The sequence below is a fragment of the Streptomyces sp. DH41 genome (genome assembly GCF_029813785.1).
Lineage (GTDB): Bacteria > Actinomycetota > Actinomycetes > Streptomycetales > Streptomycetaceae > Streptomyces.
This window is the reverse complement of sequence record NZ_JARVKY010000014.1, coordinates 1-57,671: the sequence shown is the minus strand read 5'-3', so window position 1 is coordinate 57,671 and position 57,671 is coordinate 1. Positions and strand designations below refer to the sequence as shown.

The following is a 57,671-nucleotide window of genomic DNA, read 5'->3' as shown; positions in this document are numbered from 1 at the left end:
GACTGTTCATGGTCCAGCTCGACGGCTCCGTCGTCGCCATCGCCAACCCCGAGATCGGCAGCGACCTGCACGCGTCGACCGCCCAACTGCAGTGGGTGACCAACTCCTACCTGCTCGCGCTCGCCGCCACCCTCATCCTGGGCGGCAAGCTCGGTGACCGGTTCGGCCGGCGCACCTACTACCTCGTGGGCGTCGCCGGCTTCACCCTCGCCTCCGTCGCCATCGGCCTGGCCGGGTCGATCGAGGGCGTGGTCGCCTTCCGCGCCCTCCAGGGCGCCTTCGGCGGACTGCTGATGCCGAACACCCTCGGACTGCTCCGCTCCGTGTTCCCGCCGAAGAAGTTCGGCATGGCCGTGGGCATCTGGGCCATGGTCTCCGCCGTCGCCACGGCCCTCGGACCCATCGTCGGCGGTCTCCTCGTGGAGAGCGTCAACTGGGAGTCCGTCTTCTACATCAACGCACCCATCGGCGTCATCGCCATCGTCTTCGGCATCGTCGTCCTGCCCGAGAGCCGCAACGCCGCCGGCCGGGAACGCTTCGACATCCCCGGCCTCGTCCTGCTCGCCCTCGGCCTGCTGGCCGTGGTCTTCGGAGTCGTCAAGGGCGAGACCTGGGGCTGGACCTCCGCCGGCACCCTGGGCTCCGTCGCCGCCGGCCTCGTGCTCCTGCTCGTGTTCGGCTGGTTCGAGACCCGTGTGGAGCATCCGCTGCTCCCGATGCGCCTGTTCCGCAACCGTGCGCTGACGATCGGCGCGATCATCACCGCGCTGAACTTCTTCGTCATGCTCGGCGTGATCTTCTTCGTCATGCTGTACCTGCAGAACGTGCGCGGCTTCACGCCGGTCGAGGCGGGCGTGCGGACGCTTCCGCTCAGCCTCGCCTCGCTGGTCGCCTCGCCGCTGGGCGCGGCCCTGACCCAGCGCTTCGGCCCCCGTCTGACCATGCCGCTGGGCATGCTGCTCCAGGCGGCCTCCTGCTTCGGCATGCTCACCTGGCAGACCGACTCCTCCTACGCCACGATGTGGCCGCCGTTCATCGCGCTCGGCCTCGGCGTCGGCATGGTGATGGCCGCCTCCTCCGACGCCATCGTCGGCAACGCCCCCGTCCGGGACGGCGGTGTGGCCGGCGGTCTGCAGGCGACGACCCTGCAGATCGGCGGCGCGCTCGGTACGTCCGTGCTGGTCTCCCTGATCAGCAGCAAGGTCGGGTCCACCCTCACCGGGGAGCTGACCGGCGCGGGCGTGCCCTCGGCCGTGGCACACGGCCTGCTGGAGGCCAAGGACGCCGTGGCGATGGGCGTGGCGCCGGTCTCCGGGGACATGCCGGCCGGCCTGCGGGCCGCCGTCGTGGAGGGCAGCGGGCAGGCCTTCATGAACGGCGTCCACGTGGCGGTGATCGTCACCGGCGTCCTGTGCGTGCTCGGCGCGGCGCTCGCCGCGGTCGGTATCCGGCGCGGCGCGGACCAGCCCGCGGGCCACTGAGAGCGTGGACGGCGGCGCCCCTCCGAGTCGGGGCGCCGCCGTCGGTGTGTCTCAGAACTCCCCGGCCGCGGAACGGGGGAGCACCGTGACGCGGTGGAAGTTGCACTTCGAGGGCAGATCCGCCGGGGGCCGGGCCTGATGGGCCTTCAGGGCGATGCTCACCAGGCTCAGCAGCAGGTCGACATCCGTGTCGCAGTCCAGGTGCACGGTCACCCACCGGGACCCGGGGATCATGTGGATGGCGCTGGAGGCGCCGAGGTCGTACCGGAATCGCTGGATGGCCCGGTGGGTGAGGTGGAGGTCCACATCCCGGTCCGAGTGGAAGTGGACGATCTCGTCACGAACGGAGCGCAGCGCCCGTCCGGTTCCGCAACTGGCCGGGCCCGCGGTGAGGTCGGGCCAGGCCTGCAGCCGCTCAAGGGCGCGCTGAGCCAGAGTCATGGCCCCATAGTCGCCCGATCACCGCCCCGCAACCAGAGGTTGAGCGATTTGTAACCGGCACGTGAGGTGCGCGGGGGTGCCGAAGGCCGGTGGGAGACGCCGCACGGAGGCCGCGCGGCCGGGCGCGGCGCCTCCCGAGGCCGTACTACGGCGCCACGCAGCCGATCGTGTCCACGGGGAAGTCGTTGCCCGTGGACGTGGCGGTGAAGCCGAAGGTCACGCTGCCGTCCGGTGGGATGACACGGTTGTGGTCCACGTTCCGTACCGTGACCGCACCGTCGGTGCCGCTGGAGAGCGAGCCGTTCCACACACTGCCGATCGTGGTCCCGTTGCCCGGCTGCCACTTTACGGCCCAGCCGTTCAGCGGCTCCGTCCCGTGGTTCATCACCTCGACGGAGCCCTGGAAGCCGCCGCCCCAGGAGTTCTCCACGTTGTAGACGGCCATGCAGGAACCGGAGTGCGTGGGCGGCGGGGTCGTCGGAGGCTCGGTCGTCGGGGGCTGGGTCGGCGTCGGGGTGCCGCCCGAGTCGCCGATGCCGGTCACCTCGCCGTTGCCGCCGTCGAAGACGATGTCGGAGCAGGAGAAGAAGTTCTCCTGGCTGTCCGATCGCACCCACTGCATGAAGATCAGCGCGTCACCCGAGCGGCCCGAAGGCAGCGCCAGATCCCAGTAGTAGTGGCCTCCGTCGGCACCGGCCGAGCCCCGCTGGGGCGGGTCGGTCACCGTCTGGATCAGCTCCAGGTCGTCCCAGCCCAGCTCGGACGTGGGCGACCAGCCCGGCTTGGTCAGGTAGACCCGGAAGTCACCCGGGTGGGCCGCCCAGTTGCTGTAGTTCAGCTGGATCGTCGAGCCGGACGTCAGGTGCGTCCGGGGCCAGTCGGACCGGGCGGCGTTGTAGGCGGAGAAGTCGTACGGGGACCGGTCGCCGGCGCTGCACAGGGTGCCGTCCGGCACGTAACCGGCGCCACGGCCACCGGCGTTGGAGTCGAGCACGGCGAACCAGTTGTACAGCGCGGTCGCACCGCTCTGGTCGAGGGCGCTCTGGCAGGCGGGGTTCGTCGGGTCCAGGGCGCCGGTGCCGGTCTTGGCGTCCAGCTGGCAGAGGTAGGTGCGTGAGCCGGGCATCATCGCCACGCCGTGCGCGTCGGCCCGCCCCTGCCCGAGCAGGAAGGTCACACCGAGCGTGCCGAGCAGGGTGGCCAGTACCGCCGCGAGAGAGAGGGATCTGCTGCGTCGAACCATAGGGGGCTCCTGTTTCCGGGTGCTGGGTCTTTCCTGAAGCGCGTGATCAGGGGGTGATGCTCGGGGACGGCACGTAGAGGGATGGAACCCCCGCCCGCCCGGGGAGGGCGCTTCGACCGGACGGGCGAGGGGGGTGAGGGGGGTGAGGGGGCGATGGGCTTGCGCGCGGGATTGTGCGCGGTCGCTAGGGCGTGGTGCAGACGGCGTCGTTCAGGCGGAAGCCGTCCGGCTCGGCGAACGCCCCGCTGTAGGAGCCCTGGAAGCCGAACGTCAGGCTGCCGCCGGGTGCGAGCCGGGCGTTGTGTCCCACGCCGGTCGCCGTGACGGTGCCCGTGGCGGGGGTGACCGAGGCGTTCCAGGCGTTGGTCACCCGCTGGCCGGAGGGCAGGGTGAAGGCGAGCTGCCAGCCGTCGACGGGGGTCGTGCCGGTGTTGGTGACGGTGACGTCCGCGGTGAAGCCGTTCTGCCAGACGTTCGTGCCGTACGTCACCTCGCACGCCACGGGGTCACCCGGGTCGCCGGGGCCATCGGGGTCGCCCGCTCCGCCGCCGGTCTCGACGGTGGAGGAGAAGGAGTTCACGGCCAGTCCGGCACCGCCCTGCCACGGCTCGAAGCCGGCCTGGACGCTCGTCAGGTACCAGTCGTCCTCGGCCAGTCCGCGAGCGACGGTCGCCCGGACGAAGTCCATGACGTCGAAGCTCCAGCCGGTGATCGCCGACGGTGCGACGAAGGACAGCACGTCGTTGGAGCCGTTGCTGCCGGTCCACACCTCCCAGGTCCGTCCGCCCACCGCGGCCGTGCCGACCTGGGAACCGATGGGCTGGATCGGGCCCACCCTGTTGAACCAGATCATGATCTCGGTCTGGTTCACCCCGTCGGTACGCGGAGTCGGGTCCAGCCAGATGTCGTACGAGGCGTTGTAGACGGCGCCGCCGGCAAAGCCGTACGAGATGCTGGAGGGCGCCTCGGAGACGGTGTCGAGCCGGGCGGGGAGGGCGGTGCCCGGTGAGCAGGTCGTGTAGTGGCAGCCGTTGAAGACCGACGGGTACGACTTCGGCGCCCCGTTGGTCGGCACGGAGCCGTCGGCCTGGTCGACCCGGAAGCCGGTGTCCGTGGCCGTGACGCACTGGGTGGCGGTGGAACCCCAGCGGTTGTTCTGGACGACGTACCGTCCCTGGATCGTCGTCGTGCCGAACGGTTCGCAGATCGTGGTGTCCGCCTGGGCCGGCGCCGCCGCGGTCATGAGCGACGCGACGACCGCGAAGGTCGCGAGCAGTGCGCCCAGGAGGCCGCGCAGGGAGCGGACTTGGGGTCGTAACGGTCGCATGGGGGGCCTCTCCGGAGGGTGCGGGGGGAAGGAGGGGCCGGTGCGGGAGCGCTCCCAACTCCCCACTGATGGGAGCGCTCCCACTTACCGGTTGACTGGGGACTGTAGGAGCGGTTCATGTTCCTGACAAGACTGTGCGCGTCGGAGTTGTCGAAGAAATTTCGAAACCCCAGGTGACAGACGCGGGCGCCGGGGGAGTGCCCCCGGCCGTCGACGTCGGTCAGGCGGAGTCCCGGAGCACCAGTTCCGTACGGAGGATGACGTGCCGCCAGGCGACGGGGGTGTCCTCCATCTCCTCCAGCAGGAGCCGTACCATCGTGCGGCCGATCTCCTCCAGCGGCTGCCGGACCGTCGTCAGCGGCGGATCCGTGGGCCGGGCGGGCTGGGAGTCGTCGAAGCCGATCACCGCGACGTCCTGCGGCACCCGTCGGCCTGCCGTGCGCAGCGCGTTCAGTGCCCCGGAGGCCATGGAGTCCGAGGCGGCGAAGACCGCGTCGAGCTCCGGATGACGGGCGATCAGCCCGGCCATCGCCCTGCGCCCGCTCTCCTCGGTGAAGTCGCCGCCCTCGACGATCAGTGAGGGCCTGACCTCCACGCCCGCCAGCTCCAGGGCCTCCCGGTATCCGCGCAGCCGGCACTGGGCGACGTACATGTCGAGCGGTCCGGTGATGGCCCCGATCGTGGTCCGGCCGCCGTTCAGCAGGTGCGTGACCGCGCCGCGCGCGCCACCGGCGTTGTCGGCGTCGACATAGGTGACGCTCTCGTCGCCGGAACGCCGGCCCAGCATGACGGTGGGCAGTCCCGCCTTCGCGAGCATGTCCGGCAGCGGGTCCTCGGCGCGCACGGACATCAGCAGCACGCCGTCGACCCGGCCGCCGCGCGCGTACTCCACGAAACGCTGCCGCTCGGTGTCCGTACGGACCAGGGTGAGCAGCAGCTGCACCGGGGTGTCGGTGAGGGCGTCGCCGACGGCATGGACGATCTCGGTGAAGAAGGGCTCCCCGAACAGCCGCCAGTCCGTCTCCGTGATGACCAGCGCGACGGCGTCCGCGCGGTGGCCGGCCAGGGAACGGGCCGCGAGATTCGGGACGTAGCCCAGTTCGGCGATCGCCTGCTGCACGGCGCGGCGCGTCGAATCCCGTACACCGGACGCGTTGTTGACGACCCTGGAGACGGTGCCCCGCCCCACACCGGCGCGGGCGGCCACCTCCTCCAGCGTCGGCGTACCGGGACGTTGCCTGCCCATGCCCGCCACCCCCTACGAGATCATCCGATACTACGGCTCCCCGCTCGGCTCGGCGGGCCGATCGCTAGGGCGCCCCGGGATCGGCGGGGTCCGCCGGGTCCGCGGCGTCGGTGAGGTCCGCTCCCCACGCGGCGGCGCACAGGATGCGGTCGAGTTCCTCGGTGTGGACGGCGGCACCGAGCCAGGCGCGGGCGAAGCGGCCCGGGTCGGCCGGGAGAAGCCGGCCGAAGGGGTCGCGTACGCGCTCCGCGGCGGCGGCGTGGAGCGCGGCGAGGAGCTCACCGGCGGTGACGAGGCCGTGCCGACGAAGACGCGCGCCCTCGGTGTCCCGGTTCCCGGGAAAGGCGAGCACACGGCGGCCTCCGGAGGCCGCCTGGTGGACCCGGCGCCGCAGCAGATGCACCGGGGCCTCGTCGCCGGCGGGTCCGCCCGGCGCGCCCCTGGGCGTCGGCGCGGTGGGCAGGTCCGCGCGGCGGAGCCGGTCCAGACCGAGATCGAGGCGGGCGCCGGGGTCGGTGGGATGGCTGACGGCCAGGAGCAGGGCGCGGGGTTGCGGGGCCGGCGTGAGCCGGGCGACGACGCGCAGCCGGGCGCCCCGGACGGACGCGAGAAGGCGGAGGTTCTCGCGGTCGGGCAGCGCGGGATCGTCATGGGCGGCGGCGAGCCGGAGCGGCCGGCCGCCGCAGTCGGCGACCAGACACTCGCCCATCGCCTCGCGGACCGTGCCGGTGAGCGTGACGTCGAGGAACAACAGGTCCCGGTCGCCCGCCAGGGCCATGGAGACCTGTTCGGCCACCGGCACCGCCCACAGGCGGTCGAGAGGTTCGGCATGCCACGCGGCGCCGGCCGCGCGTACGGCCCGTACGCCCGCGCCCGCACCCAGGCGGCCCGTCGGGGACACGGTCGCACCGGACACGGCGAGTCCCGCGCGCGAGAGTTCACGGTGGGTCAGGGACGTGTCGCCGACGCGTACGGCGCGGTCGGCCGCGCCGGTGGCCCGCCCGGCGCCGCCCGGGGCCACGTCGGAGATCGAGTAGAGCCGTCCCGAGGCGTCGGCGGTCCAGGTGACGGCGCCCGCGTATCCGGTCGCCGTGAGGACGGGCTCGGAGAAGAGCCCGTACAGGCGCAGGGATCCGTCCGGGGTGTACGGCTGCCGTACGGTGCCGCGGAGTTCGGCGAGTTCGGGGCCGGTGGCCCGGGGGAGACGGTGGGCGATGGCCAGGACGTCGCGGAGGGCGGCGGTGAGGTCGGTGAGGCGGTAGGCGGGGTCCGTGCTCCGGGCCGCGCGCAACGCGGTGACGACGGCGACCGCGCGGCTCGCCGCACGGGGGAGTCCCGCGAGCCGCGCGGTGTGCGCGGCGCGCAGCAGCTCCGCCTGGAGCACGGCACCGGCACCGTCGGTGCCCGCCTCGAGCACGGCGGCCGCGGCGTCGTGCAGGGCGGCCGCGGCGACATGTTGGTCGGGGGTGGCCGTTTCGGCGGTGGGGGTGGTGGGGGCGGTGGCTGGGGCTGGGGCGGGGCCGGGCGGCGGCTGTGCCGAGCCCGTGACCGGTGGTGCCGTGACCGATGCGGCTGTGACCGGTGGTGCCGTGACCGGTGGTGCCGTCGCCGGTTGTTCTGTCGCTGACGGCTCCGTGGGGTCGGCGACCGGGGCCGCCGATGCCGCGGCGGCCCGGTGCAGACAGCCGGGTGCGAGCAGGCAACCGCAGCGGATCGCCCCGGCGCTGGTCACGACCCCGCCGGGAGCGTGCAGTTCCAGGTCGGTGTCGTCGTCGACGGCGATGCGCACCACGTCGCCCGCACGCGCCGTCGGCCGTGCCGCCACCTTGGCGACGCCCGCGTCGAGCCGTTTGCGCAGCCGGGGCGTCAGCGCCGCGACGAGCTCGGCGGTCACCGACGGGACGACCGGCGGAAGCTGTGGGTTCACGCGATCTTCTCTCCTACCCAGCGAGCGAGTTCGAGCGGGCTGAGGGCGGCGACCGGCATGCCCGCGGCGACGAGCTGACCCGCCACACCGGTGGAGTACCGGGGGCGGCCCGTGTCGTCGAGGCTCGCGCAGCCCAGGACCTGGCAGCCGGCCCCGACCAGGGCGCGCACCTCGCCGAGCAGTCCGCCCAGTGGGTAACCCTCCTCGAAGTCGCTGACGACCACGACGAGGGTGCGGGACGGCACGGTCACCAGCTCGCGGGCGTGCCGCAGCCCCGCGGCGATGTGGGTGCCGCCGCCCACGCTGACCTCGAGCAGCAGGGACAGCGGGTCCTCGACGTGGTCGGTGAGGTCGATGACCTCGGTGGAGAAGGCCAGGAAGTGCGTGGACAGCGTGGGCACTCCGGCCAGCACCGAGGCCGTGAGGGCGGCCCAGACCGTGGACGCCTCCATGGATCCCGACACGTCGGTCACCAGGATCAGCCGCCAGTCGGTGGCCCGTGCGGCGCGGGTACGGAAGACGGGGTGTTCGGGGAGGACCTGGACCGTGCCGTCCGGGAGGCGGCGCGCCGAGGCCAGGTTGGCACGGAGGGTGCGGGGCAGGTCCAGGCCACCGCCCGGGCGGCGGCTGGGGCGTGGCAGGGCCGTGCCGTGCAGCGCCGGGCGCAGCCGCGTGGCCAACTGCCGGGTCAGTGCGTCGACCAGGCGCCGCACGAGCGGCCGGAGCGCGGCCAGGCGGGCCTCGGGCAGACCGCCCGCATGGCGGAGCACGGTACGCAGCAGGTCCACGGAGGGCCGCACGCTGTCCGGGTCCAGCTCGGCCAGAACGTCCGGCCGGCCCGATGCGGCGGCCGCCGCCAGGACCTCCTCGCGGATGCCCGGCCCGAACAGCACCGCCAGATCCTCGGACCACTCACGCACACCCGGATAGGCGGCCTCCCGGCCACCACCGCCGCCGCGGCCGGGCCCGGTCAGGTCGCCCCGGCTGCCTTCGCCCCGCCCGCTGCCGTACAGCTCGTCCAACGCGGTGGCCAACGAGGCCGCCGACGGGGGCAGCCGGTCGGTACGACGGCCGAGCACGAGCCGCCAGCGGTCGGCGGGGGCGAGGCGGTGATCCCCGGGGGCGACGGGTCGCGCGCCGGCGCCGGGGACCGTGGGTGGGGATTCGGGTGTGCTGGTGTGGTCGGCAGTGGGTGGGGACTCGGGTGCGCCGGTGCCGTCGGCAGTGGGTGCGGGAAGCAGCCCGAGTCGGTCGAGAGTGGCTCGGGCCGTGAGGTCCGCGCGGGTCCACAGGGCGAGGGCGTCGGGGTCCACCCCGTCTGTGTCGGCCGGCCGGCCGATGTCCAGACGCTCCTCGACGGCGGAGAGGAGCCGGTCGCGGCCTGCCGGGCTGAGCGTGTCGAAGCCGCCGCGCAGCGAGGGCAGCCGGTCGAGGAAGTCCCGGTCGGACAGCTCGGAGACCCGGTCGAGCAGCGGTTCCAGTGCGGGAGCCGCGGACTCCAGCAGCGGGCCGGCGGCTGTCAGCAGCCCGGTCAGCCGGGCGGTGAGCGCGGACCGGGAGGCGCGGTCGCTCGCCGCGTCCACCCAGGAGGCGACGCGGCCGCCCAGGGCCTGAGCGTCCTCGTGTCCGAGGAGCACCCGGACAGCTCCGGCGGCCCCACGCATCAGGGGCGAACCGTCGTGTGCCAGCCGGGCCAGGGCGTCGGTCAGACGGACGCCACCGAGGACGTCCGCCCGGTGGGCGAGCTCCAGCAGAGCGTGCGCGTCCGCCGGGTCCTCGGCCCCGGTGAGACCGTCCACCTGGCGAACCGCGGCGGAGGTCAGGAGTCCGGCCACGGCGCCGGCCCGTACCGCACGGTCCTTGTCGGTGCCGAGCGCCGCGATGTGGCCCGCGCGCAACCGGTCCAGCAGGGCCAGGCCGGTGAGGAGTTCGGGCAGTGCGGCGGTGCGCGGCAGTACCTCGGCGGCCTCCGCGAGACGTGCGTCCGTCAGTTCCGGCAGGCCGCACTCCGCCGCCTGCCGGAGTCCCTCCAGCGTCTGAGCGGCCACCGGCCCGCCCTCGTCCCGCTCCGCACGCCACCGCTCACGCAGGACCCCCTCGGCGGCCTGGGCGGGAGTGACACCGCGTACGCCGACCGCGGACAACATGGCCTCGGTCGCCGGAGTCCAGCGCACCTCCCACCGAGTCGTCAGCGTCTCCGCACCGCCCGCGCCGACGACCACCTTCGCCTCCGCGTACGGCACCCCGCACACCGTCAGGCGGCGCAGCAGCAGATCGCGCTCACGGTCGAGGTCGGACCGCAAGGGATCCAGTCGCAGATCCCGGGCGGCCGCCCCCGGCCCGGTGCCCCCCGGCCCGACCGCCCCCGGCTCGACCGCCCCCGGTCCAGGGGTGCCCGGTCCAGCGGTGCCCGGTCCGGGCAGTCCCAGCGCCGACAGTTCGGCCTCGACCGCCGGGGCCAGGCCGCTGCGCGGCGTGCCCGGAGCGGGACGGCCGCCGCGCGTCCCGACGAGGACCTGCTCCATCGCCCGGGCGACGGCCCGCCCCCTGCCGTACGGCTCCCCCTGCGCGAGCACCGTCTGGACCGCCTCGACCAACTCCCCCCGGCCCGCGGCGGGCAACCCACGCAGCCGCGCCAGGTCCGAGGCCAGCCGGGTGATCTCGCGCGCGTCGGCGGGCCCCGACGGATGCCCGAGGGCACGCAGTCCCGCGCACACCCGTACGGCCGCCCCGGTCAGCGCCTCCTCCAGCGCCGCCGGATCGCCTGCCGCCCGCAGCACGAGGTGCTGCCACTCAGGGTCCCGGATGCCCGCCGGGTAACCGGACCGCTCGTCCAGGAGGGCGTACGTGTACGGGATGAGGGACGTGATCCATCCGGAGGGGGCGGCAGGGCCGGGTGGATCCGTGGGATCGGGGCGGTTCGCCGGGTGACCGGGGTGGCCGGGGGCGGCACCGGGGCGGCCGGCCAAGGGGCCGGGCAGGTCGGCCGGACCGCGACGGCGGCGAGAGCCGAGAGAGCCGCGAGGGCTGTCGGGGTTGTCGGGGTTGTCGGAGTTGGTGGGACGACCGGTACTACCGGCACTGCCACTACCGCCGGGGAGGTCCGGCTCGGGCTCGGCGGCCGGGAACACCAGCGCCGGGGCGTGGAAGGCACCCACGACCACCGCGGCACGCGCGCCGTCCACGGTGGCGGCGGCCAGGCAGGAGCGCATCCACCGCTCACGCCGCAGATCGAGTTCGGGCACGCCTCCCGAGGCGATGGCCTCCTCACGCAGCGCCCAGCCGGTGAGGAGCGCGGCACGGCGCAGCGCCTCCGGGGTGGAGCCGGGCGCGGTGGCCTCGACGAGACGGTCCCAGAGGTCTTCACCGGGACGGCCGGTGAGCCGGGCCCGGAGGGCGACGGTGAGCCCGGAACGGTCGTACTCCGGCGCGCCGGAGGCGTGCGCGGTGGGATCGGTGGACGGGGTGGGGCCGGTGGACGCGCCGGGGCGCCTGCCCTCGTGCCACGCCCGGTCGGCCAGCGGCAGGTCGCAGGCGACGACCGGGACGCCGTGCCGGGCGGCCCAGCGCACGGCGGCGAGCTCGGGGGAGAAGTCGGCGAACGGGTAGAAGGCCGGCCCACCCCCCTTCTCGGTGGACGCGGCCGCGAGGGCGACCGGCGCCCGTGTCTCCTCGTGGCCCAGCCAGGGCAGCCACTCCTGCATCTCGGCGGGAAGCTCGACCAGCAGGACGTCCGGAGCGGCCCCGTCCAGCAGCGCCGGCACGGCCGCGGCCAGGGACGGCGCGTGATGCCGTACGCCGATGAGACAGGGCGCCGCGGGATCGGTGAGCGCGGCGACCGCTTCGTCGGGAGACAGGCCCGAGGAGACAACAGAGGACGACGAGGCGAGAGAGGGCGAGGAGGCGAGAGAGGTCGCGGTGGCCGGAGAGGATGAGGAAACCGGTGAGGACGAGGAAGCGGTAGAAGTCGGGGAGCCGGGGCAGGGCGAGGAGCGGGACACGGACGTCAGCCCTCCAGGACCGTGCGCAGGTCCCACAGGGTGCGCCAGGTGGCCGAACCCTGCTCGGCGCGGCGCCGGACCGGACCGTCCCAGTAGCCCCGCAGTCGCGCCGCGTCGGCCGGGTCGTCCTTGCGGACCACGCCGAGGAGATGCCCCGGGAGCAGCCCCAGTACGTCGCGGTCGCCCGGGAAGTACGCCGCGGCCAGCCCGAGCGCGCCCGCGACGGACACGGCTTCCGCGGTGCTCATCACGGTGGACGGCCGCTCGACCTCCCAGCCCTCCGCGGAACGGCCCTCGCGCAGGTCGCGGAAGGCGACGACGAGAGCCTCCAGGACGGCCTCGTCGACCTGGAACGGCGCGCCGGCCCGTTCGACGCAGGCCCGCGCCTGGCTGCGGACCAGCGCCGTCTCGGCGTCGAGGTCCGGGATGGGGCCGACCGTCTCGAAGTTGAAGCGGCGTTTGAGCGCGGCGGACATCTCGGAGACGCCCTTGTCGCGCAGGTTGGCGGTGGCGATGAGGTTGAAGCCGGGCGTGGCGTGCGCCAGCGAGTCGTCGGTGCCCGAGAGCTCGGGGACGGCGATGCGCCGCTCGGAGAGCAGGGAGACCAGGGCGTCCTGCACCTCCGGCAGACAGCGGGTCACCTCCTCGACGCGGGCGATGCCTCCCCGGCCCATCGCGGTCAGGACCGGGGAGGGCACAAGTGCCTTGCGGCTGGGTCCCTGGGCCAGCAGCAGGGCGTAGTTCCAGCCGTACTTCAGCTGGTCCTCGGTCGTGCCCGCCGTGCCCTGGACCACCAGGCCGCTGGTACCGCACACGGCTGCCGACAGCAGCTCGGACAGCATGGACTTGGCGGTGCCCGGCTCGCCGACGAGCAGCAGCCCGCGCTCTCCGGCGAGGGTGACGACGCACCGCTCGACCAGCGCCCGGTCGCCGACGAACTTGCCCTCCACCACCAGACGGCGCGGTACGCCCTCGGGCGCCTCGGCGTCCTCGGGCAACCGCAGCGCCCGGCCGTCGCTGCCCATGACGAAGGTGACGACGGCCCGGGGCGTGAGCCGCCAGGCCGGCGGGCGGGGCCCGTCGTCGTAGGCGGCGAGGAAGGCCAGTTCGGTGGCGTACCGCTCCTCGGGCGGCACGATCTGACGGGTGTGGTCGGGGGAGAGGGTGGTGGTCATCGACGGATCTTCCGGTGGGCTCGGGCAGTGGTCAGGGGTGGGGGCGCCGGGTGGACTCGCCTTCGGGTCACCGCCGACGGCCCTTCCGCGTGGCGCGGGTGGTGAGCTCCTCGTAGCCGGGCGCTTCTCCGGCCCGCACCCGGCCCCAGGCGTGGGCGAACAGTTCGGGCACCGGGAGGAGCGGAACGGCGCGGATCCTCTCGCTGACGGGGTAGAGGTTCTCCTTCCACGTCTCCACCGGCAGGGCGGGCGTCTTGAGGTCGCGCCAGCCGCAGGGAAGGAAGAGGGAGCGGCCGGCCCGGGGCCGCTTGGCCTCCACGACCAGCTTCGTCGCGGCGAGTTCGGCCCGGGCCTTCTTCAGCCGGGCGGGCTTCCAGCCGGTCCAGCGGGCGCAGTTGCGGTCCGTCGGGTCGGGCAGGGCGAGCAGTTGCAGATAGAGCGTCGCCGCGTCCTCGCCGAGACCGTGGGCCGCGGCGACCTCGGTGACGAGTGCCGGTACGCAGACTGTGGGGTCCTGGGCGGGCCCGGAGGGCCCTTCGGGATCGAGGCCGGCGGTGAGGGCCCGGTCGAGTTCGTCACCGAGGACGGACCGCAGGGCCCGGAGCCCGGTGGCGTGGGAGGCACCCACCAGCCCTTCGAGGAGCCCGAACACGGCGTCGTCCGGGCCGGTGAGGCCCGCCGGGCGCACCAGCACGGTCTCCCTGTCGCTGTGCCAGGGGCGTAGTGCGAGCGCCTCACCGACCCACGTGGTGCCGTCAGAGTCGGCGCCTCCGGTGGCGGGCAGTCCGTACGCCTTGCGCAGCTCGGCGGCCGTGGTTCCACCCTTCTCCGTCCACTCGACGTCCAGGCCGAGCAGTAGCCCCGGGTCGGCGACGCGGCGGCGCAGCGCGGCCAGGCCCTTGGGCAGGGCCGCGCGCAGGGGGTGCCCGTAGGGCAGGGCGTAGGCGAGCGAGGCGAGGGCGGCGACCGCACCGGTCAGGTGGTGGCATCCGGGCACCGCGGCGGGATCCTCCGCGACCAGGCGGCCGTCCTTGTCGGGCCGCTGGACCGTCGTGCGGCTGAGCCAGGCGGTGCGTGCCGGATTGAGGACGTCCTGGGCGGAGGCGGTCGGCAGGCCGTCGAGAGCGGGCGCCAGATCCTCGGGCACGCGGACGAGGGAACCGAGACGCTCGGCCCACACCCGGCCCGCGGCGCCCGTGTCGGGCCCTGTCGTCCACAACTCGGCGGGGTCGTCGGGCAGCAGGGCGCCGACGAGCGCCTCCCGGTCGGCGGCGGGGAGCGAGTTCAGCATGCCCCTGCCCGCGTTCAGCTGACGCTGCTTGAGCCCGGTCACGGCGAGCGCGTCGCCGCCGGGCTGCTCCGGCTGCCCGGCGAGCAGCACCGCGGCCTGGAGCGGACCCAGGCCCGCGTGCGTCGCCGCGGCGAGCGCGCCGGGTGCCTCGGGATACCAGGGCGCGGCTCCCTTGTCCCGGATCAGCCGGATGACGGCGGCGAGCCCGTCGGCCGGGAACGCGGAGGTGTGCCGGGTCTCCTTCCCGAGAGTGAAGTGCGCGACGGCACCGAACGCACCCGTCGGATCGTGGTCGAGAGCGAGCCAGTTGACGCGGTCGCGGCCGTAGTCGACGTCCCTGCGGCCGAGGACGACCACGGTCCGGTCGCCCCGCCGCAGCACCTGTCCCGCGCGCTCCTGATTGCCGTGCCGCTTGCGCTTGTCCAGCGGCTCACCCAGCACGATCTCCCGCAGGGCGTCCCCCGGATCGGCGAGCGGCCCTTCGACGAGCGCCTCGAACAGAAGGAGCAGTGCCTCGCGTTCGGCATCCGGCACGGTCGGTGCGGCGGCCCGGTAGGCCAGCGGTCGCAGCACGGTCAGGAGGGACGGCCAGACCATGTCGATGCGGGGGACGGTGTACTCGTCGTTCTGCCACCCGTCACCGAGTGCGGCGCGGCGGACGTGATCGGGCAACTGCCTGCCGTCGGCGGGCTTCCCCGAGAGCACGTGGTTCACGGCGCGGATCTGCCGGAGCGCGGTCCACTGGCTGTTGCCGCCCCAGGCCCCCCACAGATTGGCCAGGCCGTCGGTGGCCGTGCGCAAGGTGTGGTCGTCACCGTGCTCCGGGCGGTAGTCCGCGAACATGCCCTCGACCCGCTTCAGCTCCGGCTTCGCCTGCTCGACGGGTGACGTGACGAACCTGGTGACCGAGTCGGTGATCTGGAGTGTCGTGCGGACCAGGGCCGCCACGCCGGTGAGGAGCCGCTCGTCGGTGAGGCCGGGCAGTGACCGGGACACGGCTTGCCGTACGACCTCCTCTGCGGTCGGCACGGGGGGCTTGCCGTCGGCGCTCGCGCCGTCCGGCCCCCCGGTCGCACCACCCCGGCCCCCGGCCCCACCACCTGGGCCCCCGGCCCCACCGGCCGGACCACTGGCTCCCTCGTCGATGCCCTCGGCCGCCGCCCTCACCAGCGCCTGGCGCTCGGTCAGCGCCCGCGCGGCGTCGCGCACCAGCTCGGCCGCCCGCTCGTCGGTGAGGGCGCGCAGCACGGCCGACGCACGTTCGTCACGGGGACGCAGGGCGTGCCAGAAGGCGACCGGCGGTACGAGCGGGGTGCCCGCGGCGAACTCCCCGCCCCGTTGGTTCGGTGTCACCTGACCGAGCAGGCCCGCGTCGGTACCGTCGCCCTGCGCGAACAGGGCGATCCGACGCCACTCCCGGGCCACCACGGGTGCGGCGCCCCCGGGCAGCCGCAGCGCACCGAGCGGCACGACGGCGCCGCCGTGCTCGGAAGCCCGCAGCGTGACGGTGCGGCCGTCGGGTGTCCCGGTGGTCGTCAGGGTCTCGCCGGCCTCGTCCCCGGCACGCACCCAGCGGCCCAGAACGGTGCCGTCCGTGCCGAACGGGCTCCGCTCCAGGCCTGGTTGCAGGGGCAGCACCTCGCACTGGCCCTGCAGCAGCGTCGCGTCGTCCCTGATGCCGGACCGCAGGAAGGCGGGCAGGGAAGCGCGCCCGTGGGTGCCGGTCGCCGGGTCGTACTCCAGCCACACCTGCTGCCGGCCCTGCCTGCCCTCTCGCCAGTACAACGTGCCGTCCCCGATGACGCGACGGCTCGCGGGCAGGACGGTGTCACCGGCGTGCAGGGTGCGCCCGCCGGTGGCCCGTCCGCCGCCGGGCAGCGGAAGGGACGGTGCGCCGGCGCTGTCGTTGCGCCACCGGTGGGAGATCTGTTCACCGGTGAGCGTGACCACCTCGGACGGCCGGGTGGACCAGTAGCCGTGCTGCCTGCCCTCCTGCCACCACACCACGAGCAGCTCCCCGTCGGTGTAGCGGAACCGCGGGCGCTGCCAGCGGTCCAGATCGGCCGGGAGCCGCAGGTCGTGTTCGAGCACAACCCCGTCCGGGCCGACGACGACCGCCTGCTGACCGCGGCTCAGGATCAGGCAGGGCCAGGCCTCGTCGACGATCAGCGTGTCGTCGCGGTCCTTGCGTGTCCCGCCGTCGAGCAGCCGCAGCGCGTCCTCGAGTGCGGGCCAGCCCAGCTCGTCGAGGATGCCGGCCCGCAGGGTGCGCCCGAGCAGCGGAGCCGTCTCGTACCCGGCGGCGCGGGCGACCGCTTCCGGGTTGGCCCGGGGAGCCACCGCCCGGAAAGGGCCCAGCCGGTGCAGTGCCTCGCGGGCTCCGGGCAGACCCACGGCGTCGGTGAGTTGCCCGACCGCGCCGTCCAGCCATTCGCGCAGCACGTCCGTCAGCACGGGATGGTCGGCGAGGTGCTCCAGTACCTCGCCCGACTGGTGATCCTGGCCCACGGCACCGACGGCCCGCAGCAGCAGGGGACGCAGACGCGGATCAGCCGCGACGGCGGCCAGATCTCGCCGCTCGGGCCGGGTGTCCCGCGCCCAGCGGTCCAGTCCTAGATGGACCTCGGTGCCGGGGTCCGGCAGGACGAGGGGGATGTCCTTTGCCACGCAGAGGTCCAGCAGGCCGATGTCGGCGCCCGCGTGCCGGCGTCCGGTGAACAGGTCGACGGGCCGTCCGTCGGCGCGCAGCCGGGGCGCCATCCGGGTCACCAGGTCGAGGGTGGCCGGTGAGGTGCCGCATACCGTAGCCCCGTGCTTGCGGTGGGCTGCCCAACGGCTGAGCCAGTCCGCCGCGTCGACACCGTCCGCCGCGGTGCCGGGCCCGTCCGCGGCGTCGGCCCCGTCGGCCCCGTCGGCCCCGTCCGCGCCGTCGGCGTCCTGTGCGCACCCGGCCTCGCCGGTCAGCAACCGGTCGGCGGCGCACTCGGCCAGCAGCGTCAGCCAGAAGTCGTCGCTCGCCAGGTCGTGGTCCAGCCCGGCAGGCATGATCTCCAGCAACCGGGTCCGTACAGCCGGTCGTCGGCCGGCGAGGACGGGCAGGACGGCCCGGTAGGCGGTCCAGAAGGAGGCGGGCGCCCGGACGGCGGCGGGAGAGGCGACCAGATCGGCGACCAGGTCGCACTCCGTGTCGACCCGGGGCAGCCCGGCCGCCTTGATCAGCGTCCGCGCGTCCTGCGGCAGCGACGCGTACGGCGGCATACCGGCCGCGCAGCGCTCCACCGCCAGCTGCCGGAACTGGTCCCATGCCTCGGCGGCGTCCAGCCGGCCGGCGAGATCCTTCACATGCTGCTTGAGCGCCTTGACCGTCAGCGCCCCGGCGAACGCGAACTCCAGGAAAACGGCGCGCTGTCGCTCCTCGTCGACGGCGAGCGCGTGCACCCGCTCGGCGTCGCGGGCCTTGCCGAAGAAGGCGGCGGCGTAGGTGGTGTTGTCGTACTGGAGGAAGATGCGGGCGGCTTGCTCGTAGAAGGTGGGCAGGAAGTGCGGCACCGCCCGGCCGAGCCGTTCACCGAGTGCCTCGAAGCCCTCCTTGGCGGTGCCGGGGCGGGACTTCGCCTGCCGTGTGAGCCGCTCGACGTCCTTGACCAGGGCCAGCGCGTGATGTCCGTTGGCCGGGTCGTTGACCAGTGCCCAGGCGGGGAAGCCGAGGGTCTCCCGCTTGACCTGCCCGACCTCGGGTGTCTCCGCGTCGCGCACGAGGCCCAGGAAGTCCAGGGCGAGGTCCTCGGCCCCGCCGAGGGTGCCCGGCACCAGCCGGACGACGCTGCGGTCGCCCAGTGCGGCATGGGTGTAGGTGCGGACGGTGAGGGTGTCGGCGTCCTCCCGGCCGGTACTGCCCCATGGCAGGAGCGCGCCGGCGTCGAGCAGGGCGGCGGCGGTGGTGTCGTCGTAGACGGTGGCCCCACGAGTGCCGCGTGCGGCGCCGTCTCGGGCGGCGCCTCCGGTCGGTGTGGTGGTGCCCTCGGCGGGTGTGGTGGTGACCCCGCCCGGCGCGGTCGTTCCGTCGGTTGTCACGGTGGTCCCGTTCATGGTGCTCACGCCGCCCGCTCCTCGTCCTCGATGTCGCGCCCGGCGTACAGCGCGGCCGCCATGCGCATACCCTCCGACCAGGCCACCGGCCCGATCCGGCCGAGCTTCAGCACGCGTCCGGCGCTGTCGGTCCACATCAGGGGACCGGTCTCCGTCTCCGCGTAGCCGTCATAGTCGCCGACCCAGACGCGAGCCTCGACGCCTTGCTCCCCCTCCCGTACGGAGCAGACGGCGTACCCGCCGCGCACGCGGTAACCGAGCTGGGTGACCCGCCCGTGCAGGAAACGCTGTTCCTTGAAGGCGCCGCCCGCGTACTCCTCGACCGAGGTGCTGTCGGCGTCGAGCGCGGCGGGGCGGTGCCATACCTCGCGGAAGAGCTGCTGGGCGCGCTGCTCGACGTCGAGCTCGACGGCGAACTCCCGTAGCTCCTCGAGGTCTTCGAGGAGCACGGGATGCGGAAGACGGACCAGGTCGGGGGCGATGCGCACGGTGTCTCCGTCGAGGTCGACGAGACCGAGGCCGCGTACGGGGTCGGCGTCCCGCAGAAACCCGGCGACCTCGCCGTCGGCGCCGGTGACGACAAGGTCGCGCAGGGCGGACCGCCAGGCCGGGTCGGGCCATACCCGGGTGAGCACGGCGAGGGGGACGGGCAGGGACCGCACCATCCACCGCTCCACGTCGGTCAGGCACTGGCGTTCGTGCCGCTCCAGCCACTCGGTGAGCTGTCGAAGACCGACCACGGCGGGATCGTCCGCGAGTTTGGCCGGTACCGACTTGAGCCGTCGTCCGGCGGCGTTGCGGCACACCACCTTCCCGTCGTCCAGAGCCACTTCGTAGTCCCCGGCCGTCACCCACCCCATGAGTGCCTCCCCGCACCGCAGTGATCAAGTGCTGAAACTCTAGGCCAGCCCACTGACAATGCGGCGGGGGCAGGGGACGGGCGGGAGCGGGCGTGTGGGCGGGCACGGCCGGGGACGACTGCCCCGCCCCGCCGGCGGTCGTCCGGCGTCAGTCGTCCATGCGGACCGGCATCAGCAGGGAGAAGGCCGTCTCGTCGTCCGGCCGGCGGACCGCGAGGGGGGCCGTGGGGGCGCCGAACTCCAGGATCAGCCGGTTCCGGTCTCCGGCGGCGAGCGCGTCCAGCAGGAACCCGCGGTTGACGGCGACGTTGTCCGGACCGTCGTCACCGTCCGCGCAGACGGTCACCGTGCCGTCGTCGGTCACCCTGAGCACACTGAGTTCGTGGGACGCACCGTCCTGCTCGCGCACCCCGCTCGCGCGGACGGGGCCGGACTCCAGAGCCTCGAGGAACGCGGGCACGTCGACGTGAGCCGGCCGCCCGGAGGGCAGCTGGACGAGTCGACGGTAGTCCGGGAAGTCGTAGGCGAGGCACTGCCCGGCCGTCTGACGGTCTCCGGCCTCCAGCGTCACACGGTCGCCGTCCACGGCCAGGGCGACGGACTCGTCGCCGCTCAGCAGCGCGCGCATCGCGTCGGCCAGCGGGACGGGCACGATGACCTGTACGCGCGGCCCGCCGTGTCCGGCGGTACTCGTCCGCGCGACGGCCAGCCGGTACCGGTCGGTGGCCACGAGGTGGAGCGATTCCCCCTCCAGGTCGAACAGGACTCCGCCGAGCATGGGCAGTTCGGGGTCGCCGCCGGTGGCGAAGCGGACCGAGTCCAGCGCGGAGGCCAGGTCGGGCGCGGAGACGGACAGTCGGACGGTGTCGGTGCGCGGTGCCGCGGTCATGGGATTCTCCCTGTGGTCGAGTAGCGCTCGGAGCGTGGAGAACTCGCTGCGGGCATCGGCCAGCCCCAGTTCGAGACGGCGCAGGTGCGCCTGGAGGAGCCCGCGGACCAGGTCCGTGTCCGCACTGGACCAGCCGGCCAGGACCAGCCGGATGTCCGCCAGCGGCATACCGGCCCGCCGCAGCCGGGCGAGCAGCCGGGCCTCGTCGAGCTGCTCGGAGGCGTACCAGCGGTAGCCACTCACCGGATCTACCCAGGCGGGGACCAGCACCCCGGCCCGGTCGTAGAACCGCAGGGCACTCACGCCCAGTCCGCTGTCGCGGGCCATCTCCCCAATGCTGCGCATCTCGCTCTCCACGTCCGCAACCCTGAGCCCTTGACCAGGTCGAGGGTCAATCATGGCCCGCCCGGGCCGGCGAGCGGTCCTGCGGAGTGCCCCCCCACCCCGACCCGTCTCGACCGGCGAGCGGCCCCACGCAGCACCCCGGCCCACCTCACCCCGGCCCACCCCTTCCCGGCCTACCCCACCCCGGCCCACCGCACCCTGGCCCAGCGCGCGCCCGCCGTCTGCCATTCTTGCGGCGTGCAGAAGCCCACCGCCGTCACGCCCGACGCCCCCGTGACCATACGGACGCCGCTCCTCACCCAGGAGTGGCTCGACCTCGCGTTCATCCACTGGGCCGTGGCGCCCGCCGCCGTGGCGGGGCTCATGCCGCGCGGAGCCGTCCCCGACACGCACGACGGACTCACGTACGTCGGGCTCGTCGCCTTCCGGATGCACCGGGTCGGCTGGCTGGGGCTGCCCGGCGTGCCGTACTTCGGCTCCTTTCCGGAGACCAACGTGCGGCTGTACTCGGTCGACGCGCACGGGCGGCGCGGTGTCGTCTTCCGGTCGATGGACGCCTCGCGGCTGATGCCGGTGGTGATGGGCCGCTTCGGCTTCCGGCTGCCCTACCTGTGGTCCCGCATGACCGTCCGCACCGTCGGCGACACCGTGACCTACACCAGTTCCCGCCGCTGGCCCGGCCCGCGCGGCGCGTACAGCCGCATCACCGTACGGCCCGGCGAACGCATCCACGAACCCACCGGACTGGAGCACTTCCTGACCGCCCGCTGGGGCATGCACAACGCGTTCTTCGGCGGTGCGGCGTATCTGCCCAACCACCATCCCCGCTGGCCGCTGTACCGCGCCGAGCTCGTCACCTGCGACGAGAACCTGGTGGCGAGCGCCGGGATCCCGGCCCCCACCGAAGCCCCCGTCAGCGTCCTGTACTCACCCGGAGTCCCGGTCCGTCTCGGCCGTCCGGCCCGCTCCGCGCGCCCCGGCCCTTGACCTCGAGCGCGCTTGAGGAAGCAGGCTGATCCGCATGAACACCGATACCGCGGACAACAGGGCCGACGCCGCAGACATCAAGGCCATCGAGCAGGTCGTGGCCACCGTCGAGCGCACCCAGCGCGCCAGGGACGCCGAGGGGTTCCTCGCTCTCTTCCACCCCGACGCGCTCTGGACGACCGCCCACGGCAAGGTCCTCCTCGGCTTCGACGAGATCGCCGAGTTCACCCGTGCCGTGCTCCCCGACGCCGCCTGGGACGGCGACGTCACCTACGAGGTGGTGCACACCCGGTTTCTGCGGCCCGACGTCGCGGCCGTCAAGGTCCGGCAGGTGTACCACTCGGCCGAGGGCGACACCGAGGGTGCTCCGCTGTACGTCATGACCAGGCAGGATGACGGGAGCTGGCTGTTGCACGCCGGCCAGAACACCGAGGTCCGCGGCGGCTGAGGATGGTCGTGCGGACCAGGACGGCGAACTGATGCGCGCGGCCCGGGCCGCCGGCATCCACGACGGGATCGCTGCCCTCCCCGACGGCCGCACCCCCGTCCCCGGCGAACGGGCCTCGTCACGCTGTCCGGCGCGTGCCGGTTGCTACGCCGTCCTGAAGGAGAAGGAGGGGGCGGCCGGGCGCTCGGTGATGTCCTCGACGGTGACGCCCGGAGCGGTCTCGACGAGGGCCAGGCCGTCCTCGACCTCGGCGACCGTGACGCGTCCGGCCATGGCGGCGAGCGGATTGAAGTACGTGTCCTTCAACTCGGCGGCCAGTGCCGCCCGGTCGTCGCCGTCGGTGACGTCGAGGCGGCGACCGCCGTCCGCGGGTTCGATGTCGGTGGCGATGACGCGGGCCCCCTCGCGGGTGAGGGCCTCGGCCTCGGCGGCGCCCTGGCCGCGGGCGGCGCCCGTGACCACGACGACCTTGCCGAGCAGCCTCTTGGAACGCGGGTCGCTCACGGCCGCTCCCGGCTGCGACGCCGGCCCGTCGGCAGGGGTACCGGATCGGAGCCGGGGACGACGGTGTTCGTCAGGGTGCCGATGCCCTCCACCGTGAGGGACACGGTGTCGCCGGGCTTCAGCGGCGGAGGAGTCCGCTCTCCGCGCAGGCCCCACAGTTCGGCGAGGCAGCCGCCGTTGCCGCAGGTGCCGGAGCCGAGGACGTCACCCGGTACGACGCGGGTGCCGCGGGAGGCGTAGGCGGTCATCTCCTCGAAGGTCCAGCTCATGTTGGACAGCAGGTCCTCACCGACCTTCTCGCCGTTGACCTCGGCGGTCAGGGCCAGGCGCAGGAACCCGTCGGCGTCCCGGTGCCGCTCCAGTTCGTCGGCGGTGACGAGATACGGGCCGAGGGCGGTCGCGGTGTCCTTGCCCTTGCAGGGACCGAGGCCGACCTTCATCTCCGCGCCCTGAAGGTCTCGCGCCGACCAGTCGTTGAACACGGTGTAGCCGACGATGTGGTCGCGGGCCTGCTCGGGAGTGAGGTCGCGGCCCTCCCGCCCGATCACCGCGCCCACCTCCAGCTCGAAGTCCAGCACGGCCGAGCCGGGCGGCACCGGGATGTCGTCCCGGTGACCGTAGACCGCGTGCGGGTTGGTGAAGTAGAAGGCTGGCGCCGCGTACCACTGCTCGGGGACACCGGCGACGCCGTCGACGGAGCGGCGTACGCCTTCGACATGCTCCTCGAAGGTGACGAAGTCCCGTACCGAGGCGGGCCGGAGCGGGGGCAGCGGCCGAACCCTGGAGACGTGCGGGCCGGGCGGAACGCCGAGCGCCTGCCGGCCGGCGGCGAGCAGCCCGGGCAGGCCGTCGGTCTCCGTCAGCAGTGCGGACAGCGAGGAGACGCCCGGCAGTGGGAAGAGGGTGCCGTCGTCCTCCACGACGGCCACCCGCCGGCGGTGTCGGTGTTCGTAAGCGGCGAAACGCATGGTGCGGCTCCAGAGGCGGGGCGGCCGGGAACAGGCGGTAGACGGATCCCGGCGCACGGGACCGGGGACGCGACGGTGTGGGCCAGGGCGTGGACACCGGCGCCGCGCCCCCGGCGGACGGGAGGGAGGATCAGACCGGCGGGGCGACGAACACGCCGCGGTCGGGGTCGTTGAAGGACTCCTTGGCGACCAGTTCGTTCATGGGATTGGCGGTGCCCCACTGGTCGGTGACCTCGGGCTGGGAGAAGTCGTAGACGTGGGGGTGCCAGGTGTCCTCGTCCAGGTTCTCCAGCTCGGTGGTGTACTCCACCGTGTTGCCGTGCGGGTCGAGGAAGTACGTGAACGTGTTGTCGCCCGCCATGTGCCGGCCCGGGCCCCAGATCTTCTTGAAGCCCGCCCGGATGACACGTCCGGAACCGCGCATGTACTCGTCGATGCCGCGCATCTCGAAGGAGACGTGGTGCAGGGCGGTGTGCGGGCCCTGCGCGATGGCCATGGAGTGGTGCTGGTTGCTGATCCGCATGAAGTGCATGACCTCGCCCATGTGCGGCGAGCTGAGCGTGTCGGAGAGGGCGAAGCCGAGGTGGCGCTCGTACCACTCGCGGGTGCGGTTCAGGTCGGGGGAGTTGAGGACGACGTGGGAGAGCTTGACCGGGATGGACTCCTTCTCCTCGATCTTGCGGTGCCGGCGGACCTCGACGTCGGCGGAGACCTCGATGGTGCGTCCGTCGACGTCGAAGAAGCGGAAGCCGTAGCCGCCGCCGGGGGTGTCGACCTTGCCGGGCCGGCTGATCAGCTGCACGCCGCCCGCGAGCAGCCGCTCGGCGAGGGTGTCGACGTCGGCGGCGTTGGCGGCACCGTAGGAGACGAGGTCGAGGCGCTTCTCCTCGGCCTTGCGGAGCCGGACGACGTACTGCTCGGGGGAGCCCTCGGCGGCCAGGAAGGAGATGCCGGAGTCCTCGGAGACTTTGGTGAGACCCCAGACGCCGGAGTAGAAGTCGAGTTGCTTGTCGTAGTCGGGCACGGCGAGGTCGACGTGCCGCAGGTGGGTGAGCAGGCGCATGGTGTCAGTCCTTTCGGAGGAGGGCCGCCGCGTTGCCGCCGCGGACGGCGTGGAAGTCGGCCTCGGGCAGCTGTGCGGCGCGCAGGGCGCCGAGCGGGTCCTCGGTGCCCATGTCGAAGGGGAAGTCCGAGCCGAGCAGGACTCGGTCCGCTCCGGCGGCCCGGACCAACTCCCGCAGTACGTGCGGGTCGTGGACGAGCGAGTCGAAGTACAGCCGCTCGAGGTAGCTGCTGGGCGGGTGTGTGCAGCCGGCGCCCGCGTCGGAGCGGGCCGCCCAGGCGTGGTCGGAGCGGCCGATGTGGGTGGGCAGGTAGCCACCGCCGTGCGCCGCGATCACCTTCAGCCCGGGGTGGCGGTCGAGGACCCCGGAGAAGATGAGGTGGGAGAGGGCGACGGCGTTCTCGGTGGGCTGGCCGACCGTGTTGGACAGGTACCACTGGTCCAGGCGCTCGTCGAGCGTGCATCCGAAGGGGTGGAGGAAGACGATCGCGCCGCTCTCTTCGGCCCGGGACCAGAAGGGCTCGTACGCCGGGTCGGACAGCTCCCGGCCGGGGGCGTGACTGGAGATCTCCACGCCCACCAGCCCCTGCTCCAGAGCGTGCTCCAGGGCGGGTACCGCCTGGTCCGGGTGCTGGAGGGGTACGAGTCCGAGGCCGCGCAGCCGGTCGGGGGCGGCGGAACAGTGCGCGGCCGTCGCCTCGTTGGCGAGGAGATACACCTTCTCGGCCGTCTCCTCGTCCGCCCAGTAGTGGTAGTGGGAGGGCGAGGGACTGACCAGTTGCACGTCCACGCCCTGCGCGTCCATCGCGGCCAGGCGCACGCTGGGGTCGGTCATCCTGGGGACGCGTTCGCGGACCATGGGCCCGTTGACGGCGAGGGAGGCGGGGCCGTTGCGCCGGGCGTCGAGTGCCCGGGCCTCGGCGTGCCCGGGCAGGTGGGCCACGAGTGCGTCGATCTCGGGCAGCAGGACGTGTGCGTGCACGTCCACGGTAGGCCGGGCCTCGGTGGCCTCGGTGGCCTCGGTGGCCTCGGTGGCCTCGGTCATGGCGGTCGCAGCGGTCATGGCGGTCATGGCGGTCATGGCAGGTCCCTGAGCAGGGTCATGGTGCGGGCCATCAGGCCGGGCACGTCGGCGTCGCGCACCTCGTCGAGCTGCCACTGCCCGATCTGCACCGACGCCTCGACGACCGGACGGACTCGGGCGATCCGCCGCTCGTAGTACGCCTGGAACAGCGCGTCGTCCCACTCGTCGGCCCCCGTCAGCATCTGCGCGAGCACCCAGGCGTCCTCGAGGGACATCGCGGCGCCCTGGGCGAGTGTGGGCGGGCAGCAGTGGGCGGCGTCCCCGACGAGGACGACGCGGCCGCGGTGCCAGGAGCCCTCGACCAGCATCCGGTCGAACCAGGTGTAGTTGACCTTCGCCGGGTCGGTGATGTGCTCGGTGATCTCCGGCCAGGAGCCGCCGTAGTGCTGGGTGAGGCGCCGCATCTCGTCCGCGTACGACTCGGCCGGTATGGAGGCGCGGTCGCGGTTGGCCTCGACGACGTACGCGTACAGGGTGGTCTCGCTGGTCGGGCAGTACCCGGCGATGTAGGCGGGGCCGCCGTAGGCGAGGTCGGTGCGGACGACACCCGTCGGGCGGGGGGCCGCGACGCGCCAGATGGCCATGCCGGTCGGCTCGGGCTTCGCCGTGATGCCGATCGCGGAACGGGTCGTGGAGCCCAGGCCGTCGGCGGCGACGACCAGGTCGTAGCGGCCCTCGTTGCCGTCGCTGAGGCGGACGGAGACGCCGTCGGCGTCCTGGCCGAGGATCTCGGCGGTGGTGCCCAGCCGGACCGACGCGCCACTGGCACGCACGGCCTCGATCAGGATCTGCTGGAGCCGCGGTCGCCGCATGCCGACGGTGGCCGGCAGGTCGTCGCCGCCGGTGCGCAGGTCGTCCTGCGTGTGCAGGACGGTGCCGTCGGGCGCGGTGATGCCGACCGAGCCGAAGCCGAAGCCGGACGCCTCCACCTGGTCCCACACGCCGAGTTCGCGCAGCACGCGCAGGGCGTTGCCCTGGAGGGTGATGCCGGAGCCGGCGGTGGCGTTCCAGTCGGCCTTGGCCTCGACGAGGTCCACGGCGACACCGGCGCGGCGCAGCAGGACGGTGACGGCGTTGCCGGCCGCGCCGCCGCCGACGACGAGGACCGTGCGGGGTTGGGTCATGGGAACTCCCTTGTTCCTCGGGCTGATCGCTACTTCACGGCGATCGGGTTGACGGGGGAGCCGACCGCGCCGGTGATGGGCAGGGGCGCGGCGGTGAGCGAGAACTCGTACACTCCGTCGGCCGCGCAGTCCTCGGCGAGCGCGTCCAGGTCCCACATCTCGCCGATCAGCAGGCCGATGTGCGGGATGGCGACCTGGTGCAGTGGCTGGAAGGCGTGCTCGAACTCGTTCGGGCGAACCTCGAACCCCCAGGTGTCGGTGGCGATCGCGGCGATCTCGCCGCCGTGCAGCCAGCCGGCCGAGGTGAAGGACAGTCCGGGCGCGGGACCGCCCGCGTAGTCGCCCCAGCCGTCGCGTCGGACCCGGGTGAGCTGACCGGTGCGGACCAGCACGATGTCGCCCCGGCCGACGGACACGCCATGGGCCTCGGCGGTCGCCGTCAGGTGTTCCTCGGTGATCGCGAAACCGTCCGGCAGCTCGCCTTCCTCGCCGATCACCCGTCCGACGTCCAGCAGCACACCCCGTCCGGCGACGTGCGGGGCCATGTGCTCGATGCCGGTGACCAGATCGCCGTCGGAGGTGACGACCTGCTCCGCCGGGCGCCCGTTCCACGCCTTGCCGTGGTCGAAGATGTGCCCGAGCCCGTCCCACTGCGTGGAACACTGCAACGGCATCGCGATCACGTCGTCGGCGCCGCCGATGCCGTGCGGGAAGCCCTGGTTGCCGAGGGCGGCGTCGGTGCCGGTGTCGAGCATGGTGTGCACCGGGTTGGTGCGCCGCCGCCACCCCTTCTGCGGGCCGTTCATGTCGAAGCGCTGGGACAGGGAGAAGCTCACGCCCCGCCGCACCAGTCCGGCGGCCTCGCGGCGCTTGGCCTCGTCGAGGAAGTTCAGGGTGCCGAGCACGTCCTCCTCGCCCCAACGGCCCCAGTTGGAACACGCCTTCACGGCCCGCGCGATCGATCCCTCGGGGTCGGCGCGATCCAGTATCTCGGTCCGGTCCGGGGTCTCGGTCCGGTTCGGGATCTCGGCGCGGTCCGGGGTCTCGGTGCCGTCCGGGGTCACTGCGCCGTCTCCGTCACACAACGGGTGCGCTGGGCGCCGAGACCGGTGATGGTGCCGTCCATGACGTCGCCGTCGCGCAGCAGTCGGCCCCAGTGCATGCCGTTACCGGCCGGGCTGCCGGTCAGCACCAGGTCGCCGGGCAGGAGGCGGGCGGTCTCCGAGGCGTGGGCCACCACGCGCGCGACGTTGAAGATCATGTCCTTGGTGGTCTCGTCCTGCATGGTCTCGCCGTTGAGCTTCAGCGTGAGCCGCAGGTCGCCGGGGTCCGAGATCGACTCGGCGGGCACGATCCAGGGCCCGAGCGGCGTGAAACCGGGCGCGTTCTTGCTGCGCAGCCAGTCCGTGCCGATCTGCGGCATGTCCCGGCGGAAGACGGTCGCCCGGTCGGTGAGGTCGTTGGCGATCGTGTAACCGGCGATGTACGCGGGCGCCTCATCGACGGAGACCCGGTGGGCCGGCCGGCCGATCACCGCCGCCAACTCGAGCTCCCAGTCGGGCTTCTCGGCCCAGACGGGGAGCACGACGTCGTCGTGGGGACCGGTGATCGCGCTCGGCAGACCGATGAACACGTACGGCAGGTCTCCGGAGGCCCGCCGGTCCATGATGGCAGCCGCCTCCGCGCGCCGTTCCTCCTCCGGCCGGTCGTCGCCCGGGGCCCGGTGCGCGACGTGCAGGTCGATCACGTGCTGCCGGTAGTTCGCCCCCGACTGGAACACCTGGCGCGGAGTGACCGGCGCGTGCACCCGGAAGCCGGTCAGCGGCTTCCGGTCCGGGCCGCTGTCACCGGCCAGCGCCCGCAGTCGCGGCAGCGCCGAGTCCCAGGTCTCCAGCAGACTCCGGGTGGTCAGCCGTTCGTCGCCGAAGGCCACGCGCAGATCGAGCACCTGGGCGTCGGGAGTGACGAGGGCGGGGAAGGCCGGCCCGTCCGGGGCCGACAGCGTGCCGAGGGCGAAGGGGCCCGCGAACAGCGCGGACGAGGGTTCAGGTATCACGGACATGTCCTCCTGGTGGCGGTGGCACTAATCTGGACCCGTCACCCGCGATCAGGGAAATCGATTCCGTGGATGCTCTGCATCCAGCACATCAATTACCCCTGGTCGGCGCCGTACCGCCAAGAGGAAGTCACGTGAATCTGGCCCGCCTCGACCTCAACCTCGTCGTCGCCCTGCGCGCTCTCCTGGAGGAGCGCAACGTCACCCGGGCCGGGCAGCGTGTCGGCCTCAGCCAGCCCGCGATGAGCGCCGCCCTGGCCAGGCTCCGCCGCCACTTCGACGACGACCTGCTCGCCCGCGTCGGCGGCCACTACGAGCTCACCGCGCTCGGCCAGGTGCTCCTCGACCGCACCTCCACCGCCTACGACCTGCTGGAACGCCTCTTCGCCAGCCAGGCTGACTTCGACCCGGCCGAAGAGAGGCGCGAGTTCAAACTGATCGCCTCCGACTACGCCGTCGCCGTCTTCGGCACCGAACTCGCCCGCGTAGTGCACGAGGAGGCCCCCGGCATCCGGCTGCGCTTCGCCCAGACCCCGCCGACCGTCGTCGACGACACCGCCACCCTGCTGAGCGCCACCGACGGTCTGCTCATGCCGCACGGCGTCATCAGCGACTTCCCCGCCACCGACCTCTACGAGGACCGCTGGGTCTTCCTCGTCGCAGGCGACCATCCGAGCGTCGACGACCGGCTCACCCGCCACGACCTCGCCCGACTGCCGTGGGTCACCTATCAGCGCACCTACGACGCCCCCGCCGTGCGTCAGCTCGGCATGCTCGGCATCGAACCCCGGGTCGAGGTCTCCGTCGACAGCTTCCAGCTACTGCCCCTGCTGGTGGCGGGCACCCGCCGCGTCGCCCTGGTCCAGGCCCGCCTCGCCCGGCTGCTCGGGCCGCTCGCCCCGGTGCGCGTGGTGGAGCCGCCGTACGAGGCGGTGCCACTGCGGGAGGCGCTGTGGTGGCACCCGGTGCACACGCACGACGCGGCCCACATCTGGCTGCGGGAGACGGCCGAGCGGGTCGGCCGGCGCCTCGCCGGCGTGCCCGCCATCTGATCGCGGGCCGGCGTGCCCGCGGTCTGATCGCGGGCCGGGGCCGGGGCCGGGGCCAGGGCCAGGGCCGGGGGCGGGTCGGGGCCGGAGCCAGGGCGGGCAGCCGGGCAGGGCTTCCCGGTGACCTCGGGGCAGGCAGACTGCCGCCGCTCCCGACCATCCACAGCCTGGATCGAGGGCATCCTGGACACGGATCGACGCAGGGGGCGAGTGGGACCCACCCGCGGCGTCACCACGGCCGTCCCGACCGTCAGTCGTCGTACCGCTTGAGGTACAGCTGCTTGCCGTATTCCTGGCCCAGCCACAGGCGTCGGTCGTCCCCGAAGTCGGCGAGGTCCGGGTTGTCGAAGGTGTGCGGATGGTCGGTGTCGGCGTTGACGCCGACGACGATGCGTTCGAGGCACCACGCGGGATCGGGGCCCACGGGCTCGAACCTCACATAGGTGGGGTAGCGGTCGAGGTTGTCGGTGTCCAGTTGCGGCCTTCGCGGGTCGTTGTAGGCGGGGTTCTCGACGTTGGCGTCCTCACCGAGGACGAAGGTCCAGTTGTTGCCGGTCCGAGTGCCGCCGGCGGTCCCGGAGGCGTTGAGCACGAATTCGCGGCCGGCGATGCCCAGGTACACCCATCCCTGTGTCCCCCCGTGCGGTACGTCGGCCGTGCGGACATGCGCCTCGATCCTCGTAATCCTTGCCATGAGAGGTGCTCCTTTCTCCGCCGAGTTTCCCCGGCCGGTCACTTCCGGGTCTTTCAGGACTGATCCCCCCGAAACATGGCGCTGAATCCGTTTGAGGTGCGATGCCTTTTCTTGTCGGGCTGCTGCGTGTTCTCTTCGTTGCGATGGTCGAGTTGAGCCGCCACCCTCCTGAAACCGGTGCGGTGATATGTAGATAGCGGATGCGGGCGCCGGTCGGTGTTCATTGCGCCCCTTTTGATATCCGGCGTGCGACGGCGCACGGAACTTGCACACAACTCGCACGGAACTCGTCAGGAAGTCGCTTCACTCAATTGAATGAATCCGACAGGGAGGGCGTTTCCTCTCGGAGGTGTGGGCCAGAATGGAGAAAGCAGGAAGAAAGCGATCTGCGATTCTGTGCGGGAGGATGCGACTTCGCTCCGCCTTCTCACTGAGCCTGCGAAGGCAATTTCACTCATCTTTTCCCGGAAAGGGTTCATTACATGTCCCGTCGCCGTTCTCGTACCTCATTCAGTCATGCGTTGCGCGATATCGTGCGTTCCACGGAGGATCTCGTGGACGATGCCCTGGACAGGGCGGGGGAATTCGAATGCGGTCTGCGGAGATCGGTCAGTCGGGCGCTGGATGACGACGACTACGACGACCACCGCGACCGCGACGACCGCGACGACCGCGACCGCGACGATGACGACTGGGACGGGCACGGTGACCGTCGGCACCGGCGCGGACCCGGCCGTCGCCGAAGTGACGGGCCCCGCCGCCGGCTCGGCCCGGACGAGGGGGAGCCCTACGAAGACCCGGACGAGCTCATGGCGCTGAAGGACCAGCTGGAGCTGCTGCGGGGGCGGATGGACAGGCGCTGGCGCGAGGAGGACCGCCCCGGGGACCGGGAGCGGGGGCGGGTGCCGCGGGCGCGGGGGGCGGAGGACGCGGAATCCCTGAAGGGTGAACTGGCGCGGCTGGCCGATCGCATCGACCGTATCCGCGATGCGCGCTGACCCTGTACCGGTCCGCCGTTCACCGTGCCCGTCCCGGCCGTTCCTCGGCCGGGCAGCGCACGGAGGGAGCGGCCCGGAACGGGAGCACGAGCGATGAGTGCGGGCCGGGGGCGTGTGCTGATGCGGGCGCTCACCCACCTCGTCCGCCAGGAGGCGGCGCTCGCGGCCACGCCCGCGGCCCGGGCGACGGACGGAGGGGACGCCCGGGCCGTACGACGTGCCGGCAACGTCCGTCGCGCGCTGGAGAGTCTCGGGCCGTTCTACGTGAAGGTCGGTCAGATGCTGGCCACTCGGCCCGACATCGTGACCCCCGAGATGATCGACGAGTTCGAGAAGCTGCAGGACGAGGCGTCGCCCGCCCCTTTCAGCGACTTCGAGCCAGTGCTCCGGCAGGAGCTGGGAGCGGGCTGGGCCGGGCGGTTCCGCGACTTCGACACCGAGCGTCCCCTGGGCACGGCGTCCCTGGCCCAGGTGTACCGGGCCCGGCTGCCGGGAGGCCGACCGGTCGCGGTGAAGATCCAGCGGCCCGGCGTGCGCGAGACGGTGGAGGCGGACATGAAGCTCATGGGCTCCTTGTCCCACTTCGCCGCCCGACGGGCCTGGCGCTTCAACGACGTCATCGACATCGAGGCCATGCTCAACGTGGTCTTCGACGCGATGCGGCCAGAGCTCGACTTCGTGATGGAAGCCCGGAACATGACCGAGGCGGCCAAGGTGGCGGAGGACTTCGACTACGTCCAGGTCCCCGAGGTGGTCGAAGCCACCGGGCGGGTCCTCGTGCAGAGCCTTGCTCCCGGCACGCCGATCCGGGAGGCGGACAAGGACCGGTTCGACGCCGAGGAGCGCAAGGCCATCGGGCAGGACCTGCTGGCCTTCATGTACCGGGGTTACTTCGTGGACCGCATCTTCCACGCGGACCCGCACCCGGGCAACATCTTCGTCGCGCCCGGCCACCCCGCCACCGTGATCGACTGGGGCATGGTGGGACGCATCGACCGGCCGATGAGCACCAGCATCCTGCTGTTGCTGCTCAATCTGGCGATGAACGACGGAGCGGGTACCGCCCGGGCCTGGATCGACATGGGCAGCGCCACCTCGTGGGCGAACACCTCCGCGTTCGCGGGGGACATGGCTTCGCTGGTACCGCAGATCGCCACGGCCTCCCTGGAGGAACTCAACTTCGGGGTGACCCTCACCGCCGTGCTGCAGCACTCCACCCGCCGTGGCATCCGTACCAGCCCCATGGTCTCCATCCTGGGCAAGTCCTTCGCCAACATCGAGGGGTCCATCCGGCACCTGTGCCCGGAACTCTCCCTCATCGACGTCTTCTCCGAGGAATTGGTGGGCATCGTCACCGAACTGGTCAAGGAGTCGCTCTCCCCCCAGCAGGCGGTCCGGACGGCCCTGGAAGTGATCACGGCCGGAGCCGCCGCGCCCCAGCAACTGCGAGGGCTCACCAAAGACCTGACCAACCGGGACCTGACCATGCGCATGAACCTCCACGGGTCCCGCTCGGACCGACGCTCCACCGGCCTGCGCAAAGGTGCCGCGGACATGTCGTTCGCGCTCGCCACCGCCATGCTCTGGAACCACTACACCAAGGACCGCTGACCGGTGCGTCACCCGCCGTCCCCGTCCTCCTCCCCCTCCCCGTCCGCGTCCTCCCACGTCCTTCTCCCAGCCCCCATCTCCTCCCTCCCGACCCCCACTTACGACCGCAGGACCCCCCGAAGGGAGGGAACCGCGTGAGCACCGACCTGGCCCCCACGCTCGACCTCGACGCCCTCCGCGATCGTGTCGAGACCGTCCTCGCCGAGTTCCTGCGCCATCCACCGGCCGGCATTCCTTCCCAGAGCCGGGCCGGTGAACTGACCCGGGCCCTGACCGACTTCGTCCTCGCACCCGGCAAACGCATCCGGCCCCTGCTGTGCGTCCTGGGCTGGCATGCGGCCGGCGGCGGCGAAGACGAGGAAAGCCTGTGGCGGATGGCGGCGAGCCTGGAGGTCTTCCACGCCTTCGCCCTGATCCACGACGACATCATCGACAACAGCCCCACCCGCCGGGGCCGCCCCAGCGCGCACCGGGCCTTCGCGGCCCGCCGACGGGCCAGGCCGGACGCCGACGCCTTCGGCGTCCACGTCGCGCTCCTCCTCGGCGACCTCGCCCTGGTCTGCTCGGACGCCCTGATGAACTCGGCCCAACTGAGCACACGGCAGCGGCAGACGGTGCTGCCGCTGCTCGATGCCATGCGCGGCGAGGTACTGCTGGGCCAGCACCTGGACCTGCTGGCTGCCGGGCGGCCCACCGGCGACATCGACGAGGCGATGGCCATCGCACGCCTGAAAACCGCCAAGTACACCATCGAACGGCCCCTGCACCTGGGCGTCGCCCTCGCCGGCGCCGACCAGGGCCTGCTCGACCTGTGCTCCGCCTACGCACTCCCTCTCGGAGAGGCCTTTCAGCTGCGGGACGACCTCCTCGGCGTCTTCGGCGACCCCGCCCTGACCGGCAAGCCGGTCCTCGAGGACCTCCGCTCGGGCAAGGCCACCGTCCTCATGGCTGTCGCCACCCGGCGGGCCACGCCCGAGCAGCGTGTGACACTCGACGCGCAGGTCGGCCGGGCCGACCTCGGCGAAGAGGACTGCGCGCGCGTCCGGCGCATCCTGCGGCACACCGGTGCCCGGGACACCGTCGAGTCCATGATCACCGAACGGTACGAGAGGGCGCTGGCCGCCCTCGACACCGACCTGCTCGCGCCGCCGATCGCCGCCGCGCTGCGGCAGATCGCACACCGCGCCACCATCCGGACCGCCTGACCACGCCCGACGCACACCCCTGCACCCTGCACCCTGCACACCCCTGCACACCCCTGCACCCCTGCACCCCTGCACCCCTGCACACCCCTGCACCCTCGCGCGCCGCCGTCCCTATGTGCCCGGCCTGCCCCGCGCACCCCTGTGCGCGGCTGCCGTGTGTGCCCGTGTGCCACGTGTGCCCCATGTGCCACCTACGCCGCGTGAGAGGAGAACCAGTGGCCGGTATGGCCGTCGACCCACCGCCCTTCTACTGCCCCATCGAATCCGCCATCCACCCCGACGCCGAGGAGGTCGAGCGACGCGCTCTGGCGTGGATCGACCGCAGCGGCCTGTGCCGGTCCGAGGGCGAACGCGCCCGGTACGCCGGCACCCGCAGCGCCGACTTCTACGCCCGTTTCGCCCCGCACGCCGACCCCGACCGGCTGTGGATCGCGGCCTGCTGGGTCTACTGGGGTTTCGCCTTCGACGACGCACGCTGCGACGAAGGGCCCTTCTCCGCCGACCCCGCCGCCTTCGCCACCATGGCCTTCTCCGTTCAGCGCGCACTGGAGGTACCCGGCCGCCTGCACTGCGCCGACCCCTACGCCGCCGCCGTACACGAGATCGGGGAACTCTTCCGCACAGCGGCCGGCCCCGTACAGAACCGCCGCTTCCAGCACGCCCACCGGGCCTGGCTCACCGGCGTCCAGTGGCAGATCGGCAACCGGGCCACCAGCCGCATGCCCGACCTCGACGACTATCTGAGCATGCGCCTGCACGCGGCCGGCGGCGGACCCACCTACGCCATGCTCGAAATCGCCAACAACATCGACGTACCGGACCGCGAGATGGACTCACCCGCGGTCCGCGCCCTGACCGAGATGGCCATGATGGTCGCGTCACTGGACAACGACCAGCACTCGCACATCCGGGAGATCCGCCGTCGACAGACCCAACAGAACATCGTCAGCGTCCTCGTGGCCCATCACCGCTACTCCCCGCACCAAGCCGTCGACGAGGCCATCGCCCTGCGTGACGCCGTGCTGGAGCGGTTCCTCGGTCTGCGGGACCGGGTCCTCCCACGCGCCAGCGCCCCCCTGCGCCACTACCTCAGCGACCTCGGGCACGGAATCCGCGGCAACATCGAATGGGCACTGCGCGCGCCCCGCTACCACAGCCCGGACGGCGTCGCCGCCACCTCGCGGGCCCGCATCCCCGCCCAGACGGACACCAGCCACTGGACCGGTACCCCCCGCACCAGCCGACAGGACCCGCGGCGGCTGCCGTCCATCGCGTGGTGGTGGAACGAACTCGCCTTCTGAGCAACCGGGCGGGACGCTCCGTCGAACGAGCGGCGCCGGCTTCCGACCGGTGGAGGTCGCAGCGGTTCAGGGCGCAGTTGCCGCAGATGCCACCCGCCCGCCGGGCAGCGGGCTGCGAACGACGAGCCGGGGCATCGCGCGGCTCAGGACCCGGGCGGGCTGTCCGAGGGCGTTCTCGCAGGCCCGAGCGGGAGCCGGGTGGCCAAGGCGGCGGCGGTGCGCGCCAACGGCGTGGTCATGATTCCGGCGACACTGGTACGGCCGGAGACGTAGGCGTCGAGACGATGCCACGCCGGTGGCAGGCGGGTCAGGGCTGTGTGAACGAGACCGGGATTGCGGGCGAAGAGATCCATCAGCGTACCGCTGGCGCGCATTTCCACGCCGAGGACGTCGTCGACCTGCCGTCCGTAGTCGTCGGCGGTGCTGTCCGCCTCCGCCTCGTCGGCCGCGGTGACGAGGCGGACAGCGGCGTGACCCGCGAGGCTCCCCGAACACAGGGCGTATGAGATGCCCTCCCGTGACCAGTGGTCGACGAGAGCCGCGGCGTCGCCGGCGACCAGAACGCGCCCGCGGGCCAGCGGGGAGCCCGGGCGGCGGCACCGCGTCAGATGGCCGGTGTCGTGGAAGGGGCGGGGTCCGAGCAGCCCGTGGCGTCTGAGGAAGTCGTCCTTGTACGCACGGAGGGCGGCGGGGTTGCCACGGGCGGCCACCACTCCGGCGGTGCAGACGTCACCCTTGGGAAAGACCCAGCCGAAGGAGCCCGGCAGTGGCCCCCACTCCATCAGGAGGCGGCCCCGCCATCGGTCCGCCGTCCGTTCGTCGACCGGCACTTCGGCCTCCAGCGCGAGATCGACCTGTGCGCACTGCACCCCCACGTACCGGGCGACCCTGCTGGCGCTGCCGTCCGCGCCGATGACGGCCCGGGCGCGGAGGGCGTCGCCGCGGTTGGTCTTCACGGTGACGGTGCCGCCCTGCTGTTCCAGGGCGGTCAGCGCAGTGCTGTCCCGGACTTCGGCGCCTGCCGCGGCGGCGGCTTCGGTCAGTGCCGCGTCGAACTCGCTGCGGTAGACCATGGAAATGGTCGGGGAACTGGACGTGAGGGTGCGCTGTCTGCGGCCGTTGAGGCTGAAGGTGAACTGCCGGGCCGTGTCGTAGATGTTCAGGGGCAGGCCGGGAGGCAGGGCGGCCAGGGACGCGCCGATGAGGCCGCCGCCGCAGGTCTTGTAGCGGGGGATGGCCGCTCGTTCCAGCAGCAGTGTCTCGCAGCCGTTCTCGGCGGCGACGCGGGCGGCGGTGGCACCGGCCGGGCCGGCACCGACGACGATCACGTCCCAGGTGCCGGGTGTGCGGGTGGGAGGGGAAGGAGGAGGCATACGGTGGTCACCTCGAGGTCGGGTGAAACGGGCGGGTGGGGAATCGTCAGCCGGTGCCGGCTGACCCGGTGCCGGCCGGCACCGCCTCGGCACATGCGTCGTCCTGCCCCTGCTCGGAGTGGAGACGGCCCAGTAGGTAGCGGGTGAGCGCGGAGGCCGTCGGATGGGTCCACATCACCGTGGTGGGGATGTCCAGGGCGAGGTCACTCTGCAGGCGGCTGCGCAGGGCGAGGGCCATGAGCGAGTCCAGACCGAGCGTCACCAGGGACGTGTCGGCGTCGAACCGGCCGGTTTCCAGTCGCAGGACCGCGGCGATGTGCTCGACGACCCGGGACCGCAGCAGCTGATGACGCTGCTCGGGACTGTCCGTCTCCCGCAGGGACCGGAGCAGCGCGCCGCGGGCGTCGGCGGTGTCCGCGCCCGCCGCCGGAGCGGCCAGCCCGGCGAAGAAGGCGGTGCGGCCGGTGGCGGGATAGGAATCCAGCCACCGCGACAGGTCGACGGGCGTGTAGCCGGTGCGGTCGCGGTCGTGGGAGAGGATGCGCTCCAGGGCGGCGATGCCCTCCGCGGGCGTGATCATGGCATAGCCGCGGTCCTCCATCCCCACGCCGCGGCCGACCTCCGCCCACGGTCCCCAGTTGACGCAGGTCGTCGACAGACCCTGGGCCCGGCGCCAGGAGGTGAACTCGTCCAGCCAGGCGTTGGCGGCCGCGTAGGCGCCCTGCCCGGGGTTGCCCAGCAGGGACGCGGCGGAGGAGAAGCTGACCCACCAGTCCAGTTCCTGGCCGACCGTGGCGTGGTGGAGCAGCCAGGCACCGGTCGCCTTGGGACGCCAGACCTTCTCCAGGAGACCGGGGGAGAGATTGGCGACGGTGGCGTCCTCGACGACGGCCGCGGCATGGACGACGCCGCGCAGCGGGTGACCCGTCTCCAGGGCGGCTCGCACGAGGGTGTCGGCGACGCCCGGCTCGGCGAGGTCCCCGCACACCACCTCGACGCGCGTGCCGAAGTCGGCGGCGATGGCGTCGAGGGCGGTTCGGGCGGCCGGTGAGGGGGCGCTGCGGGAGGTGAGTACGACGGCCGCCGCACCCCGCCCGGCCAGCCACCGGGCGACCAGGAGCCCCAGTCCGCCGAGGCCACCGGTGACCAGGTAGCTCGCGTCGGGCCGGACGACGGGGACGTCCTCCGGTCGCACGGGCAGGGTGTCGGCTCCCTCGGCGGGCCAGGTGAGGACGAGTTTGCCGGTGTGCCGGGCGGATGCCATGGTGTGGAACACCGACGACGCCTCGGTGACGGGGTGCCCGGTGACCGGCAGCAGCGGCAGGGTGCCGTCCGCGAGCATGCCGCCGAGTTCCCGGTAGCCCTCGGCGAGCAGGCCCGGGTCCTGCTGCATCATCATCAGCACGTCGACGGCGGCGAAGGTGACGTTGCGGCGGAAGGGCAGCAGCCCCAGCCGGGTGTTGGCGTAGATGTCCCGCTTGCCGAGTTCGAGGAACCGGCCCCGGTGCGCCAGCAGGCCGAGACTGGCGGACTGTGCCGGTCCGGTGAGCGAGTTGAGTACGACGTCGAGGCCGCGGCCCCCGGTGAGGTCGCGCACCCGGTCGGCGAAGTCCAGCGTGCGGGAGTCCATGACGTGCGCGACGCCCAGGCCGCGCAGGTAGGCCCGCTTGGCCTCGCTGCCCGCGGTCGCCCAGACCTCTGCGCCGCAGGCCCGCGCGAGGCTCAGCGCGGCCAGACCTGTGCCGCCGCTCGCCGAGTGGATGAGCACCTTCTCTCCCGGCCTCAGCCGCGCCAGGTGCCGCAGGGCGTACCAGGCGGTCAGGTAGGCGCACGGCAGGCCGGCGGCGACCTGCGTCCGCACCTCGTCCGGCACCGGCAGGAGGCAGTCGGCGCGGACGGTCGCGAAGGAGGACATGACGGTCGTCTGGCTCCCCTCCACGAACATCGCGGCGACCCGGTCGCCCTCCCGCACGCCCTCGACGCCGTCGCCGACGGCGGTGACGACGCCCGCACCGTCGAACGCGCTGACGTCCGGGCGCTCCTCGCCCACGCCGAAGCGCTGATAGACGCCCATGGTCTGGAGCACGTTGATGAAGTTGACACTGGTGGCGTCGACCTGGACCTCGACCTCGCCCGGGCCGGGCCGGTGGCGGGACTGGGCGACGAACTCGAAGGAGTCCAGATCACCGGGGCGCGCGAGGTGCAGTGCCACCCGGTCGTGCCCGCGGTCGACGGTGATGCGACGGCGCTCGCGTCCGTCCAGCGGCGCGCCGCACAACCGGGCCAGGTGGCGGGTCCCGAGCCGGTAGGCGATCTCGTCCTGCTCGTCGGGGCAGGACAGCAGTTCCCGGGCGACCTCGGCGACCGGCGTCCGCACGTCGACGTCCAGGACGCTGGGGCGCAGTTCGGGGTGTTCGTAGCTCAGGACGCGGACCAGCCCGCGCAGACCCGCCTGCCCCAGGTCCGGCCGGTCCCCGGGTGCGACCCGCTGCGCGGTGGCGGTCAGGGTCCACAGACGTGGCACCCTCTCGCCCTCCGCGGTCCGTGCGAGCGCACGCGCCGTCTCCACCAGGCGGGCGACCTGCTCCCGCGCCCGGTGGTCGGGAGACACACCGTCGGATTCCGTGCCCGACGCCGGCAGATACACCACTGCCTGCGGTGCCGGATCGCCGGGCCCGGGCGTCCCCACCGGTGCGGTGCCGTCCTCCCGGGCTCCGTCTCGGGCGAGCGCCCGGACGTCCACAGTGGCGCCCTGCTCCTGAAGAGCCGCGGCCAGGTCTCTCGCGTACGGTTCACGTCCGGCTTCGGCCAGGAGGGCCCAGGTACCGGTCGCGGTGCTCGACGCCGGGCTCTCACCGGGCTCCCAGGAGACCTGGAGCAGACGGGCGGCGAAGCGCTCCTGGGCGCTCTCGGCGGGCACGTGCCGGAACTCCACTCCGGTGGCGTCGGCGGCCACCGACCCGTCGTCGGCCCACAGCCGGAAGTCCGCCGTGTACCGGCCGCCCTCCACCCCTGTGAGAGTGACCAGGCAGTACCCGCTCAGCGGCACCCTCCCGTACAGCCGAAGCTCCTCGACGCGCCGGGGCAGGATGCCACCGGTGGGCACCGTGCCGGTACGCAGTACGGCGCCCGCGACGGCCTGGAGGCATGTGTCCAGGGCCACGGGATGACAGTGCAGGGACTGCGCTCCGGCCCGTCCTTCGTCGGGTACCCGAAGACGGGCCAGGAGGCGGGCGCCCGCACGGTCCGCCGGAGCCCCGTCGGCGTGCAGCGACTGCAGGCCGAGGAACGCCGGGCCGTGGTGCACACCCCGCTCTTCGCGCATCTGCCGGTAGACGTCCGACGCGTCCACGGCATCCGGGAACTCCGCCGGCAGCCGCTGCGGATCGATGCCCTGCGGGACGGGTCCGTCTTCCGGCATGACGTGCAGACGCGCCTGCGCGTGCTGGACGGAGGTGCCGTCGGAAACGGTGCTGAGCAGGCGCCAGCGTGCGATGTCCGGGCCGGCCGCCTCGGCGGTGGCGGTGACCGGCGTGCCGTCGGCGGCCGGCAGCAGCAGCCGTTCCAGTTCGACGCCGGTGACGCGCAGACGCTCCGCACCGGCGTTGAACAGGTCGGCCGCGGCGGCGACGGCCATCTCGCACAGAGCGGCGCCGGGTACCACCGCGACGTCGTTGACGCGGTGTGCGCCCAGCCAGGGCAGGGTCGCCGGGGTGACGCGGGTCTGCCACAGGTGGCGGCCCTCACCGTCCGGGTCCGCGGTGTGCGGCCCGGTCAGCGGATGCGCGGCGGGGGACGAGTGGGTCCCGGCCGACTGCCGCAGCGGGGAGGGTTCGACGACGTACCGCGTGCGCTCCCAGGTGGTCGGCGGTACGTCGGCCAGGTCGCCGTCGCCGTACCGGTCGGCCCAGTCCAGCGGGTGGCCGGCGCAGTGCAGCGCCGCCACGTGGGTGTGGAACGCCAGCGCGTCGTCGGTGTCGCGGAGCAGGGACGGTACGACCGCGGTGCCGCTGTGACCGTGGGCGCTGAGAGTGGCCTGCACCGGGTGGGCCAGTACCGGATGCGGACCGATCTCGACGAACAGCCGGTGCCCGTCCTCGGCCGCGGCCCGCACCGCGTCGGCGAAGCGCACCTCACGGCGGAGGTTGTCCGACCAGTAGGCGGCGTCGAAAGCGGTGTGCGCGCGCGGGTCCTCGGTGACGGTGCTGTAGAAGGCCGCCACCGGCGGCCCGCCGCTGACGTCGGCGAGGGCGTCGGCGAGGTCGGGCAGGATGGGGTCCATGTGGGCGGTGTGCGAGGCGACGTCCACCTCGACCACGCGGATGCCCACGCCGCGCGCGTCCCACTCCTCGGCGAGCCGGCGGATGCGGTCGGCATCCCCGCCGATCACGGTGTTCTCCGGCGACGCGACGACCGCGACGCCGACCCCCCGCACGTCCTGTTCCGCCAGCAGCCGTTCGACCTCGGCACGCCCCAGTGCGACCGAGGCCATCAGCCCCTGCCCGGCGGTCCGCAGGATCAGACGCGACCGCCGGCAGATGACCCGCACCCCCTGCCGGACGCTGAGCGCCCCCGCGGCGACCGCGGCGGCCACCTCGCCCATGGAGTGGCCGATCACGGCCGTCGGCTCCACACCGTGGGACCGCCACATCGCCGCCAGCCCCAACTGGACGGCGAAGATCACCGGCTGCACCCGGTCGAACCCGGTCACCACCTCGGGGCGGTCCAGGGTCTCACGCAGGGAGAAGCCGGACTCCTCGGCGACCAGTGGTTCGAGTTCGTCGATGACCCGGGTGAACCGCGGGTCTCGGTCGAGGAGTCGCCGGCACATCCCCGCCCACTGCGAGCCGTGCCCGGAGAAGACCCACACCACGCCCTGTCCGGCGTCCCGTACCGCCCTGCCGGTCGCCACCCCGGCGAGGGGCGCGGCCCCCGTCGCCAGTTCCTCCAGCCGTGCCGTCAGCTCCGACCGGTCGGCGGCGACGACAGCGGCACGTTCCCGGGCAGGCGAGCGCCGCACGGCAAGCGTGTGCGCCACGTCGCCGAGCGGTACCCGCGATCCCCCCGCCCTCAGCCACTGGGCCAGGCGCCCGGCCGCGGACCGCAGGGCCACTGGCGTGCCCGCCGACAACGGGAACACACGCAACGCGTCGCCACCTTGGCCCGTGCCGGAACCGCCGACGGGAACCGAAGGGGTCGCGCGCCGGGCGGGGGAGGGGGTGGGAGCGGGAGGCTGCTCCAGCACGACATGGACGTTGGTGCCGCTGATACCGAAGGACGACACGGCGGCCAGCCGCGTGCGGCCCCGCACCGGCCACTCGGTGCTCTCGGTGGGCACGAACAGCCGTGTGCCGCTGGGGTCGATCTGCGGATTCCAGTCGCGGAAGTGCAGACTGGCCGGCACCGTGCCGTGCCGCAAGGAGGCGATCGCCTTCAGCAGTCCCGCTACGCCGGACACCGGCTCGGTGTGGCCGATGTTCGTCTTCACCGAGCCGAGCGCGCACCGGTCCCGGCCCTTGCCGTAGACCGCGGCCACCGCCGCGAACTCGATGGGGTCGCCCACCGCGGTGCCCGGGCCGTGCGCCTCCACCATGCCGACGTCACCGGCCTCTACGCCGGCGCGCTCCAGTGCCAGCCGGTAGAGATCGATCTGTGCCGGCTCCGAGGGAGCGCTCAGCCGTGTGCCCCGGCCGTTCTGGTTGACCGCCGTGCCGCGCAGTACCGCCAGTACGCGATCCCCGGCCCGTACCGCGTCCGAAAGGCGCTTGAGTACGACCACGCCGCAGCCCTCTCCGCGTACGTAGCCGTCGGCGGCGGCGTCGAAGGCGTGGCAGCGGCCGGTGGGGGAGAACACGCCCCACAGCGCGGGGGCGATGACGCCCTCGGGTCCCAGAGTCAGCATGGCGGCCCCGGCCAGGGCGACATCCGACTCGCCGCTCCGCAGGCTCTGGCAGGCGGTGTGCACGGCGACCAGCCCGGACGCGCAGGCGCTCTCCACGACGACCTGAGGTCCCCTGAGGTTCAGCATGAACCCCACGCGGCCGGGGCCGATGCTGTCGAAGCCGGTGTACATCGCGTAGGCGTTGACCTCTTCAAGAGGTCGCTGCACCCGCAGCATGTAGTCCTTCTGGTAGATACCGAAGAACATGCCCGTCGGCGTGCCCGACAGCCGTTCGGCGGGAATGCCGGCGTGCTCGATGGCCTCCCAGACCACCTCGGACAGCAACCGGTGTTCCGGATCCACCCAGGGCGCTTCCTGCGCGTTGATCCCGAAGAACTCCGGCTCGTAGGCGTAGACATCGTCGTCCAGGAAGCAGCCGTAGCGCAGTCTCTCCGCCACCTGGGCGGGAAGGCCGGCCAGTTCCGCCTGCGCCCACCGCTCACGAGGCACTTCCCGCGCCGCGTCCCGACGTGCCATCAGCAACCGCCACAGGGAGGTGAGAGAGCGCACCTCACCAGGGAACCGACAGGCGGCTCCGACGACCGCGACCGGTTCGTCCCGACCCGCTCCTGGTTCCTCGACGCCGGATCGCACACGCATGGGCTGTCAGTCCCTCACCACGAAGAAGCCGGGGGACGCGGCCGGTTCCCGGAGCACTCCGCGCCGCGCCTCGCATCGAACATGCGACACCGGTTGCATCGGCACAAGGCTGGGGGGAGCCCAAGAGCGCATGGCCTTCGGGCGGTTGTACGTCCCAGATCGCCAATGCCCCAACGCGCCAGGTTCAGCCGCTCGGGTGAACACTTGGAAGGTGTTCGGCCGGGACGAACGGGGAAAGCCCGGACCGCGCCGGGAGAGGGCCGAACGCGTCGCCGGACCGACCGGTCCAACAGAGGATCCGGGCGCCGCGCACAGAGACAGGCCACAGCCCCTGAAGATCGTCAAGCAGAACGACCAGACGCGCCCGGTCCGGTCAGGAGATGGCACGGGACGATTCCACACGGACCGAACGGACTGAACGGACCAAACGGACCGAACGGGCTGAACGGGCCGGGCGAGGCCGCCTCGTGGGGCGACCTCAGGTCCGGTCGCACAGCCACCGGTGGACGGCGAGCGCGGTGGTACGGGCGTGCTCCTCCAGCATGGTGAAGTGGTCCCCGGGCACGGTGACTTCCGCATGAGGCAGGCGCCAGTGCGGGGCGGGCTCGGCGCCGGGCAGCGGGTCACGCGCCCGTACGTACAGGGTGGGGCAGGCGAGCGGCGCGGGTTTCCAGGCACCGAAGAGCTCGAAGTACCCCGCCATGGCGGTGAGCCGGTCGAGGTCGGCCGAGGCGGACTCCGCCGCCCGGCGCAGCATGTCCGACGTCATCGCCGACAGCGCCCGGTCCCGGTCGCCGTGACCGGGGGGATACGTGTCCAGCAGGACGACGGCCACCGGCGCGGCGCCCTCGGACTCCAGCCGTTCGGCGACGGCATGGGCCACCCAGCCACCGGCCGACCGGCCCAGCAGCACCAGCGGACCCTCGGCCGCGGCCGCGCGGACGGCGGCGGTCTGGGCGGTGACGAGCGCGTCCAGGGCGCCGGGCAACGCCTCCCCGGGGCCGAAGCCCGGATGCCGCACCGCGGAAATCGGCCGAAGTCCTCGCAGTCCGGCGCCGAGTCGCGCGTATTCCTGAGGCCCCGAGAGCGCGCTGAGCGCAGGGAAGCAGAGGAGACGGGGTCCCGCGCCGCCCACCGCGAGCGGGACCGGTTCGAGCGTCGCGCCGAGGGCCCCGGCCCGGCCGAACACCGGGCGCAGGCGTGCGGCGACGGTGAGGAGAGCCATGCCGTTCCAGGTCTCCCCCCGGGCGCACGCGGCACGGAAGAGCGCGCTCAGGGAATCGGAAGCACTCCCGGTGTCAGCCACGCCCCCGGCCCGTACCTCGGATCCCGGCCGGGCGGCCGGAGCCGTGACCGGATCGCCGTCCGGGACGCGCCGCGCCGGCCGACCGGGTGAGGGGTCCGCCGCGGCGAGCCGTGCCGGGTCGCCGGACACCGAGCCCGCGAAGGCGCCGGGGACGTCGCTGGTCACCAAGCGGCTGATCACCGGGCCGCCGGCCACGGGGTCGTCGGTGTCCGGGCTGCCGCCGGTCACGGGGTCGTGGGCCGCGCTACCGGGGCGAGGTGCCTCGGCGGCATGGCGCCGGGTCAGCTCGGCGGCGATCGAGGCCGGAGTGGGGAAGTCGAACACCAGCGTGGACGGCAGGTCCAGCCCCGTCGATGCCGTGAGCGCGTTGCGCAGATCGACCGCGGCGAGGGAGTCCAGCCCCAGGTCCGCCAGCAGCGCGTCCTCGTCGATCGCGCTCGCGCCTTCCGGATGGCCGAGCACCCGGGCCGCCAGGGCCCGGACCCGCGCGAGCAGCAGCCCGCCCCGCTCGCCAGGGGGAGCGGCCGCGAGCGCCCGACGGAGCCGGTCTTCGTTCTCCCCGCCGGCGACAGGCGTCCGCAGCGGGTCCGCCGCCGGGCCGCCGCCGTCCGTGGCGGCCCGGTCCATGCGGGCCGCCACCACCACGGGGTCGTCACCGGCCACGGCGGCGTCGAAGAGGGCCAGGCCCTCTTCCGGCGCGAGCGGGCCGAACCCGGAGCGGGCCATCCGCCGCCGGTCCGCGTCGCCGAGGTGTGCTGTCATGCCGTCGGTCTGCCGCCACGGGCCCCAGACGATCGACGTACCGGGCAGTCCGAGCCGTACGCGGTGCCGGGCCAGGGCGTCGAGTACGCAGTTGGCCGCCGCGTAGTTGGCCTGCCCGGCCGAGCCGAAGGTACCGGCCACCGAGGAGAACAGCGCGAACATGGCCAGGTCCTGCCCCCGGGTCAGGTCGTGCAGCGCGAGCGCGGCGTCGGCCTTGGGCCGCAGGACCCGCTCCAGGCGGTCGGTGGTGAGCGCCGCGACGACACCGTCGTCCAGCACGCCCGCGGTGTGCACCACACCGGTCAGCGGGTGGGCCGCAGGCACCGTGTCGAGCAGAGCGGCGAGCGCCCTCCGGTCCGCCACGTCGCACGCGTGCACGGTCACCCGGGCTCCCGCCTCACCCAGCTCCCGGACGAGATCCCGTGCGCCCGGGGCGTTCGGCCCGCGTCGGCCGGCGAGCAGCAGATGCCGGACGCCGTGCGCGGCGACCAGGTGCCGTGCCACCAGCATGCCCAGGGAGCCGGTGCCGCCGGTGACCAGGACGGTGCCTTCCGGGTCGAGCGACCGTCGGGTTCCCGGCTCCGGCTCTCCGGTGGCCAAGGGCGTCGGCTTCGGTTCGTACACCGTTCCCCGGCGTACGGCCGCCTCCGGTACCGGTGCGGTCGCGAGGGCGGGCACGGCTTCCCAGGAGTCCGGGTGTTCGTCCACGTCGATCAGGGCGAAGCGGCCCGGATTCTCCCGCACGGCCGAGCGGACCAGTCCCCAGACCGGGGTGTGCGGCGGCACGGACGCCGTCGCGCCGGGACCTCCGGCGGCGCCGCGACCGGTGCCCTCGGCACTCGCATCGCCGTCGGTGGGTCCGACGGCACCGGACGTCACCAGGACGAGACGGGAGCCGGACAGACGCGGTTCGGCGAGCCACCGCTGTACGAGGTCCAGCGCCCAGCCCGCCGTCCACAACAGCCCGGCAGCCGGTTCCCGCCCGTCGCCGGACGTGCCGGGCGGCGACGGGCACGGCGCCACGACCACCCCGTGCGACGCGTCGCACGCCGCCGGGCCGGAGTGGACCGGGACGCCGGAACCCGGTGGTGCCAGGGAGTCCGCCATCCGGGTACCCGCCGTCGCCAGCACCGCCCACCGGACCGCCGTCGCGGGTGCGGGCGGCTCGGCGAGCGGCACCCAGTCGGTCCGGTGAAGGGCACCGGAGCGTGCGTCCAGCACCGGTGATCCGGTCCGTGGCAGCGGCCGGAGCGCCAGCGAACGCACCGACACCACCGGTGCGCCCGTCTCGTCGGTCAGCTCCACCGCGGCCCGCCCGTCCGCCCCGGGCGTCACGCGTACCCGCACCCGCTCCACACGGGTGGTACGCACGCGCACTCCGCCGAAGGCGAACGGCAGGGACAACCGTGCGCCCGCCGGGCCCGCCGTCCCGGACAGGTCCGTGACGAGACCGTCCAGGGCTACGGCGTGCAGCGCCGCGTCGAGCAGCGCGGGGTGCAGGAGAAACCGTGGGCCGTCCGTCTCCGGGTGCGCGACCCGGGCCGCGTCGGGCAGCACGACATCGGCGTACAGCTCCTCTCCGTGCCGCCAGGCCGCGCGCATGCCCTGGAAGGCGAGACCGTAGCGCAACCCCGCGGCGGCGAGCCGCTCGTACGGTCCGCTCCCCGGACCGTCGGCGTGCGCGTGCAGCGGCAGCGCAGCCTCCGGGGGCCAGGGCGCGTACGGCCGTGGGCCGCCGGGGGACTCGGTAGAGGCGTCCGGGCCCGAGAGCGGCTGCCGCGGCGCGAGCGTGCCGACGGCGTGCCGGAGCCAGGGCCGGTCACCCACCGGCGTGTACGGCCGCGAGTGGAACAGCACCTGCCGTCGTCCCGCGTCGTCCGGTCCCGCCACCTTCACCTGCAACTCGACGGCATCCTCCCGGGGCAGCGCCAGCGGCGCGGTGAGGACGAGTTCGTCCACGACGGCCGCGCCCACCGCCTCGCCGGCGTGGAGGGCCATCTCGACGAAGGCGGTCGCCGGCAGCAGTACCTCCCCCGCCACCACGTGGTCGGCGAGCCACGGCTGTTCGCGCACCGAGAGCAGTCCGGTCAGCAGCATCCCGTCGTCGTCGGCCGTCCGGGTGGCCGACCGCAGGAACGGATGGGCCGGCCCGGCCGGTGAGGACACCGGCGGACGCTCCGGAGCCGGCTCCTGCTCCAGCCAGTACCGGCGGCGCTGGAAGGCGTACGTGGGCAGGGCGACGCGACCGCCGCCGCGTCCGGCGAAGACCGCTCGCCAGTCGACGGGCACGCCGCGCGCGTGCAGCGCGGCGAGCGTGTCGAGCAACGCCTTTGCCTCCGGCCGATTCCCGCGCAGCGTCGGCAGGACCTGCGGTGCCGGTCCCCGCCCGCTGCCGGGCGCCGGGTCAGCGTCCCGCGGCGTCCCGCCCTCTCCGGACGCGGCGAGGCAGTCCCGTACCAGGCCGGTGAGCACCCCGTCCGGTCCCAGTTCGACGTAGTGCGCCGCGCCCCGTTCCGCCAGGTGCGTCACCGACTCGGCGAAGCGGACCGGGCGGCGGACGTGTTCCACCCAGAACTCCGGTGTGCTCAGCTCCTCGTCGGTGGCCTCCCGGCCGGGCACGGCGCTGACCAGCGGCAGCCGGGGCGCGGCGAAGGACAGACGCCCGACCGCGTCCGCGAAGTCGGCGAGCACGGGCTCCACCAGGGCCGAGTGGAAGGCGTGGCCGACCCGCAGCGGCCTCGCCGCACGACCCCGCTCGCGGAAGTGCGCGACGATTTCGCGGACCGCGCTCTCGTCGCCGGAGACGACCACCGCGGAGGGCCCGTTGACCGCGGCGATCTCCGCGGCGCATCCGCTCGCGGCGAGATGGGCGGACACCTCGTCCGGGCCGGCCCCCACGGCGGCCATCGCGCCGCCCGGAGGCAGCGCGTCCATCAGCCGGCCCCGGGCGGCCACCAGCGTGCAGGCGTCCGCGAGCGAAAGGACTCCCGCGACGTGTGCCGCCGTCACCTCGCCGACCGAGTGCCCGGCCACCAGGTCGGGACGTACGCCCCAGGCCTCGAACTGACGGAACAGGGCCGTCTCCAGGGCGAAGAGAGCGGGCTGCGTGTACCGGGTCGTGTGCAGGAGTGAGGCGGCCCGCTCGTCCGTCCGCCCACGTGGCTCGGTGAACACCACCTCCCGCAGGGGCACCGGCAGCAGCGGGTCGAGAAGCGCACAGCACTCGTCGAACGAGCGGGCGAACGCCGGATGCAGATCCCGCGACGCGTACAGTTCCCGGCCCATCCCCGCGCGCTGACTGCCCTGGCCGGTGAACAGCAGGGCCAGCGGCCCACGCCGACGGGAGACGCCCGTGTGCACTCCGGGCCGGTGGCCGTCGCCCGCCGCCTCGGCCCCGGTGCCGCCCCCCGCCACGGCTCGCAGGGAGCCGAGCAGTTCGGCGCGGTCCCGGGCCACCACCACGGCACGGTGCTCGAACGCCGTGCGCGTCGTGGCGAGGGAGTACGCGACGTCCAAGGGGTCCGCCTCGGGGGCGGCGGCCACGTGGTCGTGCAACCGCCGTGCCTGGGCCCGCAGCCCCGGCACGCTCCTGGCCGACACCGGAAAGGCCACCGCGGCCGGCTCGGCGCGTACCGCGTCCCCAGGCGACGGGGTGAGCCCGGCGCCGCCGGTCCCGGGCGCGGCACCACCGCCGCTGGCCCCGGCCCGGCCGTCACCCACGGCGTACCGCGGTGCGGCCTCCCCGTTCCGCGGTGCCTCTTCGAGCAGTACATGGGCGTTGGTGCCACTGATGCCGAAGGAGGACACTCCCGCCCGGCGCGGACGGTCCGCCGCGGGCCACTCCTCGGCCCGGTTCAGCAGCGTGATCCCTTCTGTCGACCAGTCGACCCGGGGCGTCGGCTCGTCGGCGTGCAACGTGCGCGGCAGCACACTGTGCCTCATCGCCTGCACCATTTTGATCACACCGGCCACCCCGGCGGCGGCCTGGGAGTGACCGATGTTCGACTTCACCGAGCCCAGCCGGAGCGGACGCCGTCGCCCCTGCCGCCCGTACGTGGCGAAGAAGGCCTCCGCCTCGATGACGTCGCCCAGCCGGGTGCCGGTGCCGTGCGCCTCCACCGCGTCGACGTCGTCGAAAGTCAGCCCGGCGTCGGCGAGCGCCTGCCGGATCACCCGCTGCTGCGCCGGTCCGTGGGGTGCGGTCAGCCCGTTGCTGGCCCCGTCCTGGTTCACCGCCGAGCCTCGTACCACGGCCAGTACCGGAAGGCCGGCCCGGCGCGCCTCCGACAGCCGGCCCAGAAGCAGCATTCCGGCGCCCTCGGCCCACGCCGTGCCGTCGGCCGAAGCGCCGAACGCCTTGCAGCGGCCGTCCGGAGCCAGCGCCCGCTGCCGGCTGAACTCGACGAACGACGACGGCCCCGACATCACCGTGGCACCGCCGGCCAACGCGAAGGCGCACTCACGCCGGCGCAGCGCCTGAGCCGCCAGGTGCAGGGCCACCAGGGACGAGGAGCACGCCGTGTCCACGGTGAGGGCCGGGCCCTCGAGACCGAACGTGTATGCGATACGCCCCGAGGCGACACTCCCGGCGTTGCCGAGGCCGAGGTAACCCTCGACGTGCTCGGGCGTGTTCGTCAAGCGCCGGGCGTAGTCGCTGTACATCAGCCCGACGTACACCCCGGTCGCCGAGCCGCGCAGGGCGGCGGGGAGCAGCCCCGCGTGCTCGAAGGCCTCCCACGCCACTTCCAGCAGCAGCCGGTGCTGCGGGTCCATGGCGGGCGCCTCGCGGGGCGAGATGCCGAAGAAGGCGGGGTCGAAGCGGTCCACACCCGTCAGGAAGCCGCCCTCGCGCACATACGTCCGTCCGGGGCGTCCCGGCTCCGGGTCGTACAGCGTGCCGGTGTCCCAGCCCCGGTCGGCGGGGAACGGGCCGATGGCGTCCCTCCCGTCGGCCACCAGCCGCCACAGCTCCTCGGGTGACGTCACGTCCCCGGGGTAACGGCACGCCATCCCCACGATCACCACGGGGTCGTCATCCGTGTGCGCCACGCTCCGGCGCGCGCTCCCGGCACCGGCCGGCGCGGCGGCGTGCCGCGCCCCGAGGTGGGCGGCGAGCGTGGCGGCCGTGGGGAAGTCGAAGGCCACAGCCTCGGAGAGCGGCACGCCCGTCGCCGCCGACAACCGCTCCCGCAGGACCGTCGCCGCTAGGGAGTCCATGCCGAGGTCCCGCAGGGCCGTGCCCGGCTCCACCGCCTGGGCCGTACAGCCCAGCACCGCCGCGGCCTCCTCGCGCACCAGGGTCAGCAGGTCCTGTGCCGGTTCCCCGGCGGTCTCCGCACCCAGCGCCCGCGCGGGCCGGCTCCCGAGTTCCCGCCGGCGGATCTTCCCGGAGACGGTACGGGGGATGTCCGCCACCTCGTACAGCTCGGCGGGGATCTTGAAGCCGGACAGCTCCGCACGGCACGCGGCGAGGACGCGCCCCCGGTCCAGCGCACCGCCGCCCGGCTCGGGGACCAGGTAGCCGACCGGCACCTCGCCGAAAACGGGGTGCGGACGGCCCGCCACGGCGGCGTCCGCCACCCCCGGCAGCCGTCGCAGCACCGCCTCCACCTCCGAGGGATGGATGTTCACCCCGCCCCGGACGATCAGGTCACCCACCCGTCCGATCAGCGCGAGTTCGCCCGCGTCGTCGATCCTGGCCAGGTCGCCCGTGCGTAACCAGCCGTCGCGAAGGACCTCGGCGGTCGCTTCCGGCCTGCCGTGGTAGCCGGCCATCACCCCCGGCCCGCCGACCCACAGTTCACCCTCTCCCGTGTCCCGTCCGTCGGCGCCCCCGCCGACCCGGACCCGGGTTCCGGGCAGCACGCGGCCGCACGTCCCCGGAGCCGTCGCCTCGCCCGGCGCCGCCATGGTGACCGGGCCGGCCTCCGTGCTGCCGTAGTGCTCCAGGTAGGGCACACGGCAGACGGCCTCGAAGACCTCGCGGAACCCGGGCCCCGCCGCGGCGCCGCCACTGACGCACCCCCGCAGCGCGGGCGCGCCGAGCCCGCCGCGGCTCTCCCGGCCGTCCTCGCGGCCGAGTGCCTTGTGGCTCACGCTGTCGTCCTGGCCGCCGCCGTCGCCGTCGACCCCGTTGTCGTGCTGGCCGTGGAGCTTGCCGTTGCCGCCGTTTTCGCTGTCGTCCTCGTCACCGAGTCTGCTGCCGCCTTCGCCCCGGACCGCGTCGAGCAGGGCCGCGTACGTCGTCGGGACTCCGCCGAGCAAGGTGAACACGGCGTCCTGACGGCGCAGTTCGCCGAGGACTCCCGCCACCGAAAACCGGGGCAGCAGCACCGCGCTCGCCCCCACCGCGGTCACCCCCAGGACGCACACCACCTGGCTCATCGCGTGGTGCAGGGGCAACGGCCACAGCACCCGGTCCCGTTCGGACAGGCCCAGGACGCCGACGAGGCCGGCCGCGACCGGCGTCAGCCGGTTGCGCTGGGTGGACAGCACCCCCTTGGGCGAGCCGGAGGATCCGGAGGTGTACAGCAGCCAGGCCACCTCGTCCAGTGCGAGGTCGTCCCGGGCCGGTGTCCGTGGTTCGGCGCCGGCCAGCCCCTCGTACCGCAGCACGCCATCCCCGCGCGAGGCCCGCCGGTCCTCGTTGCCACCGGTCCCGGTCCCGGTCCCGGTCCCGGTCCCGGCCGCGGTCTCGGCGCCCTCGGCCACCACCACGGTCAACCCGGGGCGGGACGCAGGCGACCGCCGCCGTGCCAGGCACGCGTCATCGGTGATGAGCACCCGCGCCCCGCTGTCGTCCAGCAGACGTGTCAGCTCCGCCTCGGAGCTCTCGGGGTCCAGCGGGACGCCCACGCCGCTCGCCCTGGTGACGGCGAACAGGCTCTCGACCGCCTCGACACGGTTGCCGAGCAGGATCGCCACCCGGTCGCCACGGGCCAGGCCGAGTCCGGTCAGGTGACCGGCCAGCCGGGCGGTCCGGCGTTCCAGTTCCCGGTAGGTCACGCGCCTGAGCGGGTCCTGGAAGCAGACCTTGTCCCCGAGGCGCCGGGCATGGCCCTTCAGCAGCTCCGGCAGTGACGTGACGATGTCGGCGTGCGAACCCACTGGTTTCCCCTCTGTCGACCCATGACCGAGGACGCCGGCACGACCCACCGAGTTGCCCGGCACAAGGGTGAACCACCGGGTTCGCGGCCCACATCTCAGAGCCTTCTGATTCCGTGCCGCTAACCTCCGGCCGTGTTGCGCGATCCCTTGGTCGTCGCCCTCGCTCCCGCCCCCCGTGCCACTGCCGGTTCCGTGAAGGAGTGCCATGACCGAACAGTTTCCCGGCGCAGTCCTCGACCTCCTCGACGCGGCAGACGGCCGCACGGTCTTCGAGCACGACGGCCGGGAGGTGAGCGGACGGCAACTGCTCGGAATGACGCGGCGGGTGGCGACCGCTCTGCGGCGGCGCGGCCTCGGACCCGGGCACGCCGTCGCCCTGCTGCTCGGCGTCGGCCCCGAGGCGTTCGCCGCCGTCGTCGCCGCGCACGCGGTCGGAGCCCGCGTGGTCGGGGTACGGCCCGGCTTGACCGCCCGCCAGCGTGAAGCCCTCCTCCGCGAGGTCGAGTTCACGATCACCGACCGACCGGACGGACCGGGCGGGCCGGACCACTCGCCGAGCGGCGTCGTCCTGGCGCTCGGCGAACTCCTCTCAGCGGCGGACGACGGCCTTCGGCCCCGCGTCTCGGCACGGCCGCAGGATGTCGCCCGGCTCATTCACACCAGCGGCAGCACCGGCCTGCCCAAGGCGTGCGCCCAGACGTACGCCGCGATGACCGCCGCCTGGGCCCTGCGGCCCGACGACTGGCCGCCCGCGATCCGCGAACTCGCCGGCCGGCTGGACAGGTTCCTGGTCTTCGGCACCCTGGCCAGCCAGGTGATGCTCGAGTACGGCCTGCTCACCCTGGCCGCCGGCGGCGTCCTGGTCGCCCCCGACCGGCCGGACCTCCCCGACGCCCTCGTGCGCCACCGGGCGACCGCGAGCGTCATCACGGTGGCCCGGCTGAACCGACTTATGACGAGCGTACGTTCCTCGCCCGTCGACCTCGGCGCCCTGCGCGCGCTGATGGTCTCCGGCTCGCCGCTGGAGCCGGGCCGGGCGCGTGAGGCCGCGCGGGTGCTCGGCCCGGTCCTCTTCCACGGGTACGGGCAGACCGAGACCGGCATGATCTCCATGGCCACGCCCGCCGACCCGCCCGGCTCACTCGGCGTGCCGCCCGTCGACCTGGAAGTCCGGGGTCCGTCCGGCCGCCCCGTCCCGGCCGGCACCGAGGGGGAGATCTACGTCCGTACGCCGTCGCAGGGCACCGGGTACTGGGGACGACCCGACCTCAGCGGTGAGGTCTTCGTGGACGGCTGGGTCCGTACCCGCGACCTCGGCAGCCTCGACGTCCAGGGCCGGCTGTGGCTGTCGGGACGGACCCGGGACGTGGTCATCGTCGACGCCAACGTGTACTACACGGGTCCCATAGAGCGGCTGCTCGCCCGGCACCCGGCGGTGGCCGAGGCGTACGTCGTCGCCGTGCCCGACGAGGGCACGGGTGAGGCCGTGCACGCCTTCGTCGTCCCCGCGGCCGGGCGCGCACCCGCCCTGGACGACCTTCGCCTGCTGGTGACGGCGCACCTGGGCGAGGCGTGCGCGCCGACACGCCTCACCCTGATCGGTGAGGTACCGCTCACCGAGGCCGGGAAGCCGGACAAGCGGCGGCTGACGCCGGGTACCTGAACGGGACGGGCGGACGGGCCGGCCCCGCCGCCGCGGGACCGGCCCGTCTCTCACCTCCTGACCTCCAGGCACCTCCAGGCACCCCCTGCACCTCCCGGCACCAGGTGTCACCGACCGTCACCGACCGCCGGTCGCGACGGCCTCGCGTGGACGACCGGCGCGCACCCGGTCCCGCCGGTCCAGCAGGGCCAGCAGGGGCGTGGCCATGACGGTCGTCGTGATGGCGACCACCACCAGGGCGCTGAACATCGCCTGTGTCACGATGCCCGCCGCGAGACCCAGGTTGAGCGCGACCAACTGCATCAGCCCGCGCGCGTTCATCAGCGCCCCGACCCGCAGGGCGACCGGGCCGGACTCCCCGGCGGCCCGCGCCGCGAGCCAGCAGGCGCCGAACTTGCCGACGACCGCGACCGCCACGCACGCCGCGGTGAAGAGCAGGACCGGCCCGGACCCCAGCAGGGTGAAGTCGGTGTTGAGCCCCGAGTAGGTGAAGAACAGCGGCACGAAGACCAGACCGACCGGCTTCAGCGTCTCGACCGCGTGGTCCAGCCGCTGCGAACGCGGGAAGACGACACCGAGACTGAACGCGCCGAAGACCGCGTACAGTCCGATCACGTCGGTGTACCAGGCGACCACGAACAGCACACCCACGAGGGCGAGCAGGAGCTGGTCCGGGCCGGTGCGTTCGGCGAGCAGCGCCGTACGGTCGCGCAGTCGCATGACCACGGCCATCATCGCGATCAGGGCGCAGCCGCCGGCGACGGCCACGGTGACCTTCCCGGCGCTGCCGCCCGCGATGCCGAAGACCCCGGCGAGCAGCACCCACGCCGCGGCGTCGTCGACGGCTCCGGCACCGAGGGACAGGGCGCCGAACCGGGTCTTCGCCAGATTGCGCTCGGCGATGATCCGGGCCAGCATCGGGAACGCCGTCACCGCCAGCGCGACCCCGACGAACAGGCCGGACACCGCCAGGGACACGTCCGGGGCGAGGACCCCGGTGCGTTCACCGACGGCGGCGATGAGCAGCACACCGAGCAGCATCGGCACCACCAGCCCCGCCACCGACACCAGCCCGGCCGGCCGGGCGACGCCCTTCAGCCGGTCCACGCGGAAGTCCCAGCCGACGTGGAACATGAACGCCACGAGCCCGATCTGCCCCGCCACGTAGAGCACCGGCCGCAGTTCGGTGGGGAAGAGCGCCGACTCGACGCCGGGCAGCAGGGCGCCCAGGACCGACGGGCCCAGGACCACCCCGGCGATCATCTCCCCGACGACCGGTGGCTGCCCGACGGTCTGCAGCAGCCTGCTGACGACCCGGCAGACGACGAGGATCACAACGACCGCGAGGAAGAACGCGGGCCCCAGTTCGGTGGTGGTCATCCGTTGCTCTCCTTGTGGTGGGCGACCGGGCAGCTTCCGGTACGCGGTTCCTCGAAGTACCTGGCCGCCGGCCGCAGTCGGCGGGCGTGCAGCACCATGAGCGTGCCGAGCAGCAGTTGCCGCACCCCCCGGGTCACGTCCTCGACCCCGTCGCGCAGCCGGACGAACCGGCGCATCGCCGCCAGCCGGCGCCGGCCCGGGGACAGGCCGCGGGGGATCAGCAGACAGGGCGCGCGGTGCGGGTTGGAGCGGGTGTGCGAAGCCGTCGAGTCCAGCCGGAACCGGTGCAGCACCTCGCGCACGGCGACGCGCAGGACGATCGGGGACACCCGCCACGCGGGGCAGGGACGGTTCGCCGCCACCCCGAACGGGATGTACCGGTCCCGCCCGGCCGCCGGGTCCGACCAGCGGTCGGGGTCGAAGGCGTCGGACCGTTCGTGACCGGTGGCCTGGTAGTCCGGATAGCTGAAGCACACGACGGACCCGGCCGGCAGCACCGTCGTGTCGTCGAGGGGTATCTCGCCCGTGGTGATGCGGTGGGCGATGCCGAACAGGGGGTACAGGCGCAGCGTCTCGTCGATCACGTGCGAGAGGTACCGCTCGTCGTCCGGGTCCGCCGACAGGCGTGCCTGCACCCGTGGGTGGCGGGCCAGCGCGAGCAGGACGTGGGCACTGGCCTCGGACAACTGGACGACCGCGGTGTTGAAGAAGGTCCCCTGCAGGTAGTGCGCCTGCTCCGCCGGCGACAGGGAGGCCGGCAGCCGGTGCGGTACGTCCCCGGCCGCGACGCGCTCGCGCAGGTACGCCGTCAGCCGGTCCCGGCGCCGCGGGTGCCGCAGCCCGGTGCACTTGAGGGCGGTGATCACGTCGTCGGCGTGCGCGGTGATCAGGTCCCGGGCGTGCGGCGGGCACGGCCGGCGGAAGACCAGTTCGTAGGCGAAGGCGGCCCAGGCGGGCATCATCAGGTCCCGTAGGCGCACCAGGCTGACGCGGGTGCCGGGCAGCGCGTCCAGAGCCTCCGCGACGGCCCGCCCGGCCGTCTCCGCGAGCCCGGCCGAGGCGCCAGCGAGGATGCGCCGGGTCGTCGCGGCGACCTCGTCGTAGCGCTCGCCGGGCTCCAGGTGCTCCTGGTGCACCTCCGGCCCGGGCGCGAGCCAGTACCAGAACAGGTCGGACAGGCCCGCGCCCGCACTCCGGCCGTTCGCGGCGGGATGGGCGTACACCCGCTCGAACACCTCCGGGCCGTGGACGGAGTTGGGCAGGGTCACCACCCGGTCGCCGTTGACCTTCTCGAAGACGCGCACGCGCAACGCCACCACCGCGCGCGGCAGCCACCACGAGGCGGGCCGTTCCGTGCCGCTCACCACCTCGCGTCCCCGCGGACGACCATGTCGGCGCTCAGATCGGTGTTGCGGCGCCCGCCGCACAGGGCGAGCGTGTGGTCGTACTCCGCGAGCAGCGTCCGCAGCACCTCGCGGACGCCTGCCTCGCCCGCGGCCGCCAGCCCCCACAGCACGGGGCGTCCCACGCCGACGGCCGCCGCACCCAGCGCGAGGGCGACGGCGACGTCGTCGGCCCGGCGTATCCCGCCGTCCAGGAGGACAGGCACCGCACCGGCGACCGCGTCGGTGACCGCGGGCAGACAGTCGACGGCAGCGGCGGCGGCGTCGCACTGGCGGCCCCCGTGATTGGACACGATCACCCCGGCCGCGCCGTGTCCGACGGCCAGACGCGCGTCCGCCGGATGGAGCACTCCCTTGATCCACACGGGCAGCGAGGTCATGCCCACCGTCTCGGCGAAGTCCCGCCAGGAGGCCGCCGGGTGCAGTGGGATGTCGGTGAGCGCGCCCGGCGCGGCGCCGGGCAAATCGCGCATGTTCTCCGCGGCACAGCCGGGCGGCAGATCCGTGAACCCGTTGCGCAGGTCGCGGGTGCGCCGGCCGAGGAGCGGCGAGTCGGCGGTGACGACCAGGGCCGAGCAGCCGGCCTCCTCGGCCCGCCGTACCAACGCCTCGGTGACCTCCCGGCGCGGGTGCGGGTAGAGCAGGAACCACACGGCCGGGTCCGGGGCCGTCTCGCGGGCCGCCGCGACGACGGCGGACACCGCCGTCGTCGCGGCGACACCCGTCACC

Annotated in this window: 32 protein-coding genes and 1 pseudogene (1 of these 33 running past the window's edge); 9 read left to right on the top strand and 24 right to left on the bottom strand. The window is 73.5% G+C overall.

The window, feature by feature from the left end; translation table 11 throughout:
- Positions 1 to 1,481, top strand: the 3' portion of a protein-coding gene (locus QC283_RS22465) for an MFS transporter (protein ID WP_279563423.1). Its footprint begins 112 nt before the window's first position; the window shows 1,481 of its 1,593 coding nt (coding positions 113–1,593); its start codon lies beyond the left edge, outside the window; the stop codon is at positions 1,479 to 1,481.
- Positions 1,482 to 1,532: 51 nt separating this feature from the next.
- Here the strand turns inward: QC283_RS22465 and QC283_RS22460 are convergent, their stop codons facing one another.
- The 10 genes from QC283_RS22460 to QC283_RS22415 form a co-directional block, all read right to left on the bottom strand.
- Positions 1,533 to 1,922 (bottom strand): luciferase domain-containing protein, encoded by a 390-nt coding sequence (locus tag QC283_RS22460; protein WP_279563422.1) that lies wholly within the window; start codon positions 1,920 to 1,922, stop codon positions 1,533 to 1,535.
- Between the two features lie 145 nt (positions 1,923 to 2,067).
- Complete coding sequence (locus QC283_RS22455; RefSeq protein WP_279563421.1) at positions 2,068 to 3,165, bottom strand: lytic polysaccharide monooxygenase auxiliary activity family 9 protein; 1,098 nt, start codon at positions 3,163 to 3,165, stop codon at positions 2,068 to 2,070.
- A gap of 184 nt (positions 3,166 to 3,349) precedes the next feature.
- Positions 3,350 to 4,492: a GH12 family glycosyl hydrolase domain-containing protein gene (locus QC283_RS22450; RefSeq protein WP_279563420.1), complete on the bottom strand. Its 1,143-nt coding sequence runs from the start codon at positions 4,490 to 4,492 to the stop codon at positions 3,350 to 3,352.
- A 220-nt stretch (positions 4,493 to 4,712) separates the two neighbouring features.
- Positions 4,713 to 5,738, bottom strand: a complete 1,026-nt coding sequence (locus QC283_RS22445) for a LacI family DNA-binding transcriptional regulator (protein ID WP_279563419.1) — start codon at positions 5,736 to 5,738, stop codon at positions 4,713 to 4,715.
- Between the two features lie 64 nt (positions 5,739 to 5,802).
- A complete protein-coding gene (locus QC283_RS22440; protein WP_279563418.1) occupies positions 5,803 to 7,665 on the bottom strand; it encodes a hypothetical protein in 1,863 nt (620 codons plus the stop codon).
- Complete coding sequence (locus tag QC283_RS22435) at positions 7,662 to 11,666, bottom strand: vWA domain-containing protein (protein WP_443032665.1); 4,005 nt, start codon at positions 11,664 to 11,666, stop codon at positions 7,662 to 7,664. The genes QC283_RS22440 and QC283_RS22435 overlap by 4 nt, the downstream gene beginning before the upstream one ends.
- Before the next feature lie 5 nt (positions 11,667 to 11,671).
- The gene (locus tag QC283_RS22430; protein ID WP_279563417.1) at positions 11,672 to 12,841 is read right to left on the bottom strand and encodes an ATP-binding protein; all 1,170 of its coding nucleotides are present in this window, start codon (positions 12,839 to 12,841) and stop codon (positions 11,672 to 11,674) included.
- Between the two features lie 67 nt (positions 12,842 to 12,908).
- Positions 12,909 to 18,221: a hypothetical protein gene (locus QC283_RS22425; protein ID WP_279563555.1), complete on the bottom strand. Its 5,313-nt coding sequence runs from the start codon at positions 18,219 to 18,221 to the stop codon at positions 12,909 to 12,911.
- Positions 18,222 to 18,226: 5 nt separating this feature from the next.
- Positions 18,227 to 19,081, bottom strand: a complete 855-nt coding sequence (locus QC283_RS22420) for a DUF4132 domain-containing protein (protein ID WP_279563416.1) — start codon at positions 19,079 to 19,081, stop codon at positions 18,227 to 18,229.
- Between the two features lie 148 nt (positions 19,082 to 19,229).
- On the bottom strand, positions 19,230 to 20,315 hold the full coding sequence (locus tag QC283_RS22415) for a DNA polymerase III subunit beta family protein (protein ID WP_279563415.1): 1,086 nt from the start codon (positions 20,313 to 20,315) through the stop codon (positions 19,230 to 19,232).
- A 237-nt stretch (positions 20,316 to 20,552) separates the two neighbouring features.
- On the opposite strand from QC283_RS22415, the gene QC283_RS22410 reads away from it, so the two are divergent.
- Together QC283_RS22410 and QC283_RS22405 are read left to right on the top strand one after the other, a co-directional pair.
- Positions 20,553 to 21,302: a YqjF family protein gene (locus QC283_RS22410; protein WP_279563414.1), complete on the top strand. Its 750-nt coding sequence runs from the start codon at positions 20,553 to 20,555 to the stop codon at positions 21,300 to 21,302.
- 34 nt (positions 21,303 to 21,336) lie between these two features.
- Complete coding sequence (locus QC283_RS22405; RefSeq protein ID WP_279563413.1) at positions 21,337 to 21,750, top strand: SgcJ/EcaC family oxidoreductase; 414 nt, start codon at positions 21,337 to 21,339, stop codon at positions 21,748 to 21,750.
- Positions 21,751 to 22,041: 291 nt separating this feature from the next.
- Here the strand turns inward: QC283_RS22405 and QC283_RS22400 are convergent.
- The 7 genes and pseudogenes from QC283_RS22400 to QC283_RS22370 form a co-directional block, all read right to left on the bottom strand.
- A pseudogene (locus QC283_RS22400) lies at positions 22,042 to 22,254 on the bottom strand (3-oxoacyl-ACP reductase); the annotation flags it as partial.
- Entirely contained in the window at positions 22,251 to 23,222 is a 972-nt protein-coding gene (locus QC283_RS22395; protein ID WP_279563412.1) for a fumarylacetoacetate hydrolase family protein, read from the bottom strand. The pseudogene QC283_RS22400 and the gene QC283_RS22395, both read right to left, overlap by 4 nt.
- A 130-nt stretch (positions 23,223 to 23,352) precedes the next feature.
- The gene (locus QC283_RS22390; RefSeq protein WP_279563411.1) at positions 23,353 to 24,285 is read right to left on the bottom strand and encodes a VOC family protein; all 933 of its coding nucleotides are present in this window, start codon (positions 24,283 to 24,285) and stop codon (positions 23,353 to 23,355) included.
- Between the two features lie 4 nt (positions 24,286 to 24,289).
- A complete protein-coding gene (locus QC283_RS22385) occupies positions 24,290 to 25,330 on the bottom strand; it encodes an amidohydrolase family protein (RefSeq protein WP_279563554.1) in 1,041 nt (346 codons plus the stop codon).
- 32 nt (positions 25,331 to 25,362) lie between these two features.
- Positions 25,363 to 26,493, bottom strand: coding sequence for an FAD-dependent oxidoreductase (locus QC283_RS22380; protein WP_279563410.1), 1,131 nt, complete (start codon positions 26,491 to 26,493; stop codon positions 25,363 to 25,365).
- 29 nt (positions 26,494 to 26,522) lie between these two features.
- Positions 26,523 to 27,482: a cyclase family protein gene (locus QC283_RS22375; RefSeq protein WP_279563553.1), complete on the bottom strand. Its 960-nt coding sequence runs from the start codon at positions 27,480 to 27,482 to the stop codon at positions 26,523 to 26,525.
- A 71-nt stretch (positions 27,483 to 27,553) separates the two neighbouring features.
- Positions 27,554 to 28,555, bottom strand: a complete 1,002-nt coding sequence (locus QC283_RS22370; protein WP_279563409.1) for a fumarylacetoacetate hydrolase family protein — start codon at positions 28,553 to 28,555, stop codon at positions 27,554 to 27,556.
- A 128-nt stretch (positions 28,556 to 28,683) separates the two neighbouring features.
- On the opposite strand from QC283_RS22370, the gene QC283_RS22365 reads away from it, so the two are divergent.
- The gene (locus tag QC283_RS22365; RefSeq protein WP_279563408.1) at positions 28,684 to 29,601 is read left to right on the top strand and encodes a LysR family transcriptional regulator; all 918 of its coding nucleotides are present in this window, start codon (positions 28,684 to 28,686) and stop codon (positions 29,599 to 29,601) included.
- 247 nt (positions 29,602 to 29,848) lie between these two features.
- On the opposite strand, the gene QC283_RS22360 is transcribed toward QC283_RS22365, so the two are convergent.
- Complete coding sequence (locus QC283_RS22360; RefSeq protein WP_279563406.1) at positions 29,849 to 30,292, bottom strand: hypothetical protein; 444 nt, start codon at positions 30,290 to 30,292, stop codon at positions 29,849 to 29,851.
- A 554-nt stretch (positions 30,293 to 30,846) separates the two neighbouring features.
- Here QC283_RS22360 and QC283_RS22355 point away from each other — a divergent pair.
- The 4 genes from QC283_RS22355 (at position 30,847) to QC283_RS22340 (ending at position 35,407) form a co-directional block, all read left to right on the top strand.
- Positions 30,847 to 31,290: a hypothetical protein gene (locus QC283_RS22355; protein WP_279563405.1), complete on the top strand. Its 444-nt coding sequence runs from the start codon at positions 30,847 to 30,849 to the stop codon at positions 31,288 to 31,290.
- Between the two features lie 93 nt (positions 31,291 to 31,383).
- Positions 31,384 to 32,901 carry an ABC1 kinase family protein gene (locus QC283_RS22350; RefSeq protein ID WP_279563404.1) on the top strand — a complete coding sequence of 506 codons (1,518 nt, stop codon included), beginning with the start codon at positions 31,384 to 31,386 and terminating at the stop codon, positions 32,899 to 32,901.
- Positions 32,902 to 33,035: 134 nt separating this feature from the next.
- Positions 33,036 to 34,106 carry a polyprenyl synthetase family protein gene (locus tag QC283_RS22345; RefSeq protein ID WP_279563402.1) on the top strand — a complete coding sequence of 357 codons (1,071 nt, stop codon included), beginning with the start codon at positions 33,036 to 33,038 and terminating at the stop codon, positions 34,104 to 34,106.
- A 224-nt stretch (positions 34,107 to 34,330) separates the two neighbouring features.
- Positions 34,331 to 35,407, top strand: a complete 1,077-nt coding sequence (locus QC283_RS22340) for a terpene synthase family protein (protein ID WP_279563552.1) — start codon at positions 34,331 to 34,333, stop codon at positions 35,405 to 35,407.
- Between the two features lie 143 nt (positions 35,408 to 35,550).
- Here QC283_RS22340 and QC283_RS22335 read toward each other — a convergent pair whose 3' ends face one another.
- The 3 genes from QC283_RS22335 to QC283_RS22325 form a co-directional block, all read right to left on the bottom strand.
- Positions 35,551 to 36,780, bottom strand: coding sequence for a geranylgeranyl reductase family protein (locus QC283_RS22335; RefSeq protein ID WP_279563401.1), 1,230 nt, complete (start codon positions 36,778 to 36,780; stop codon positions 35,551 to 35,553).
- A 46-nt stretch (positions 36,781 to 36,826) separates the two neighbouring features.
- Positions 36,827 to 43,321 (bottom strand): type I polyketide synthase, encoded by a 6,495-nt coding sequence (locus QC283_RS22330; RefSeq protein ID WP_279563400.1) that lies wholly within the window; start codon positions 43,319 to 43,321, stop codon positions 36,827 to 36,829.
- Positions 43,322 to 43,799: 478 nt separating this feature from the next.
- Positions 43,800 to 52,496, bottom strand: coding sequence for a type I polyketide synthase (locus tag QC283_RS22325; protein ID WP_279563399.1), 8,697 nt, complete (start codon positions 52,494 to 52,496; stop codon positions 43,800 to 43,802).
- A 205-nt stretch (positions 52,497 to 52,701) separates the two neighbouring features.
- Here QC283_RS22325 and QC283_RS22320 point away from each other — a divergent pair, with 205 nt between their 5' ends.
- A complete protein-coding gene (locus QC283_RS22320) occupies positions 52,702 to 54,159 on the top strand; it encodes a class I adenylate-forming enzyme family protein (RefSeq protein WP_279563398.1) in 1,458 nt (485 codons plus the stop codon).
- Positions 54,160 to 54,276: 117 nt separating this feature from the next.
- Here the strand turns inward: QC283_RS22320 and QC283_RS22315 are convergent, their stop codons facing one another.
- The 3 genes from QC283_RS22315 to QC283_RS22305 form a co-directional block, all read right to left on the bottom strand.
- On the bottom strand, positions 54,277 to 55,539 hold the full coding sequence (locus QC283_RS22315; protein ID WP_279563397.1) for a cation:proton antiporter: 1,263 nt from the start codon (positions 55,537 to 55,539) through the stop codon (positions 54,277 to 54,279).
- On the bottom strand, positions 55,536 to 56,906 hold the full coding sequence (locus QC283_RS22310; RefSeq protein WP_279563396.1) for a cytochrome P450: 1,371 nt from the start codon (positions 56,904 to 56,906) through the stop codon (positions 55,536 to 55,538). Before QC283_RS22310 ends, QC283_RS22315 begins: the two co-directional genes overlap by 4 nt.
- Positions 56,900 to 57,671: alpha-hydroxy acid oxidase (locus QC283_RS22305; RefSeq protein WP_279563395.1), on the bottom strand; the 772-nt coding region annotated here is incomplete at its 5' end. The genes QC283_RS22305 and QC283_RS22310, both read right to left, overlap by 7 nt.

Bases quoted from the DNA above. Each gene is read 5' to 3' on its own strand.
- QC283_RS22315 (WP_279563397.1), bottom strand. From the start codon at position 55,539: ATGACCACCACCGAACTGGGGCCCGCGTTCTTCCTCGCGGTCGTTGTG.
- QC283_RS22430 (WP_279563417.1), bottom strand. From the start codon at position 12,841: ATGACCACCACCCTCTCCCCCGACCACACCCGTCAGATCGTGCCGCCC.
- QC283_RS22370 (WP_279563409.1), bottom strand. From the start codon at position 28,555: ATGTCCGTGATACCTGAACCCTCGTCCGCGCTGTTCGCGGGCCCCTTC.
- QC283_RS22450 (WP_279563420.1), bottom strand. From the start codon at position 4,492: ATGCGACCGTTACGACCCCAAGTCCGCTCCCTGCGCGGCCTCCTGGGC.
- QC283_RS22380 (WP_279563410.1), bottom strand. From the start codon at position 26,493: ATGACCCAACCCCGCACGGTCCTCGTCGTCGGCGGCGGCGCGGCCGGC.
- QC283_RS22385 (WP_279563554.1), bottom strand. From the start codon at position 25,330: ATGACCGAGGCCACCGAGGCCACCGAGGCCACCGAGGCCACCGAGGCC.
- QC283_RS22360 (WP_279563406.1), bottom strand. From the start codon at position 30,292: ATGGCAAGGATTACGAGGATCGAGGCGCATGTCCGCACGGCCGACGTA.
- QC283_RS22425 (WP_279563555.1), bottom strand. From the start codon at position 18,221: ATGAACGGGACCACCGTGACAACCGACGGAACGACCGCGCCGGGCGGG.
- QC283_RS22415 (WP_279563415.1), bottom strand. From the start codon at position 20,315: ATGCGCAGCATTGGGGAGATGGCCCGCGACAGCGGACTGGGCGTGAGT.
- QC283_RS22395 (WP_279563412.1), bottom strand. From the start codon at position 23,222: ATGCGTTTCGCCGCTTACGAACACCGACACCGCCGGCGGGTGGCCGTC.
- QC283_RS22330 (WP_279563400.1), bottom strand. From the start codon at position 43,321: ATGCGTGTGCGATCCGGCGTCGAGGAACCAGGAGCGGGTCGGGACGAA.
- QC283_RS22420 (WP_279563416.1), bottom strand. From the start codon at position 19,081: ATGGGGTGGGTGACGGCCGGGGACTACGAAGTGGCTCTGGACGACGGG.
- QC283_RS22340 (WP_279563552.1), top strand. From the start codon at position 34,331: ATGGCCGTCGACCCACCGCCCTTCTACTGCCCCATCGAATCCGCCATC.
- QC283_RS22390 (WP_279563411.1), bottom strand. From the start codon at position 24,285: ATGCGCCTGCTCACCCACCTGCGGCACGTCGACCTCGCCGTGCCCGAC.
- QC283_RS22405 (WP_279563413.1), top strand. From the start codon at position 21,337: ATGAACACCGATACCGCGGACAACAGGGCCGACGCCGCAGACATCAAG.
- QC283_RS22460 (WP_279563422.1), bottom strand. From the start codon at position 1,922: ATGACTCTGGCTCAGCGCGCCCTTGAGCGGCTGCAGGCCTGGCCCGAC.
- QC283_RS22335 (WP_279563401.1), bottom strand. From the start codon at position 36,780: ATGCCTCCTCCTTCCCCTCCCACCCGCACACCCGGCACCTGGGACGTG.
- QC283_RS22350 (WP_279563404.1), top strand. From the start codon at position 31,384: ATGAGTGCGGGCCGGGGGCGTGTGCTGATGCGGGCGCTCACCCACCTC.
- QC283_RS22455 (WP_279563421.1), bottom strand. From the start codon at position 3,165: ATGGTTCGACGCAGCAGATCCCTCTCTCTCGCGGCGGTACTGGCCACC.
- QC283_RS22320 (WP_279563398.1), top strand. From the start codon at position 52,702: ATGACCGAACAGTTTCCCGGCGCAGTCCTCGACCTCCTCGACGCGGCA.
- QC283_RS22445 (WP_279563419.1), bottom strand. From the start codon at position 5,738: ATGGGCAGGCAACGTCCCGGTACGCCGACGCTGGAGGAGGTGGCCGCC.